Here is a 57,671-nt window from a genome sequence, read left to right as displayed (position 1 = left end):
GGCGACATGGTGCTGGCCGGCAAGAAGGTCTCGCTTGGTGACGTCAAAATCCCGATCTACAATCTCGCCACCAAGGAAGATCACATCGCTCCGGCAAAGTCTGTCTTCGTCGGCAGCCAGTTCTTCGGCGGCGATGTCACCTACGTCATGTCCGGTTCGGGCCATATCGCGGGCGTCGTCAATCCGCCGGACAAGAGCAAGTATCAGTTCTGGACCGGTGGCGCGGCCAAGGGCGACTTCGATGACTGGGTGATGTCAGCGAAGGAAACACCGGGCTCCTGGTGGCCGCACTGGCAAGCCTGGATTGAAACGCTTGATGGCGAGCGCGTTCCGGCGCGAAAGACGGGCGGAAACCTCAATTCTCTTGAAGAAGCGCCGGGCTCCTATGTCCGCGCCCGCGCCTGATCAGATAACGGACACTCCATGCTTTTCGACAGGCCGCTGGTGCCCGCCGTGCTCATTCAGCGCTACAAACGCTTTCTCTTCGATGCCGTTCTTGAGGACGGGCGCCAAATCACCGGCTCCTGCCCCAATACCGGATCAATGCGCGGGCTGACCACGCCGGGCTCGCGGATCTGGTTGTCCGAGCACGACAGTCCAACGCGCAAGTACCGGCACATGTTCGAAATGATCGAAGTCGGAGACACCGTCGTCGGCATCAATACCGGGCTACCGAACCGGCTGGCGGAAGAAGCGATCAGGGCCGGACAGGTCGGCGACCTTCACCTCTATGCGACCCTCCAGCGTGAACAGAAATATGGCCGCAATTCCCGCATAGACATGCTGCTGACCGATCCCGAGCGCGGACGCGCCTATGTCGAGGTCAAGAACGTGCATTTCAGCCGGACGGCGGGCCTTGGTGAATTTCCTGACAGCCCGACGGCACGGGGAGCAAAACATCTGGAAGAACTCGGCGATATGGTCGCTGAAGGCCATCGCGGCATCATGATCTACCTGATCCAGCGGGATGACTGCGCCACGTTCAGGATATGCGACGACCTCGACCCGGTTTATGCCGCGGCTTATCGCCGAGCCATACAGCGCGGGGTTGAGGCCTTTGCGATCAAGTGCCGGGTTTCGCCGCAGCAAATTGCGCCTGATGGGCTGATCCCGATAGACGAACCCGCCTGTGCTGATCTATGACACTTAAGAAAGACAACTGAAAGTATTGTAATGGTCACCTATATCGAGGCAGCGTCAGCGCCCTACAAGAATACCGGCGTCATCCGCCTCTATACGCCCCAGGATTTTGCCGGCATCAAGCGCGCCTGCCAGCTCACCGCGCGTTGTCTCGATGAGCTGGCGAGCCGCGTCAAGCCGGGTGTGACGACCGACGAGATCGACCGTTTCGTGTTCGATTTCGGCATGGACCACGGCGCCCTGCCCGCGACGCTCAACTATCGCGGCTACACAAAGTCGTCCTGCACCTCGATCAACCACGTCGTCTGTCATGGTATTCCCAATGAAAAGCCGCTGCGCGAAGGCGATGTCGTCAATATCGATGTCACCTATATCGTCGACGGCTGGCACGGTGATTCCAGCCGGATGTATCCGGTCGGCGAAATCAAGCGCGCCGCTCAGCGTCTTCTCGAAGTCACCCATGAATGCCTGATGCGCGGCATCGCCGCCGTCAAGCCCGGTGCGCGCACCGGCGCCATCGGTGAAGCCATCCAGACCTTTGCCGAAGCCGAGCGCTGTTCGGTGGTGCGCGATTTCTGCGGTCATGGTGTCGGGCGCCTGTTTCACGATGCGCCGAACATCCTGCATTACGGCCGCGCCAACGAAGGCCCGGAAATGCGCGAAGGCATGATCTTCACCATCGAGCCGATGATCAATCTCGGCCGGCCGCATGTGAAGGTTCTGGCCGATGGCTGGACTGCCGTTACCCGCGACCGCTCTCTTTCGGCGCAATACGAACATGCTGTCGGCGTCACCGCCACCGGCTGCGAGATTTTCACCCTGTCACCGGGCGGCCTCGACCGTCCGGGCCTGCCAACATAAGGTTTGCGATGACAAAGCCCCCATTTTCTTCCGAAGGCGATCATTCGCAACCGGCTGATGAAAGGGGCTTTTTCGCCGAACAGCAAGCAAAACGGCCGGCCTTGGCATTACCACCAGTGTCGCAAGACGATGCGCATTACCATGGCCATCGAGACCGGTTGCGGATACGCTATCGGGATCACGGTGATACGGCGCTGGCTGACTACGAAATCCTTGAGCTGCTACTCTTCCGGCTGATTCCGCGTCGCGATACCAAACCGATCGCCAAGGCGCTGCTTGAACGTTTCGGTACGCTGGCCGGCGTCTTTGGCGCCTCGCCTGCCTTGCTGCAGGAAGTGAAGGGGATTGGCGAGGCCGTTGCCCTCGATCTGAAGCTGATTTCGACTGTTGCCCATCGCACTCTCAAGAGCGAACTGAAGGGCAAGCAGGTGCTGGCCTCCTGGTCATCTGTAGTCGATTACTGCCATGCGGCGATTCCACACGAGACCCGGGAACAATTCCGCATCCTTTTCCTCGACAAGCGGAATGCGCTGATCGCCGACGAGGTGCAACAAACCGGCACCGTCGATCATACGCCGGTTTATCCGCGCGAAGTGGTCAAGCGCGCGCTCGAACTGTCCGCAACGGCGCTTATTCTCGCGCATAATCATCCCTCCGGTGATCCAACCCCTTCCCGGGCCGATATCGAGATGACCAAGATGATCGTCGATACAGCAAAGCCACTCGGGATCACCGTTCACGATCACATCATCATCGGCAAGGATGGCCATGCCAGCCTCAAGGGGCTGCGCCTGATCTAATCGTACCAGTTTTCAGAGCCACTTCGCTCGCCGGAACATGCGGTAGAGCATGCTGCATACGACAAAGATAAGCCCCAGGATAACAAAATAACCATACTTGAATTTCAGTTCGGGCATGTCGTCGAAATTCATCCCGTAAATTCCGGCAATCGCTGTTGGTACCGCCAGAATTGCCGCCCATGAGGCGAGCTTCCGCGAAATTTCGGTTTGTTCCGACTGGCCGATCATCAGGCTGGCTTCGAAGGTGAAGGCAAGCACCTCGCGCAACGTATCGATATCCTCCTGGACACGCCGCACATGATCGGTCACGTCGCGGAACAGCGCATGCAGCGTCGCGTCCATACCGGGTAAATCGAGATGCTCGTGGCGCCGGCAGACATCGACAAGCGGCACGACGGCGTTGCGCAGGCGAAGCAGGCTGCGGCGCAGGAAATAGAGCCGCTCGATATCCTTTTTGTCAAGGCGATCACGCAAGACCCGTTCTTCCAGTTCCTCCACTTCCGCATGAATGCCCTCAACGACCGGCATGTAGTTGTCGACGATAAAATCGAGGATGGAATAGAGAATGTAATTCTCGCCATGCGCCAATGCGGCTGGCGAAGCCTCGCAGCGTTGCCTGACCAAATTGTAGGATGTCGACGGCCCGTGACGCACCGAAACGACATAGCCGCGGCCGACGAACAGATGCGTTTCGCCGAAAACGATCTCATCGCCCGCCATATGGGCAGTGCGCGCGACGACGAAAATCGCATCGCCGTAGATTTCCAGCTTGGGGCGCTGGTGCGCGTGACCGGCGTCCTCGATCGCCAATGCATGCAAGCCGAACTCGACCTGCACCTCGCGGAGCAGCTCATCATCCGGCTCATGCAAGCCAATCCACACGACCGCCTTATCGCGGCCTTTCCACTTGTGCGCATCCTGGATTTCGATATCGCGGATGCGCTGGCCATCTTCGTAGACTGCGGCAGCAACCACTCCGGGACGGCTGCGCGGCTTGGCCGGTGGCATATCGGTGACGGTGGACGAAGCAGCCGTTTCGCTTTCTTGCCGGCTTCCAGCTTCCTGCAAAACCATGACACACCTCCCAGTGTTCAAGCGCCCAGTGACAGCGGATATAAACCTTCCCGCGGACCGCCGATTTCCCGACCAATATAATCGCTTTTGGTTAAATAAGCATCGGTAAGCCTGGGGCATGTTCCCAAGGCTTTATTAAACTGTAAGATTGACGATATAGACGCTTGCGGGCGACATTTATCGCAGCGCACAATGATTCTCCTCCATCACCGGAAACGCGTCATGAACCAGTACGATCTCGTGGTTGTCGGAAGCGGACCTGCAGGACGCAGAGCCGCCATCCAGGCTGCCAAACTGGGCAAGAAGGTTCTTGTCATCGAACAGGGAAAGCGCGTCGGTGGCGTCTCGGTCCATACCGGCACAATTCCTTCCAAAACGCTGCGTGAGACCGCACTCAACCTGACCGGCTGGCGCGAACGCGGCTTTTACGGCCGGGCCTACCGCGTCAAGGAAGAGATCAGCGCCGAGGATCTGCGCCGCCGTCTGCTAATTACGCTGGATCACGAGGTCGAGGTGCTGGAACACCAGTTTGCCCGAAACCGCGTGCAGCATATGCGCGGCAAGGCCAGCTTCGTCGATTCGCAGACGATGCAGATCGTGAAGGAAGACGGTGAGACCATCCAGGTTTCCGCCACCAGCATCCTGCTTGCGGTCGGCACGAAGCCGTTTCGCCCGGATTACATTCCCTTCGATGGAAAGACGGTGCTCGATAGCGACGAATTGCTTGAAATCGAAGATCTGCCGCGGTCCATGGCCGTCATCGGCGCGGGCGTCATCGGTATTGAGTATGCGACGATCTTCAGCGCGCTGGATACGCAGGTGACCCTGATCGATCCGAAGGCCACAATGCTCGATTTCATCGACAAGGAAATCGTCGAGGACTTCACCTATCAGTTGCGCGACCGCAACATGAAACTTCACCTCGGCCAGAAGGCCGAAAAGGTGGAGCGGCTGCCGGATGGAAAATGCTCGATCAAGCTCGACAGCGGCCGCATCATCATCTGCGAAATGGTGCTGTTTGCTGCTGGCCGCATGGGCGCCACAGATTCTCTTAACCTGGAAGCTGCTGGTCTTCAGGCTGACAGCCGTGGCCGCCTCAGCGTCAACCCCGAGACATTCCAGACGTCGGTTCCCAACATTTATGCCGCCGGCGACGTTGTCGGTTTCCCAAGCCTTGCTTCCACGTCGATGGAACAGGGCCGCATTGCGGCGCGCGTCGCCGTTGGGGCAATCGCCAAGGAACCGCCTAAATTCTTCCCCTACGGCATCTACGCCGTTCCGGAAATCTCGACCTGCGGCCTGACGGAGGAAGAGGTCAAGGAGCGCGGCATTCCCTATGAATGTGGCATTGCCCGGTTCCGCGAAACATCGCGCGGCCATATTATGGGGCTCGATTCCGGGCTTCTGAAGCTAATCTTCTCGCTCAAAACCCGCCGCCTGCTTGGCGTTCATATCGTCGGCGAAGGTGCCACCGAGTTGGTCCATATCGGCCAGGCGGTCTTGAACCTGAAGGGCACCGTCGAATATTTCGTCGAAAACACCTTCAATTACCCGACGCTGGCCGAAGCCTACAAGATCGCCGGTCTCGACGCCGGCAACCGGATGGGCGAGATCACGCCGAAGGTGTGAATGGGCGTCAGGACGGCGGCGCTTGGGCCATCAACCAACCTCCGCACATCGGAATCATAGATAGAGAAAAGCCGCCTCAACGGGCGGCTTTTCTTGTCAAAGGTTTCGCGGTTTATTCTGCCGGCTGACCTTCCGTTTTCCGGCCGATCGTCTTGGCCCTTTCGCGCAACCATTGGAAGTTCACGTAAAGCATCGGGATCAGGAAGATACCAATCAATGCCGCACCCAGCATGCCGCCGAAGACGGCTGTGCCAACACCACGGCGGCTCAGCATGCCAGCCCCTTCCGCAATGACCAGCGGCACCAGACCGGCAATGAAGGCGAAGCTGGTCATCATAACGGCACGGAACCGTTCGCGCGCGCCTTCGACAGCCGCGTCCGCAATACCCAATCCTTGCTTTCGCCGCTCCATGGCAAACTCGACGATCAGAATGCCATTCTTTGCCGCAAGCGCGATCAGCACCACAAGGCCGATCTGGGCATAAAGGTTGTTGTCGAGACCCGCCACCTTCAAGCCCAGCATCGAGCCGGCAATGCCGGCCGTCACCGATAGCAGCACCGCTATCGGGATCGTCCAGCTCTCATAAAGACCGACAAGGAACAGATAAGCAAAGAGCACGGCAAGCCCGAGGATCATCGTCGTCTTGCCACTGGCCTCGATTTCCTGCAGCGCCGTTCCGGTCCACTCATAGCTGTAGCCGGCAGGAAGCGTCTTGGCGGATACAGCCTCCATCGCCGCAATCGCTTCGCCGGAGCTGCGCCCCTCTGCTGGACCGCCGTTGATCGTCGCGCTGGCATAGTTGTTGTAACGGACGATCAGCTGTGGTCCGAGGATCAGGCGTGCCTGCGCAAACGCCCGGATCGGCACCATCTGGCCCTTGTTGTTGCGAACATTGATCCGGTAGATATCGTCAACCTTCGATCGCTCCGAAGCCTCGCCCTGCACCGTGACCTGCCATGTCCGGCCAAACAGGTTGAAGTCGTTGGCATAGGCGCTGCCGAGCACAGATTGCAGGACATTGAAGACATCCGAGACCTCAATGCCGAGCGTCTGGACTTTCTCGCGATCGATATCGAGATAAAGTTGCGGGGTATTGGCCGCATAGGTGGTGAACACCTTGCTCAGCGCCGGGTCCTGATTGGCGGCAAACACCAAGCCGCGTGCCGCCTGGGCAACATCGCTGGCGCTGCCGCCGGTCAGGCTGAGCAACTGGTACTCGAACCCGCTTCCCGTTCCCAATCCGATGATCGGCGGCAGGTTATAGACGATAACGTTGGCATCCTTGATCGCCTGCAGTTCAGCGCTCAACTTGCCAAGCAGTCCGTTGACGGACAATTCCACCGTCGTGCGGTCCGCAAAGGGCTTCAGCGTGACCACCAACAGACCTGAGTTCGACTTCACCTGGCCATCGAGCAGACTATAGCCGACAACCGACATCACACCATCGACGCCATCGGTCTTGCGGATCATATCCTCGACACGCTTGGCAACCTCGTTGGTGCGGTTGACCGAAGCGCCATCCGGCAGGACGATTTCACCGAAAATGGCCCCCTGATCCTCTGATGGCAAAAAGCCTGTTGGCGTCGATTTGACCAGCCAGCCGGTACCCGCCATGAGGCCGGCAAGAAGCACCAGCCCGAGAACAGCGAAACGGACGAACCGCCGCACCAGCGAGGCATAGCCATCGCGGGCATAATCGATTCCCTTCAACACATAGCGGATCGGCCCACGTTTCGGACCATGATGGGCTTTGAGGAGCACGGCGCAGAGTGCGGGCGACAGCGACAACGCGTTGATGGCCGAAATCACCATCGAGACCGAAACGGCAACCGCGAACTGGCGGAAAAGCTCACCGGAAATGCCCGGAATGAACGCCACCGGGATGAACACCGACAGCAGCACCAGCGTAATGGCGATAATCGGTGCCGTGATCTCGCCCATGGCAAGCCGCGCGGCCTGCGCCGGCGTGATGCTCGGGTCTTTCTCCAATTGGGCCTCGACCGCCTCGACCACGACGATCGCATCATCGACGACGATGCCGATAGCCAGCACGAGCGCCAGCAGCGAGACAGTGTTGGCTGAAAAGCCGAGCGCCATCATCACGGCAAATGTTCCGATCAACGAAACCGGTACCGCGATCAACGGAATGAGCGTTGCCCGGACACTTCCAAGAAACAGATAGACGACGATGACGACGAGAATGAAGGCCTCAACCAGGGTCTTGATGACCTCGTGAATGCTTTCCTCGACGAATTTCGTCGTATCGTAGGTGACTTTGTAATCGACGCCCTCCGGGAATGATGGCTTCAACTTTTCGAGCAGTTGGCCGATAGCCTCGGCCGTCGCAATCGCATTGCCGCCGGGGGACTGGTAGATGCCAAGCACGGCCGCCGGCGTGCCATCCTGCCGGCCGATCTGCTCCGCCGTCTTCGACGTCAATTCGACGCGCGCCACATCACGGATGCGGACAAAAGAGCCGTCCGGCTGGGCACGCAGAACGATGCTGCCGAATTCCTCGACCGTGCTGAGGCGCCCCTTTGTCTGGATGGTCAACTGGAACTGCTGGTCAGGCAGCGCCGGCTGAGCGCCGATACGGCCGATGGCCGCCTGGACGTTCTGCCGCTTCAGCGCGTCGACAATGTCATTCGGCGTCATGCCGAAACTGGTCAGCCGTTCCGGAGTCACCCAGATGCGCATGCTGTAGTCGGACGGCGTCAGCAGAGAGACGTCGCCCACGCCGCTGATCCGTTTCAAGCCATCAATGATATTGATTGTCGCGTAATTGGAGAGGAAAAGCTGGTCCTGCTTGCCGTCTTTTGACGTCAAGGCGATGATCTGCATCAGCGCGGAGGATTTCTTCTTGACGTTGATCCCCTGGGACCGTGCTTCCTGCGGTAGTTGCGCCTCGGCAAGGTTGACGCGGTTCTGAACGTTGACCGCGTTGATATCGGGGTCCGTTCCAACGGCGAAGCTGACGGTCAGTGTATAGCTGCCATCGTTGCCGCTGGTCGACTTCATGTAGATCATGTTGTCGACGCCAACGACCCGGGATTCGATCGGCTGGGCGACGGATTGCTGAACGATTTCAGCACTGGCGCCGGGATAGCTGACGGTTACGGACACCTGCGGCGGCACGATGTCCGGAAACTGGGCAATCGGTATGACGCTGAGCGCGACAAGACCTGCAATGGTGATGACGAGCGATATAACGACCGCAAGCCGTGGCCGATCGATGAAAATACCCGACAGCATGTTTTAGGATCCCGACTTGACTTCGAGCGGCTCGACAACCTGCCCAGGGCGAACCCGCTGTATGCCCTCGGTCACGATCCTGTCACCGACGGTAAGGCCCTTGAGAACGGACAAGTCGCTGCCTTCGGCCTGGCCCGGCTCGATACGGCGAACCTCGATCTTGTTTTCGCTGTTGACGACGAGAGCAAAAGGTCCTGATTGGTCGACCTGGATAGCCGCCTGTGGCACGACCAACGACTTTTCTGCAGCCCCTCCTTCAACAATCACAGTCACGAGCTGACCATCGACGAGGATGCGGTGCGGATTGGGAAATGTCGCGCGAACGGGCAACGTGTCGGTGCCCTGATCGGTGGTCACATCGACAAAACTGACCTTGCCGGGCTCGCCATAGCGCGTTCCATCGGCAAGATCGACATACACGACTGCCGCATCCACGGTGCTGCCCAGCGTTCCCTTGCTCGTCAATTTTTCGCGAATGGCCAAAATTTCACGCTGGGATACAGCGAAGCTTACATAGATCGGATCCTGGCTGACGACCGTCGCGAGGACATTGCTTGATGGACCGACGAAGTTTCCGATGGAATAGACTGAGCGGCCGATACGGCCGTCGATCGGAGAGCGAATCTCGGTGTAGCCGAGATCAAGCTTGGCTTTGTCCAGCGCAGCGTTCAATTGCGTGAGGCTACCCTTGGCCTCATTCTGCCTGGCAATTGCCAAATCAAGCTGATTTTGTGCTGCAGCATTTTTCGCGACAAGAGTTGTCTGCCGCTGAACTTCGATATCCGCCAATTCCAGTACGGCTTTAGCCGACTCGATCGCCCCCTCGGCCTGGACAACCGCTGCCTCGTATTGCCCCTTTTCCATGACAAAGAGCAGATCGCCCTGCTTGACATCCTGGCCTTCGGTGAAAAGCCGCTTTTCGAGGAATCCATCGACACGCGCCCGCAGATCGACCTTGTCTACCGCCTCCACGCGCCCGGTGAAGGATATGGCTGGCCTGATATCCTTTTCGACGACCCGGGTGACAGAAACCGAGGGCGCGGCAGCCGGTTTGGCAGCCTCCTGAGCCATGGCGCCGGTACCTATTGAAATCGCCGAGATGAATATCGCAGCAGTGACCAATGATCGATAGGCGCAACCTGCCATTGAATATCCCCTCAATCGCGTCCCATAACAACAACCTCACCTTCCTCTGTCCGATGGCAAGTGTCAATCTACGGACATCCTTGAAGTTTTCGCTTTTCGGATTGTTCCAATCGAGGACAAAACAACGAACTACAACGGCCAGCGGGGCCAAAACATCAAACCGATGTTGCGGCCCCGCGAAAGCAGAAAAGCCGCCCCTTGCGGGACGGCTTCTCCAAAAATCATGCGACGATGCGCGGGCTTATTCGGCGCTGTCGTCAGCTGCCTTCTTCTTGGCCGGAGCCTTCTTCTTCGGAGCGGCTTCTTCGCCTTCCGCAGCTTCAGCCTTGGCAGCCTTCTTCTTCGGGGCCTTCTTCGTTTCCGAAGCGCCTTCCTCGTCGTCGGCCAGCAGTTCTTCCTTGCTGACGGTCTTGTCGGTAACCTTCACTTCGGAGAGCAGGTGATCGACAACCTTTTCTTCGAAGATCGGCGCGCGCAGCGATGCGGCTGCACCCGGGGTCTTCTGGAAGTAGTCGATGATCTGCTTTTCCTGGCCCGGGAACTGGCGCAGCTGTTCGAACAGCGAACGCTGCATTTCTTCGTCGGTTACCGTCACACCGGCCTTTTCGCCGATTTCGGAGAGAACCAGGCCGAGACGGACGCGGCGTTCAGCCAGCTTGCGGTATTCGCCGCGAGCTTCTTCTTCCGTGGTGTCTTCGTCGGCGAAGGTCTTGCCGGCCTGTTCCAGATCGGTGTTGATCTGGCGCCAGATGTTGTCGAACTCGGCATCGACGAGGCGCTGCGGCGTGTCGAACTGATAGAGTTCGTCCAGCTGGTCGAGGATCTGACGCTTGACCTTCTGGCGGGTCATCGAGCCGTACTGGCTTTCGATCTGGCCGCGAACGACTTCCTTCAGCTTGTCAGCCGATTCGAGGCCGAGCTTGGTAGCGAGGTCGTCGTTGATTTCAACAGCGGCAGCAGCGGCAACGTCCTTGACGGTGATGTCGAAGGTGGCTTCCTTGCCGGCAAGGTTTGCAGCCGGGTATTCAGCCGGGAACGTCACGGTGATGACCTTCTCGTCGCCAGCCTTCAGGCCAACGAGCTGTTCTTCGAAGCCCGGGATGAAACGGTTGGAGCCGAGAACCAGCTCAGCGTCTTCGTCCTTGCCGCCGTCGAAGGCTTCGCCGTCGACCTTGCCGAGGTAATCGATGGTGACGCGGTCGCCGTTGGCGGCCTTGCCCTTCTTGGTTTCGTACGTGCGGGCATTTTCAGCGATCTTGAGGATCTGCTCGGTCACTTCGGCTTCGTCGATATCAACGACTTCGCGGGTCACCTTGATGCCGCTGACGTCCTTGAGTTCAATCGCCGGAATGATTTCGTAGGCCAGTGTGAATTCGAAATCGGCTTCAGCGCTGAGAATCTTGTCGGCTTCGGCTTCGTTCTCGGTCATCGCGATTTCCGGCTGCGTCGCAGACTTTTCGCCGCGCTCGGACAGGATTTCGGTTGGCTTTTCGCGAACGAGTTCGTTGACGAGCTCAGCCATGATCGACTTGCCATACATCTTCTTCAGATGTGCGAAAGGCACCTTGCCCGGACGGAAACCGTTGATACGGACCTTGTCCTTGGTTTCGGCGAGGCGCTCGTTCATACGAGCTTCCATGTCCTTGGCCGGGATAACGACCTTGAGTTCGCGCTTCAGCCCTTCAGCGAGCGTTTCGATAACCTGCATGTTCAAACCTTCATTTCACGTTGACAGGGCTCTGTCGGTGTTCTTGTACACGAGCACTTGAGCCGATCCATTTGCCGGGAGTGGCTTTACGCAAATCAGTCACCGTTTTGCAAGCAAAATGGCGCCGTCCTATCGATCGACGCCAAGGCAAGCCCTGGACGTCCCTTTATTCTGGTGCGGGTAGAGAGACTTGAACTCCCACGCCTTGCGGCACCAGAACCTAAATCTGGCGTGTCTACCAATTTCACCATACCCGCGTTCAGAAAAACCGCAGCGCCTGCTCGCATCGGCACAGAAAAGTCCTGGGCGGCTACGCCTGTGACCAACCTGCACCGGGTTCAGGGCGTTCCCGAGCGCGGCGTCTCTATATCACCCGTTTCCAAGGGATCAAAGGAAAAATGGGGATCAAAGGAAAAATGCGGTTTTTGTCGTATTCCCATCACTTGTGACGGCCTGTACCAGCTCTCTCAATCAGTAAAGAGGCTCCTCATAGAGCGGCTTGCCGTCGATCGCGATCAGACGGATCTGCATCCGGCCCTCATCATCCACCCGCGCGGTCACCGACAAGGCACTGGCATTGCGCGCCTCCTCGAGAACCTTGCCCTCGCCTTCCGGCACATAATAACGCTCGATGCCGTAATCGACATTCAACGAAGACTGCGCGCCATCCGGCGCCGGATAAAAATAGAATGGCGCGCTACGGGCGATAACACTGCCCGCCTTTGGTACAAGAGCACTGAACGAGGCTTCCACAACACCCCAGAATCCGTCCGGCTGTTTTTCAAGCCGCACGGAGAGCTGCGCATCAGTCGCCTCGGCGGGAAAACCGCCGGTGACCTTGTCGGCCGGAATGGTCGAGATATCATAGGATAAAATGACATAGTCACCGCGCAAGAGATCGCGCGGATCGACGGGAACGGTCTTCAGCACCACATCGACGCCGTTGCGCAAGATGGATGCGCGGCTCTCGATCATGTAGCCGAGGAAGGCGGTCTGCAGCACCGCCACCAGAATTGCCGCAAACAGCGGCCTCACCAACGGATTGCGGTTCATGCCACGCTCCCTTCGGCTGCGGTTTTAGATGACAATCGCTTTTCCAGCCGGATGACCAGCCAGGCGATCAAAGCGACGACGACACCGGAAATCAGGAAAAAGCCGGATGTGCCAAGGATGCTGCCCAGTGTCTCGGACGCCAGATAAAGGGTTTCGGCCGCGAAAACCGCGTAACCGAGAAAGCGGACCGCACCATTCAGCCGGCCGGCGATGGCAATACCACCGAGCGCCACCGCAAGCGTCGTTGCTCCGATTGCGATCTCCTGGCCAATGCCATCAACCTCGTCATGCAAGGCCGCCAGCCCCATCACGGCAAGCGCAAAGCTATAAAAGGCGGGAGCCGCTCCGGCCTCGCGGGCGAAACGATAGAGCGGCGACAGGGGAATGCTGGTCACCAGGAACGCTACGACACCTGCCCCGAACAGGAGGCTCGCGACCCAGACCTCCGGCAGCTCGACGTAAAACCAGCCGAGCCAGGCCAGGGCAAGAAGATACGCAAGGTGGCGGGCGATGCCCGCATTGGTGTATCGCACCAATGCAATCACGATGACGATCAGCAGCGGCACGAGGTAGATATAGCCGTTCCCCTCGAAACTGGCATCATTGTCGACCATCAGTTCGGCGAAAATGGCCCAGGCCAGGAAACCGCAAAACACTGCAAGCGCGGCTGAGCGAAAGGCCACCGCGGTGACGCAAGCCGCCGCAAACCAGACGAGCAGCGCATCGGTCGCATCGCCCGACAGGTGATACATCTGCCCGACCAGCGCGATTGCGCCGCCAAAGGTCATGGTCGCCAGCACCAGCAGCGCGGCACCCATTGCCTTGAACCCACGACCAAGGCAGGCGGCAGCGGCCAGATAAAAGGCCCAGATCAGCGCAACGATCCCGATGACGCGGAAAAGACGCGGGATAGCCTCCCAGTTGGCGGCAACGAGAAGGAGGATTGCAGCGGATACGAGGATCGCCGCCAGCACGAGAAGAACCCGGCCGGCGCTGAAGACGGTCTCGCGGCCATCATACTCCGCCAGCATGGCTTTTGCCGCCCCAGAATCAAGCATGCCCTTGGAAACCCAGATATTGAAGTCTTTTTCGATCCGTCCCCGGTACATCGGCCGATCCCCTTGCATGCGTGTGTTGGGCCACACATATCATAGGCGTTCCTGATTCCTAGATGACGATCAGGCCCGGCGCTCCCTCTTTGCGGCGTCAGCGGCGCGGTCATCGTTAACGAAGCATGAAGGGTTTCGTGCGAATCTGGAATCGGAAGAGAACTGCAGGGCGTATCGCCGGGCTTATGCGGAATTTGCATGTCATCCATGATGATATTGCACTGCACAAATCGCCATCGGTCACCTATCTTGTTCTCAAGAAGACGGAACGAGATCAGCGCAAGCGATCGGGACCGTCAGCGGCATGGCCAGCCGCTTTCGCTCAAGAAGCGGAAAAGGCCAGCGAATTTAAAAGGTTCGCTTCATAGAATTCGGAGTGGCGCACTCCTCCTCCCAGCGCCGCTCCGATCCGATGGGCAACACTCCTCCTCCCAGTTGCTCATCACCGTAAATGACGCCCGCTGGACCTCCTCCCCCAGCGGGCGTTATTCGTTTCAGCCCCCCCGACACATCATCGTATTTCTGCGGTCGCAACTGCGCGGATGATCAAAATTCAGGCATCCGTGTCGCAAACGACGAGTCTAGCCATGCAACAGTGGAATAGGTGCCATTCGCCATTGGCTCTACCCATTTGCGCTCGGCGGATTTATATTCAGGACAACTTCGGGGCAGCGCACTCCTCCTCCCAGCGCGCCCTGATGGGATCGGTAACACTCCTCCTCCCAGTTGTCGATCAGAACAAGCAACGCCCGCCGGACCTCCTCCCCCGACGGGCGTTGTTTTTTATTCGGCACCCTCTCCAAAAATCGGCACTTCAATTGCGGCGGTCACGCACTCGCATCGACTTTGGCCGAACCGTGACCAACGGGCGCACCGAGACTTGCAAGAAGCGCATGGGTGCGATGCAGCATTGTCTCTGTAATTTCAGGGCGGAACGGCCTATATTCCAACCATCAGATGAGGGCCAGCAAAGAGTGCTGGCAAACCTAGAAAGGACCAGCATCATGAATATCGCTCGCTCATTCAACAATTGGCGCAAGTACCGTCAGACCTGCAACGAACTCGGCCGCATGACCGACCGCGAACTGAACGACCTCGGCATCGGCCGTGGCGACATCCAGTACGTTGCCCGTCAGGCAGTCAAGTAAGCCTCGCGACCGGCTGGTTCTTCCAGCCCGATGCGCAGCCACCAAACGCCCTCCGGCTCAAACCGGCGGGCGTTTTTTTCGTTCAGGTGCCGCTTACAGGCTTTGAATGGACGGACCACTCCGATTACAAATCAACCATAGCTTTCGACGCAGTGCAGCATAACAGCTTCTGCCTATTTTCGTTGCAGCATCGTACTCAGCACGCCTTGGCAGGCAATCAGGGCAGAGACTCGCTCCGCAACACAATTTCGCCACACAAAACACATCCGAAAAACAAACGGTTAAACGGATTCCGGCTTGGCGAACCATGCCGTTAACCTATGGCTTGTTTTTCATCAGGCACCCAAAATGCTCAGCGAAACAGCATCGCATTGCACAAATGCATAGCAGATGCATTTTCTTTGCACTCCATCTTTTCCCGCGAAAGGCGTACAAGGATCTCAACGAAGCAGGCAATCACTGCACTGCTCATTTGTAAGTCTCAAGGAAAAGATCATGAACCCGATTCGTATCGCAAAAAGCTGGATCAACTACCGCCGTACCGTTGCTGAACTTGGCAACCTGTCCAACCACGCCCTGACGGACATCGGCATCACCCGCTTCGACATCCGCAACATCGCTTCGCGTTCCTTCCGTTAATCGGGCCAGTCCGTTGACCGGACCGGGAATGTCGAGGAACTAAAAACGGCACCACACGGTGCCGTTTTTGATTCCGGGCCTTGCATTGATATCAACCGCACGGAACCGGTTTCTTTCCTGGCCGCGTTGCTCTAGTAAATGGCCCATGACAGATACATCTTCGCACTCCCCCATTCACGTTATCGGCGGCGGCCTCGCCGGCTCCGAAGCCGCCTGGCAGATCGCCGCGGCAGGCATCCCGGTCATTCTTCACGAGATGCGCGGCGTCCGCGGCACGGATGCCCACAAGACCGACGGCCTTGCCGAGCTGGTCTGCTCCAACTCGTTCCGCTCCGATGACGCTACCAGCAATGCCGTTGGCGTCCTGCACGCCGAGATGCGGCTTGCCGGTTCGCTGATCATGGCTTGCGCCGACAAGAACCAGGTTCCGGCCGGTGGAGCGCTGGCGGTTGATCGCGATGGTTTCTCCGATGCAGTGACTGCGGCGATCGACGCCCACCCGCTGATCACCGTCGCGCGCGAAGAAATCAGTGGCCTGCCACCGAAGGATTGGGACCTCGCCATTATCGCCACCGGGCCGCTGACGGCACCTTCGCTTGCCAGCGCCATCCAGGCGGAAACCGGCGCCGATGCGCTGGCCTTTTTCGACGCTATCGCCCCCATCATCCATACCGAGAGTATCGACATGGATGTCTGCTGGTTCCAGTCGCGTTACGACAAGGTCGGTCCGGGCGGCACAGGCAAGGACTATATCAACTGCCCGATGGACGAGGCGCAGTACAATGGTTTCGTCGATGCGCTGATCGCCGGTGACAAGACCGGTTTCAAGGAATGGGAAGGCACGCCCTATTTCGACGGCTGCCTGCCGATCGAGGTCATGGCCGAACGCGGCCGCGAAACCCTGCGTCACGGCCCGATGAAGCCGATGGGCCTCACCAACGCCCATAACCCCACCGTCAAGGCCTATGCCGTCGTGCAATTGCGTCAGGACAATGCGCTTGGCACGCTCTACAACATGGTCGGGTTCCAGACCAAGCTGAAATACGGTGCGCAGGCGGAAGTGATCCGCATGATTCCCGGACTGGAAAATGCCGAATTTGCCCGCCTTGGCGGCCTGCACCGCAATACCTACATCAATTCGCCTGTCCTGCTGGATGGATCGTTGACGCTGAAGTCCCGGCCCGGACTGCGATTCGCAGGCCAGATCACCGGCTGCGAAGGCTATGTCGAAAGCGCCAGTATCGGCCTGCTCGCCGGCCGTTTCGCTGCTGCAGAGCGCAAAGGCCAGCCATTGCCGCTACCGCCCGAAACAACGGCCTTCGGTTCGTTGCTCAACCATATCACCGGCGGCCATATCGTTTCGGATGACGAGCCGGGAAAACGCTCGTTTCAGCCGATGAACATCAATTTCGGCCTGTTTCCGCTGCTGGAGCCCGGCGCTATCGTCAAGCCCGAGGGCGTCAAGCGCTTCCGCGGCAAGGACAAGACGGTAATGAAAAAGCAACTGGTGGCGCAGCGGGCGCTCGACGATTGCGCAGCCTGGCTGAAGTCGGTCTAATTCTCCGGAAGGGTAGCACGTTCCGACTGCGGCTTGAAACTGCCCAGCAGCCAGAGGGAAACCTCGGCTGCTATTTCCGGGCTTGCAAACTCATAGACGCCGTCGAGATATGAGAAATCGGTGAAGTGGACCCTCAGGCCACGTCCGCTGCCGGCGTTGCCGACATTCACCTTGCCGGCTTCGATCAGGTGGCAGACGAAATGCGTGCCATGGGCTGCCATAAAACCGGCCTTGCCATCGTGCAGGCGGACGAAATAGGCTTTTTCATCGGCGGTCGCATGAATGGCCCGGATGGCTTCATCGGGAAAAGCGCGGCCAAAATCGAGGATCGCCGTCCCGGTGTCCGGCTCGCGCCTGTCCTTGTCGGCACGAGCCTTCATTCGCATGTAGAAAAGACCTGCGATCAAGATGCAGATGATGACAATCGGCCAACCCATGGCGCCGACTCCCTTTTACACAGTTCCTGATAATAACACGGGAGCGACTCTAAAAGGCGAACCTTGCGCCAATGTGCCCGCACTCGCCAATATTGGCACAGACGAAGGCGCCGTCAGTGTTCTACCATCTGCCGCTGCGCGCGGCCCGCCACATCCACCACTGCCGACGCCACTGCGGCGGTACGATCGAATGCTCAAAGAGTTTCGCGCCTGCCCGCTCGGCGCGATCGAACACCGGTTCTGCCAGTGCCAAGGCGGTAAACGCATAGCGGTTGGCCGGGGAGATGCTCGCGGCAGCCGCACGGGCCTTGGCAAGGTGCTCGCGGCCAAGGCCAGCAAATGCACAGATTGCCAAGCTGACGGACTGTTCGTTCTCGCCCGAAAGGAAGCCATCACGGTCAAGCCCGGTCGCGGCCAAGAGCTCGGCCGGAAAATACACTTGCCCGCGCCGGCGATGCAGCGGCAGCAACAGCAGCAGCCCGGCGATCGCCTGGGCAACGCCGGCATGACCGGCAGCAGACGCCGAGTTCTGCGCCTCTGCGGGATCGAGAATCAGGCTTGCAAGCTGAATGAGTGCCGACGCGGTCTCACCCGCATATCCTTCAAGCGACGCGCGGCTTTCCATCGGATCGTCATAGAGATCGAAGATACGGGCATCGATCATGTTCTGCAGCACCGGCACGGGCAGCTTGTGGCTTTTCACGCAGGCCAGCAGCGCCTCGGCCAGCGGATTGCCCTCGCCGCTTACGCCCGTTGGGTCCTCGAGCACATCACGCCACCATTGCAGCCGGATTTCACCGGGCAAGGGTTCACGCACGAGATCGCGCACCCGGGCAATCTCGGCATGGAACGCATAGAGTGCTGAGAGCGGGCCGCGTTTATCCTGCGGTGACAACAGGCAGGCAAGATAGCGGTCACGGTCGCTGTCGCGCAGTGCAGCAAGGCTGAAATCGTAGGCAGGCTGAAGAGCCACGGCGGTATTTTCTGGCATGGTCATCGTTCAAACGACAATGAAGGCGGCGGCGACGGCGCGTTCTTCGGCAAGCATGATGTTGTAGGTTCGGATGGCAGCACCGGTGCTCATCGGATCGGATGAAATTCCGTGTTCCTTGAACACCGCCCTCAAGGCCGCAGGCAAAGGTCTGATATCCTTGCCGGTGCCGACAAGAAGAACCTCGATGTCAGCGGCCTCTTCCAGAACGCGCTGAAAATAGTCCACCGTCAGCGGATCGCCCTCCACCATGTCCCAGCCGTAGATGCCCGAGGGCAGCATCAGCAGTGAGCCACGATGCGACATTTCCGCGAACCGGAAGCCGCCATTGCCATAACTGTCGATCGGCGCCCGGCCCGGAAAATGAGCCTGACGGATTTCGATGGGTTTTCGCATGCTACTGCGCTCCCTTGACCGGCTGGGCACCAACGCCACCGGCTTTTTCCGCGTCGCCCGGTGTCCCATGCCGCAGCTTGAACAGGATGAGAACCGGACCCGCCACATAGATGGACGAGAACGTACCGACAGCCACGCCGAACAGCATCACGAACGCAAAGGATTGAATCGCCTCGCCACCGAAGACGCACAGCGCCGCCAGCGCAAGCATCGTCGTAGCGCCGGTGAGCACGGTGCGAGACAGGGTCTGATTGATCGATGTATCGATCAGGATCGGCAAGGGCATGCGCGGATATCGCCTGAGGTTTTCGCGGACACGGTCATAGACGACAACCGTATCGTTGAGCGAGTAACCGACGATTGTCAGCAGGGCCGCGATGCTCGTCAGATTGAACTCCATGCCGGTCACGACAAACAGTCCAATAGTCAAAAGCACGTCATGCAGCGTCGCGACGATGGCGCCTGCGGCAAACTGCCATTCAAACCGCACCCAGATGTAGATCAGGATCGCCAGAAGTGATGCCAGGACGCCAATGGTGGCAGCCGTGGTCAGGTCGCCCGAAACAGACGGCCCGACGACTTCGACGCGGCGGAATTCGTATTCCTCCTCAAGCTCGCCCCGGATCATGATCACCGATGTCTGCTCGGCATTTTCGCCGCCATCACGCGAATGGACCCGGACCACCACATCCTGCGCCGAACCGAACGGACTTACCGTGACGTCACCAATATTGAGCTCGTAGAGACGGCCACGAATGTCCTCGAGATCAGCATTACCCTCCCGGGCTTTCAGCTCGATCACCGAGCCACCGGAGAAATCGATGCCGAGATTGATGCCAAGCGTACCAAACAGAAGCATGCTGACGACGGACAGGAGAGCCGTCAGCGAGAAGACATAATTGCGGATCGCCATGAAACGCAAAGCGGCACCATCGAACATGCCGGTGCGGATACCATCCGGCAATGCCGTCGGATTACGCCGGTCGACCCAGATTTCCAGCATGACCCGTGTCAGGGTAAAGGCGGTGAAAAGCGTGGTGACGATACCGATGGCAAGCGTCACGGCAAATCCGCGGACGGAACCCGTCCCCAGGAACAATAGAATGATCGCGGCGATCAATGTCGTGATGTTGGCATCGACAATGGCAGCAAACGCCCGCGAGAAACCATATTGCAGGGCGTCCCGCACCGAGCGGCCCTGCCGCACTTCTTCGCGGATACGCTCGTAGATCAGCACGTTCGAATCGACCGCCATGCCGATCGTCAACACGATCCCGGCAATGCCCGGCAGTGTCAAAGGCAGCCCGGTGGCAGTCAGGACAGCAATGATCATCACGACGTTGAGTGCGACGGCAAGGCTCGCAACCGCGCCGAACAACCCGTAAAAACCGATCATGAAGGCGATCACCAGGACGGCGCCGATTGCACCGGCGGTCATGATAGAATGGATAGAATCGGCGCCGCGTCCCGCCCCGATCGACCGTTCCTCAACGACTGTAAGAGGTGTCGGCAAGGCTCCGGCGCGCAACAGCAGCGCCAGATCGCCGGCTCCTTCCGGGCTCATGTCCGCGGCAAGCTGCACGGTCCCATCCGTAATCGCCTTGCGCACCAGAGGCGTCGCAATCACCGCCCCGTCCAGAACGATGGCAACGGTCGTTCCGGAATTGTCCGTCGTTGCCTGGGCAAACCGAGCGGTTCCTTCCGGTCCCAGCCGAAGGTTGACCACGGGATTACCGGATTGGGCATTGACCGCCGATTGAGCATCGATGATGTCACTGTTGTCGATAATGGGCTGGCGGCGCAGCAGATAACCGATCGGTGGATCGTCTGCCGAATAGAGAATTTCCGAATTGACCGGCGGCTGGCCGTTGACCGCGTCTTCAACCGGCATCGACATATCGATGCTGCGAAATGACAACATTCCGGCCTGACCAAGGATGTATTTAATCTGTTCGGGATCATAGCGCCCGGGTATCTGGACGATGATCCTGTCCGCACCCTGTTTGCGGATCTTCGGCTGCAGAGAACCGAGTTCTGTCAGGCGCCGGTGTAAAACAGTGATCGCGCTGTCGAGTGTGGCGGAAATCCTGTGGTTGATGCCGTCATCGGTGACAGCGACAGACAAGGCGCCATCGGGGGAATTGCCGACGGTGACTTCGCTGAAATCTTTCTTCGTCAGGCCAGTGGCTTTGACCAGATCGGTCAGGGGCTTCAATGCCGCCCGTGCAACATCGGCCTGAGCGGCATCGCGAAGACGAAGCTGGATCGCCTGCCCGGTTCCAGACAGTCCGGAATAACCGATGCCGGCAGCGCGAAGGCGCGTGCCGACATCGTTGATAACAGTTTCAAGCCGCGCCTTGACGACATCTTCCCGCTCGATCTTCAGAGTGATCTGCGATCCACCCTGGAGATCGAGGCCCAGCATCATCTGCTTCTTGGGAAGCCAGTCCGGTAGTGTGGCCAAGGTCGCGGTCGGAACCGCGTTCGGCACGGCGACCAGGATGCTGAACAGCACGACGAGCCAGACGATGATGGTTTTCCAGCGGGAAAAATACGGCATGAAGCTCTCAAAGACACGTCGTTACAAGGTGGCCAGTGTGCCCCGGCCTCCCTGCAAGCTTATTCCTTGACAGGTTCGCCCTTCACACGGACTTCGGATACACCACTGCGTACCACACGAATCTTCACACCGTCAGCAATTTCGACTTCGAGTTCGTTGTCATCAACGACCTTCGTCACCTTGCCGACAATTCCGCCACCGGTAACAATCTGATCGCCGCGGCGGATGTTCTTCAGCAGTTCCTCGCGGCGCTTCATGTTGGCGCGCTGCGGACGGATGATCAGGAAGTACATCACGACGAAGATCAGCAGGAACGGCAGGATCGACATGAGAATATCAGCGCCGCCGGCGCTTGCGCCGGGTGCCGTCTGGGCGAATGCCTCGGTAATGAACATCAATCACTCCTTGAATGCGGTTTGGCGGACAGATGCCCGCGTTTCGGATCGCCGGACTATAGGAAAGGTTGATTTCAATGCAACATCAGACCAACCGGCTTCTGCCTTCAGCCTCATACATGAAATCGGCCCAAGGAGAAGCTCTTTCTACTGGATTTCACGCCTTTTACCGTTAGATCAGCCATGCTACCGGACAGCTTGGCCCCACAGCCAAAACCACAGCCATCATCGGGGAAACTCTCATGCAGGACACAAAAATCGACCTTCTGATCGCCGAAATGCGCAAGCTATCGGAGGCAATCGAGCGGATCGCCGGTCCAGCCCCTGCCGTGAACGACTGGGATTCTGCGGAATGCTTCGTCTGGGCGCCTCAACGGCTGCACCTTCAGCCGGTGACCAAGCCAAACCGGGTGGAACTCAAGCTGATCCAGAGCGTCGATCATGTCCGCGATATTCTGTTCGATAACACGCTGAGATTTGCGCAAGGCTTTCCGGCCAACAACGTATTGCTCTGGGGCGCACGCGGCATGGGCAAATCCTCATTGGTCAAGGCGGTGCATGCCAGCGTCGCTGCCGATGCAGGTATCCGCCTGAAGCTGGTCGAGGTGCATCGCGAAGATATCGCCACGTTGCCAACCCTGATGGAAATCCTCAAGACCGCCCCTGTCCCGGTCATCGTCTTTTGCGACGACCTGTCCTTCGATCATGACGACACATCCTACAAGTCGCTGAAAGCGGTCCTTGACGGCGGCATCGAAGGCCGGCCTGCAAACGTGCTGCTGTATGCGACATCCAACCGCCGGCACCTGTTGCCGCGCCATATGATGGAAAATGAGCAATCGACGGCGATCAACCCATCCGAGGCAGTCGAAGAAAAGGTCTCGCTGTCTGATCGCTTCGGGCTCTGGCTCGGGTTCTACAAGTGTAGCCAGGACGACTATCTGGCGATGATCGATGGCTATGCCGCGCATTTCGGGTTGGAGACCGACCCGGCAAAACTTCACGCCGATGCACTGGAATGGAGCACGACGCGCGGCGCCCGCTCCGGCCGCGTCGCCTGGCAGTTCATTCAGGATCTGGCCGGCCGCTCGCAGAAAAAGATCGATCTGGTCTAAACGCAGAAAAGCCCCGGAAGGGGCTTTTCTTTTGATGATTGGCGGCAGCTTCAGACTATTCCAGGAAAGTGGCCGGATTGACCGCGCTGGCGTTCTTGCGAACCTCGAAGTGCACCTGCGGCTGCGTTGCCGTGCCGCTCATGCCGGACGCTGCAAGCGTCTGGCCGCGCTGGATCTTCTGGCCGCGCTGAACCTTCAGTTCCGACGCATTGCCGTAGACCGTGACAGTGCCATCGTCATGGCGAACCAGGACCGCATTGCCAAGCTCCTTCAGGCTGCTGCCGGAATAGATGACCACGCCATTTTCTGCGGCCTTGATCGGCGTACCCTCGGGAACCGAGATGTTGATGCCGTCGTTGCGGTTGCCTTCGACGTTGGCGCCATATCCGGCAATGACTGCGCCACGAACCGGCCAGCGGTACTTGGCGATCCCTGTTGCCTTCGGCGAGGCCTCGGTCGTGTCCTCTTTCGAAGCGACTTCCGTTACCGACTGCTTGGCCACCGGCGCCGTATATTCGGCCGGCTTCGTGCTGTCGGCCTTGGCAACCTTGGTGTCGGCCTTCTTCGGAACCGAGGCGGTGACGACTTGATCTGCAGCCGAGGCATTGCCGCCCGGGATCTTCAGCGTCTGACCGATGCGGATTGCAGCACTGGTCAGGCCGTTTTCCTTGCGCAGCGCATCGACCGATACGCCGTTTGCCTTGGCGATCCGGTTGATGGAATCACCCGCCTTGACAGTGTACGTGCCGCCCTGACCGTTGCCGTCGCCGGAAACCGGCTGCTTGCCGGCGGCCATATCGGTGCGATTGACACCCTTTTCGCGGGACTGCGATTGACCGGGCAGGATTGCCACATCGCGGCTGTCCGGCTGGATCGGGATATTCTTCTGCTTATCGACATCAAGGCTCGCCGCGGCGTCCGATGCCGATGCCTTGGCAGCGCTGCTGGCTACACCGAAGGTCGGGATCAGAATGCGCTGACCCGGCTCCGCCTGCGATGAAGACGTCAGACCGTTCGCCTTGAGAATTTCCTTTTCCGGCACGCCGAACCGCTTCGAGAGCGTTGCGACGGTATCGCCCTGACGAAGCAGAACGGCAGGAGCGTTCGCCGTTGACCAGCCGCCCTTGGATGTCGTCGCCGTCGAGATCGGATCGGCATTAAGCTTCTGCTCGGCCTTCGCCAGGTTGCGAGCCGCTGGCATGGGCTGTGCCAGCGATGTATCACGCACCTTCGTAGTCGAGTCCGCCAGCGCGACACGCTGAACATTGATCGGCGTCGAAGCTTCCCGGGCGCGCGAAATCGGCGTCGATGCGGTATTAACCGGATCAGGGAAAGGCTGACTGACCGCTTCCTGGCGATTGACCTGCCCTACCGGGGCAGCCGCTAGGCTACCACTCTGCACATCGCTGCGCGGAATGGGAACATTGCTGCTGGAGATTGAGTTGGTCGTTAGATTGTCGGACTTCGAAAAAAGCCCGCCAAAGCGGCTTGCATCGGAGCTACATCCTGTCGCTACGCTTGCCAGCAATATTGCTGCAAGCAGGCGGACAGCGGACTTTCCCACACTCGACGAAACTCTAATACGCATGACACTTTACCCACTTGGAACACAACTCGGTGTAAAATGATTAAAACGCATTAGAGTTACCGCACGGTTAAAACCGATATTAGCTTCCACTTTTTTTGATGAATTGATAACCATGATCGCAGACCGCCGTCCCGCGTGCCCGCGATTGACCTAGCGTATCCCGGCAAACGGCACCCGCCGGGACGGCGCGAAGCGCTTCAAATACGGGCACGCCTGCAGGCCGCCTCGGCGATCATCAGAGCAGCGGTTTGTGGCTTTTACCCGGCAGCTTCAATTGACTACGGCCGAAAGCTCAAAAACTTTCCCTGTAGAATTTTTCGATCTCGGAGAGGCCGCTGCGTGTCTGTGACACGTCCTCATAGCTGATCGTACCGGTATCCCAGCCGAACATATCACCGGTGATCATACCGCCGGTATCCTGCGCAGCGGTCAATTCCGACTGCACCTTGTCAGCATCGAGCAGAACACTGACAAGCGTCTGAAACCCCGATCCACCGTCCATACCGCTCTCGTCGCTATAGGCGACAGAACGCGCACCGGCGATGGCCGCATCGCGCGTGCCGAAATAGCGCAAGCTGTTCTGGTCTTCCGGGCGGAGGTTGTCGTAATACTCGATGAAGGCGCGATAGTAGGCCTTGTGGTCGCCAGTCTCGCTATATTTGCCAAATGCCTGGTATTCGCGGGCAGCCAGCTGCGGCGAAAGCTTGTTGCTCCATTCATCTCTGGTCAGCGCCGGGTATTTTTCCTGAACGCGCTTTGTACGGCCCAGAAACAGCAGCGCCTCCGCAGACAGCGAAACACGCGAGGAAGGGTCGTAGCCTCCGGTCAGCGACACGGATGTGCCGGAATCCTCCCGATTGCCGGAGGCACCCTGCGCTGCCGCACGGCCGGCAAGATTGTTCATCCCATCTCCGGCTGTCGCCGAGGCCAATCTGTTCGCGATCTGCATCTGCCGCTCCTTGCGTTTCTACGCCTGGAATAGAACTGACAAACACGCATCACTTCAGGGGTCAGCTCAGGTCTATGACTTTTGTGCGCAGAATTCGGTTAGGCCCCGAAACTTGCGCGAAACTGACCGCCGTTAACGAGAGGTTAACGCCCTGTTTTTCCATGGAATATACGAATAGAGAAAGCAGGCTGAAAACGATGCGCCGAACTGCAGCAACAGTCGAGGGAATCAATTCACGGAAGGGGTGCTTTTAGTCTTTGGGACAAACACGCGGCTGAAGGTCTGCCTGGACAATCAGAGAAATGAAGCGACTTGCGGGACGAACGGCAGATAGGGCGCCTCGAACAGATCCTCCCGGTCAAAGCGGCTACCGGTGCGCGTCAGCCGGACGATGCGGCATTCGGTTTCGCTCATCATGATCGGCACGATGAGGACGCCGCCCGACACGAGGTGATCGGAAAAGACCCGCGGCAGGCTGGAGAATGCGGTCGTCACCAGGATTCGGTCAAAGGTCCCCTCACCCGTCGGTCCGATGCTGCCATCCGCGTGGCGGACGATCACATTGCGGATACCGGCCTTTTCAAGATTTCGCTGGGCGCTGGTCGCAAGCGTCTTGTAACGCTCGATCGTCAGCACCCGCTCGGCCATCCGCCCCATCACGCCAGCCGTAAACCCGCTGCCGGTACCGACCTCAAGCACGCGTTGGCCCGCCTTGACATTCAGGCAGTGCAAAAGCCGCACGGCGAAATCGAAGCCTTCCATGAAGGCGCCGCAATCCAGCGGAACGAGCCGCGAGGAATAGGCATTCTCCTGATACTGCGGTGGGGTAAAGATCGACCGTGGCGTCTGCTCGACGGCGTTGAGCAGCTCCTTGTTGGAGATGCCTTCGGCCCGTAAACGCAGCACCAATGCGGCAAACCCTTCCTGCTCGATAACGCGCGGGCTCAATCGGCCTCTCCATCAAGAAGCGCGCGGGCGACCCGGTCCTGTACCGCGTAGTCGGTCAGATCGAGCTTCAATGGCGTCACGGAAATCTTGTGCTCGCGGATCGCATGGATATCGGTACCTGCCCTGAAGTCGCCGAAGCGCTCGCCGAAACGAAGCCAATAGTAAGGATGACCGCGTCCATCGGAGCGCTCATCGATCGACAGGCCGAAATCAAGCTTGCCCTGACAGGTCACTTCGGTGCCGGTCACCGCATCGGCCGAACAGTTCGGGAAATTCAGGTTGAGAAACGTCCCGTCCGGCAGATCAAGATTCATCAGCTTCCTCAGAAGCTTGGGCGCGTGGGTTTCCACAACATCCCAGGGAACGATACCGCCATCTGCGTGGCGAAAGGCCTGGCTGAGGGCAAATGAACGGATGCCCTGCAGCGTTCCTTCGATGGCTCCGGCAATCGTGCCGGAATAGGTGACGTCGTCGGCCATGTTGGCGCCGACATTGACACCCGACAGGATGAGATCCGGCTTGACGTCCAGAACCTTGCGCACGCCCATGATGACGCAATCGGTCGGCGTCCCGCGCAGCGCGAAATGCTTTTCCGAAATCTGCCGCAGACGCAGGGGCTCTGACAAGGTCAGAGAATGCGCAAGGCCGCTCTGGTCCGTTTCCGGCGCCACCACCCAGACATCGTCGGAAAGCGTCCGGGCGATCCGTTCGAGCACGGCAAGGCCTTCGGCATGGATGCCATCGTCATTTGTCAGCAGAATTCGCATCTTAACCCCTGCCGCCAGACGCGGCTCAACCGGCCTTTTCGATCTTCGTGAGGCCGCCCATGTAGGGCAACAATACGTCCGGGATGGTTACCGATCCGTCTTCATTCAGATAGTTTTCGATGACGGCGATCAAAGCGCGGCCGACAGCGGTACCGGAACCGTTCAGGGTGTGAACGAACCTCAGGGCCTTGTCGTCCTTCGTCCGGTAGCGGGTGTTCATCCGCCGGGCCTGAAAATCGCCGCAGACCGAGCAGGACGAGATTTCGCGATAGGCGTCCTGCCCCGGCAGCCACACTTCCAGATCGTAAGTCTTGCGGGCACCAAAGCCCATGTCGCCGGTGCACAGCGTCATGACCCGATAGTGCAGGCCGAGGCGCTTCAGCACTTCCTCGGCGCAGCCCGTCATGCGCTCATGTTCATTAATCGAATTGTCGGCATCGGTAATCGACACGAGTTCGACCTTGTTGAACTGATGCTGGCGCAGCATGCCGCGGGTATCGCGGCCAGCGGAACCTGCCTCGGAACGGAAGCACGGCGTCAGCGCCGTAAAGCGCAGCGGCAGGGCATCGGCCTCAAGGATCTGTTCGCGCACCATATTGGTCAACGGCACTTCTGCCGTCGGGATCAGCCAGCGGCCATCCGTGGTCTTGAAAAGATCCTCGGAAAACTTCGGCAGCTGCCCCGTTCCATACATGGCCTCGTCGCGGGTCATCAGCGGCGGCTGGACCTCAAGATAGCCGTGTTCGCCGGTATGCAGGTCGAGCATGAACTGGCCAAGCGCCCGCTCAAGGCGCGCCAGCTGGCCCTTGACGATGGTGAAGCGCGAACCGGCGATCCTGGCAGCGCCTTCGAAATCGAGCCAACCGAGTTCTTCACCGATTTCGAAATGTTCTTTCGGCTGGTGATTCCAGCCGGGCTTCTGGCCATGGCTGTGCTTGACCACATTGCCGTGCTCATCGCTCCCGACCGGAACATCGTCGAGCGGAATATTCGGAATGCTGGACAAGGCCTCGATGAGGGCGGCGTCCGTCAGCCGGTTTTCCTCTTCCAACGCCGGCATCGTGGTCTTCAACTCGGCCACTTCCGCCTTCAGCTTATCGGCAAGCTCGCTGTTCTTCTGCGCCATCGCGGCGCCGATTTCCTTGGATGCGGCATTGCGGCGCGACTGCATGTCCTGCAGCGACTGAACGAGAGAGCGGCGCTTTTCATCGAGCGAAATCAGTGCAGCCGACAGGGGCTCGGCGCCGCGCTTTGCAAGGGCGGCGTCCAGGGCTTCGGCATTATCCCTAATCCATTTGATATCAAGCATGGTCGTTCAGGTCCTGATCGGTCTTGGTAAAAACTGAGACCCGAACGCATTGGCTGATACACAAGCGTATCAGCCGGCGTTTTCCTCCGCCTCGGCAACCTCGCGCGCAGCTGCGTCGCGCGCCCGTTGCCGTTCGATGAGTCGGGCCGTGTAGATGGAAATCTCGTAGAGAAGGATGGCGGGCAGAGCAAGGCCGATCTGGGACACCGGATCCGGCGGCGTCAGGATGGCGGCGGCGATGAACGCAATGACGATCGCATATTTCCGCTTTTCCTTCAGGCCATCCGCCGTGACAAAACCCACGCGCGCAAGCAGCGTGGTGATGACTGGCAACTGGAACACCAAGCCGAACGCGAAGATCAGCGACATGATCAGGCTCAGATATTCAGACACCTTTGGCAGAAGCTGGATCGACACCTGTCCGTTGCTGCCATCCTGCTGCATAGCCAGGAAGAACCACATGACCATCGGCGTGAAGAAGAAATAAACGAGGCAACCACCGAGAATGAAGAGAATGGGCGATGCAATCAAAAACGGCAGGAAAGCCGCGCGCTCGTTCTTGTAAAGCCCGGGCGCGACGAATTTGTAGACCTGCGAGGCAATCACCGGAAACGCGATCACCAGCGCGCTGAACATCGCCACCTTGATCTGGGTGAAGAAAAATTCCTGCGGCGCGGTGTAGATCAGCTCAACCGAACCATGATTGAGACCAGCCCAATCCACCGCCCACTTGAAGGGCTGGACAAGAATGTTGAAGATACCCTTGGCAAAATAGAAGCAGACGAGGAAGGCCACGAAGAACGCACCGACGGCCCACATCAGGCGGGCGCGCAGTTCGATCAGGTGCGCCATCAGCGGCTGGGGCTTGTCTTCGATATCGCCGCTCATGCGTCACCTTTTTTCTTCGTCGTCTTGGCTGCTGACTTGCTGGCGGCCGGCTTGACATCGGCCGAAACAGCAACCTTCGCCTTTTTCGCCGGTGTCTTTACAGCGGACACAACAGCGGGCTCAGGGGCTACCGTCTTCGGCTTGGCAACACGTTTCGGCTTGGGCTTTTCAGCCTCGGCGGCACGATCCATCTGCTTGGCAGCCGATGCGATTGCAGCAGCGGCAACAGGATCAGCCTTTGGCTGCTCCTGCGGAACTGCGGCCTCGGCTGAAACGGAAGCGGGTGGCGGGATATCCGCCTTTGGCGCGGGGTCAACCGCCGTCGCCTTCTGCAGATCGGCCTTGATATCATTGCCCATCTGCCTGAGCGGGTTCATCGCCTCGCGGATGGTGTTGGCCGGGTTGAGTTTTTGAGCGTCGCTCAGCGTCTTTCGCACGTCGTCGAGGTCGGCTTCCTTCAGCGCTTCGTCGAATTGTTGGCGGAAATCGTTCGCCATGCCGCGCATCTTCGTCATCATCTTGCCGAAGGTTCGCAGCATCGGCGGCAGATCCTTCGGACCAACCACAATGATCAGAACGATGGCAATAACGACAAGCTCGGTCCAGCCGACATCAAGCATTCTCAGGAACTCCACAAAACCGAAGGCGGCAGGGCCTGCCCGGACGGGTCAGGCCCTGAACAATATGCATGATTAGCGGACTTCGTCGGATTTGTGTTCGACCGTCTTGCCATCGACGGTCTTGTCGGCCGATGCCGTCTCGTCGTCGGTCATGCCCTTCTTGAAGCTCTTGATGCCCTTGGCAACGTCGCCCATCAGTTCCGGGATCTTGCCACGGCCGAACAGCAGCAGAACGACGACCAGAACGATCAGCCAATGCCAGATACTAAAGGAACCCATATTCTTACTCCCTTGAAGCCTGTAACCCCGATTTAAGATGCTCAACCATCTTTTTCAAACAGCAATCCATTTCGCTGGTTAGCGGAAAGGCGTCCGTCGCGCAATCCTTACACCGAGACTGCGGCGGAGATACAGCCAACTGTATGAATCGCCGAACTTTCCAGCGTATTCTGGCCACGAAGTCACGAGGACGTGACCAGAAAAGCAGTAAGGGGCGAGACGAAAGCGCCGCTCTACTCGCCATCCCCGCCGGATGGCGGCAGAAGGCCGAGTTCTTCGAGATCGAGTTGCGTGATCGGATCCTCGTCCTCGCCAAACCCATCGTCACCGAGCGGCACAGGGATCTGGAAATTTGCCGGGATGCGTCCGGACAGCAACCCTGCCCCCTTCAACTCCTCAAGGCCTGGGAGATCGCGCAGTTCCTCCAGCCCGAAGTGATCGAGAAAGTCCCGCGTACTGCCGAATGTCACCGGCCTGCCCGGCGTGCGGCGGCGGCCGCGAAAGCGGATCCAGCCCGCTTCCATCAGCACATCCAGCGTCCCCTTGGACGTCTGCACGCCGCGAATATCCTCGATCTCGGCTCGCGTCACTGGCTGATGATAGGCAATGATCGCCAGAACTTCGAGGGCAGCGCGCGACAGCTTGCGCACCTCGTTTTCATCGGTCTGCACGACGAACGAAAGGTCGGCGGCCGTGCGGAACGCCCAGTGATCGGCGACCTGCAACAGGTTGACGCCACGGCCGGCATAAATGGATTTCAGCCGCATCATGATGCGCCGAACGTCCGCTCCCTGCGGCAGGCGTGCGGCGATATAGCCCTCCGAGACCGGTTGGGCAGAGGCAAACACCAGCGCTTCAGCGATGCGCTCGACTTCCAGCTCAGTGCGCGGATCAATCAAGGGAATGGTTGTCTCTGCGCCGTCCTCTTCCTCGATCATCCCCGGCAGACGCTCTTGCGGCTCAATCACGCCCCGCCTCCATGGCCGCTAGCCCTTCGGGCGTGAGCGGATTTGGTCCCTGGCGGAGATAGATCGGCGCAAAGGCACCATCCTGGCGGATTTCGAGGCGCCCTTCACGCACCATTTCCAACGAGGCGGCAAAAGAACTGGCAATTGCCGTGGCGCGTTCCTTCGGGCTCGTCATGTAGCGCAGCAGAAAATGATCCAACGCTGTCCAGTCGACCATATCGCCAATCAGCCGCGCCAGCACGAGCCGCGCATCGGCAAGCGACCAGACCTGCCGCTTCTCGATCGTCACCTGCATCACCGCCTCACGCTGGCGCAGCGACGCATAGGCATGGAGCAGATCGTAAAGCGAAGCCTCGAACGCCGATTTCTTTTCGACCGGAATATGTTCCGGCGCACCACGGGCAAACACGTCGCGGCCGAGCCGGTTGCGGTTGATCAGGCGGGTGGCTGCCTCGCGCATGGCTTCAAGCCGCTTGAGGCGGAACGCCAGCGCCGACGCCATCTCCTCGCCTGATGGGCCTTCGTCCTTGGCCTGCTGGGGAATCAACAGACGAGACTTGAGGAACGCCAGCCAGGCGGCCATCACCAGGTAATCAGCCGCCAGTTCAAGCCGGATGCTGCGGGCACGCTCGATGAAGGCGATATATTGCTCGGCAAGCGCCAACACGGAAATACGCGAGAGATCAACGCGCTGATTGCGGGCAAGATGCAGCAAAAGATCGAGCGGACCTTCAAACCCGGCGATATCGACGACCAGCTCTTCCTCGTGCAGGCCGCGATCGGAGGGGTCATCCTGCCACAGAGAATCCATCGGCGCCCGTGTCGCCGGTTTCTTCTGCGTGTCGCCGGCGTTACTCACGATTGCCCTGCCCCTGAAATCAGCTCATGCCTCCTACGCTATAGCCAGCATGCCGTTAAATTCTTCCCGCAGCGCTGCTTCGTCCGAGGCGTCGGGCTTAGCAAAGCCAGCCTCGACAGCCTGCACACGGCGCAGCCTGTCTCCGGAAATGACCGGCACGACCCGCGCGACCTGATGCATTTCATCCATGATGCCATGGCAATGCAACACCAGATCGAGCCCGGCAGCAATAATCCCGCGCGCCCGCGCCTCGATATCGCCGGCCAACGCATTCATCGAGACATCGTCCGACATCAACAGACCATCAAAACCGATATGGCCGCGGATGACATCCCGCACCACCTTCGCCGAGGTCGTTGCCGGATTATCCGGATCGATGGCAGTGAAGACGATATGGGCCGACATGCCCATCAGTTCGTCCTTCATGGCAACGAACGGCAGAAAGTCGCTGTTGGCCAGTTCATCGAAGGAAACGTCGACCACGGGCAGCTTATGATGCGAATCGACAAAGGCCCGGCCATGGCCCGGCATATGCTTCATCACAGGCAGCATGCCGCCGGCCTTGAGGCCAGCCGACGCAGCGGCGCCGATTTCGGCAACGGCGCGCGGATCGTAGCCGTAAGCGCGATTGCCAATGACGTCACTGCTGCCTTCGATAGGCACATCCAGTACCGGCAGGCAATCAATGGTGATACCGAACCGCATCAGGTCAAATGCATGCAGCCGCGACATCAGCCATGCGGCGCGCAGACCCTGTTCACGATCACGACGATAGATTTCGCCGATGGCCGCACCATTCGGATACTGCGCCACGATCGGCGGGCGAATGCGCTGGACGCGGCCACCCTCCTGGTCGATCAGCACCGGCGCATCGGGATTGCCGATGCTGTCGCGCAAGGACGCCGTCAGATCAGCAATCTGGTTGGCTTCGCCAATATTGCGTCCAAACAAAATGAAGCCCCACGGACGCTCGTCCGCGAAAAAGGCTTTTTCGTCCGGGGTGATGGTCAGGCCTTTGCAGCCCGAAATGAATGCTTTTGATTCGGTCATGCCGTATGATAGCCGCAGCCCTTGGCAAGACGAAAGCCGGTTTCTCGTCTTGTCTCAGCATTCGCAACGCTTGCGGCCAGCCTCGGACATGAAAAAGGCGCGACCAGTGGCCGCGCCTTTTGTGGGCTGGTCATTCGACCAGATTATCGTGTCACGAGGCAGCTGCCGCCAGCGCTCTTGTACTGTGCGCACATCGCGTTGGCGGCGTCGCGGGAGCCTGCCGGAATACGAACCCGGTAATAGGTGCCCTTGCCTGCGATTTCGGCCTTCTTGATATCGACACCCTTGCCGCCAATCACGCTGCCGAACTTGCCGGAGAGCGTCTTGTAGGACGTCTGGGCTTCGGCTTCGGACGGCAGCGAGGCGATCTGGATCACATAGGTACCAGGCGCAATCGAGGCTGTTTCGACCGGCTTTCCTTCGGCAGCAGGCTGCGTTGCAGCGATATCGTTCTTGAAGGTATCGACAACCTTCTGCTCTGCGGCCGGACGCGTCTGCGGTAGCGGGTTCGCATCGGCTACATCCGTCGTCTTGACGGGGCGGACCGGCGCGGTTTCATTAACCGTTACGTCTGCGGCCTCAGCAAGTGCGCTCTTCTGTCCCTGCTCGGCAAGCTGTTCGACAACAGGCTGCGACTTCGGCGTCGAAGCGGTCTCGATCGGCTTGGTCAAGGTTGTCGTCTTGACGACATTGACCTGCGGTTCGCCATTGTTGGCAGCAACATTTGTCTGCGGCTCGGCCACCGGCTCCTCGCGGGCTACCAACGTCCCGTCAGGCTTGACGATCATCGTGCGAACCTTGCGCGGCGATACAGCAGGCGACTGTTCTGCGTCAGCTGTGGCATTGTCCGCCGTCTGTCCATCCGGCAGAAGCCGGGCGCTGCCATCGTCGTCCACCGGCATCACGCCGGGAAGGTCATCATCAGTGCCTTCATTTGGCAGATTTTCCGGTGTCAACGTCCGCTGAACCACATCAATCGGTTCTTCGGTGGAGGAAACCAGGGTCCCCTGCTGAGGCGTCGTGTCCTGCGCACCGGCAACACGGTCATAAACGGCCTTGTCCTGGTTCGGAACGGTCTTGCCGCCCTTCTCCACCGGCACCATCTTCACCGGCGACTTGTCCGCCAGAATGATTTTCGGCTCGCCGCCGGACAGCGAGGAACCCGTACCGCCCATGAAGGCATAGACGCCAACGCCGCCAAAGATCGCCAGACCGGCAACGGTTGCGGCCAGCAGCGCCAGACGGCGGCGGCCCGAACCGCGGCGCTCGTCGTCATAATCGTTGTTGGCGGCATAACCGGAACCAACGGCCAAACGGTCGGAGGACGGATCATTGTCCTGCGGCTGGCTCAGCGACCGGCGGAAGTCCTCTTCCATCGCCTTCTCGAACTCGTCGAAATCCTCTTCGACGCGAACATTCGACGATTGAACAGGTGCTGCAGCTTGCGTCGCATTGGCACTGCGGTCGACACTCTGTGCGGTGCGGCCCGGAGCGGCAAAAAGCTGAGCCATTTCAGCATCGATATCAAGATCGTAATCCGGGTGATGAACAGCCGGGCGCTCCTGCTCGACAACAGGCAATTGGGGAACGTTAAGGTCGGCAATCGCCGTCAGGCTCTCTTCCGTTTCCGAAATCATCGCCGGATCAAAAGCCAAAGCGCTTTCCGGCTCCTCGCGAACTTCTTCCACAGCCTCCGGAATGTAGGCCGCAGGCGCTACCGGGGTGAAAGCGGCGACGACTGGTGCGGCTGCAACAGGTTCGGCGGCGGTAAAGGGGATCTCCTGTGCCGCCGGCTCAAAAGCCGGAGCATCGGCATCCAAATTGATATCGATATCGGAAAGATCCAGCTCGAACGTATCGAGATCGAAATCAGGCTCGGCGTTGACGGCCGGCTTCAGGGCTGCAGCGGCCTCGATCACCACCGGTTCGGCGGCGGCTTCTGCCGGTTGATAGGCAGCCTCAGCGACAGCGACGGCCACTGGTGCGGCCACCACGGCTGCCGCCAGCGGCGTTGCATAGGCTTTCTGGGACGACACGCCGCCGTTCGTGGCGACGGGCGTCGCACGGCTGAACGTCGGTGTAAACGGGTAGTTGACTTTGCGCGCAACCTCCACCGGAGACGCAACCTCCGCCTTGGGCGGCACGGGAAAACGCTCGATGTCGGCCAGAAGGGCATCAATGCCGTGGGTATCCGCAGGCGAAATAACGATATTGCCGGATGTCGGCGCCGGTGTATCCCGCCATTCCGGCAGCTCGGCCTGCATCAAAGCTTCAGGATCGGCAACAGGCTGCGCGGCTTCGGGTGGGGAATAGTCCACAGCTTCGAACGCAACCGGGCTCTCGAACACAGGCGCAGCAACAATTGGCTCGGCAACACTTGCGAAACCCGCTGCGGAAAAGTCCTGTTCCGGCTCGAAGTGAGGCGCCTGACGGATATCTGCCTGCTGCGCTTCGTCGTAGCTGATCGACAGCTCCAGCTCACGCTCCAGGTCCGCACCGTCAAAAGCCGGCTCGCTCCATTGCTCGACGGCCCAACCATTATCGATTTCGGGGGCAATGTCGGCTTCCGGGGCGACCGCCTCCGGTTCCTGTGACCAGGATTGCGCCACGGAATGCTCAGGCACCATCGCCTCGAAGGCAATGTCCTGCTCGAAAACCGGCTGCTCGACAGCAATCGGCTCGATGCTTTCGGCCGGCGCGACCACATCGACAACGGGCGCAGCGACCTCTACGGCCTGATATTCGACGGCAGGCTGCTCAACGGGCTGCGAAAGAGCAGCATGATACTCTTCATCGAAAGGCGCGAAGGAAACAGGCTCTTCGATATTAACCGGCTCGGCAACATGAACAACTGGAGCAGCCTGTGGCGCATCATAGACATCGAACTCGCGCAGGAGTTCGTCTTCGAGATCGAGAACCGGCTCAGGAAGCACAGATTCCCTATTTACCATCTCACGATGCCGCTCGAGTTCCTGCAGCTGTTGAACTGCAGGCCGATTGTCATAGCCGACGATGCGGGCGAGTTCTGCCAATGGATCATCGTCCGCCAAAACGTTGAAATCCGCAGCCCCGCTTCGTGCCAATTGTTTCTCTGCCATCCGCTCCACTCACAACTACTAGCCAGTCATTGCCAGTGCATTGTGGGTAAATGGTGACAATACTATCGCATCTCGTTTGGTGCAGCGGTACCTGTAATAGACAGGCCCGACTTCAACACCGAGGCGACAGCACGCACCAGCCCAAGTCTGGCAATGGTCAATTCTCCATTTTTATCGTTAACAAAACGTAATTCTGGAGACTCTTTACCTTTATTCCAGTGCGCGTGGAAGGCGCTGGCAAGATCATAGAGGTAAAATGCGATCCGATGAGGCTCCTGGGACAGTGCGGCGGCCTCGATAATACGCGGATATTCTGCCAGCTTGGCAACCAGTTGCAGCTCGTTCGAATCAGAGATGTTGCCTTTGATAGCGCCGGCGAGATCGGCGGCCGCGAAATCAACGTCCGGAAACGCCTCTGCCGCCTGACGGAAAACCGACATGCAACGCGCGTGAGCATATTGCACGTAGAAGACCGGGTTATCCTTCGACTGTTCTGTGACCTTGGCAAAGTCGAAATCGAGCGGCTCTGAACTCTTGCGATAGATCATCATGAACCGCACCGAATCGCGGCCGACCTCTTCGACGACATCCCGCAGCGTGACGAAATCGCCCGACCGCTTCGACATTTTCACCGGCTCACCGTCGCGATAGAGCTTGACCAGTTGGCAAAGCAACACGGTCAGCTTCGACGCGCCGCCGGACACCGCCCGCGCCACGGCTTCCAACCGCTTGACGTAGCCGCCGTGATCGGCACCGAGAACATAGATCATCTCGTTAAAGCCGCGATCGAACTTGTCCTTGAAATAGGCAACGTCGGCGGCGAAGTAAGTATAGGTCCCATCCGACTTGATCAGTGGCCGGTCGATATCGTCGCCAACCTCGGTCGAGCGGAACAGCGTCTGCTCGCGATCTTCCCAGTCTTCCGGCAACTGCCCCTTCGGCGGCGGCAACGTGCCCTTGTAGACATGGCCCTTGAAGGTCAGATCGTTGATGGCGTTGCGAATGCGTGTTGCGCCGTCCGCATGCAGCGTGCGCTCGGAGAAGAACACGTCATGATGAACGTTGAGTGCTGCCAAATCCTGGCGGATCATCACCATCATTGCGGCAATGGTGCGCTCCTTGACGAGCGGCATCCATTTGTCTTCCGGCATGATCCGTAGGCTCGATCCGAACTCGGCAACCAGTGCCTCGCCGACCGGCACAAGATAATCGCCGGGATAGAGCCCTGCCGGGATTTCACCGATCTTTTCGCCCAGAGCTTCGCGGTAGCGCAGGAAAGCCGAGCGCGCGAGCGTGTCGATCTGCGAGCCCGCGTCGTTGATGTAATATTCCTTGGTCACCTCATAGCCGGCGAACTCAAGCAGGTTGGCAAGCGTGTCGCCAACGACGGCGCCACGGCAATGGCCGACATGCATCGGGCCGGTGGGGTTGGCCGAGACATATTCGACATTGACCTTGCGGCCGGCCCCGACGGCACTCCTGCCATAATCGATGCCTTCGCCGATCATTGCGGTCAGCAGCTTCTGCCAGTACGCGATCGAAAGCTTGACGTTGATGAAGCCCGGGCCTGCGACGGAAACGTCAGCAACTTCCGGGTCTTCCTTGAGCTTGGCGACAATCTGGTCTGCCAATGCACGCGGATTGGTACCGAGCGGCTTGGCCAGCACCATCGCGGCATTGGTCGCGACATCGCCATGGCTCGCATCACGCGGCGATTCCACGCTGATTCGGCTGAAATCAAGCTCTGATCGGTTTTCACGCACGATATCAAGCGCTTCCAGCACGTTTTTAATTCTTGATCCGAAGTCAGTGAAAAGATTCATGGCACCCATCCGCTCAGCTGCGCCCAAAGGCGCGAGGCCGCGTTCCTATCGTTCACATCAACGGCAACCCGATATGCTCGATGCTGCCGCCAACCGGCGCGGTGACTACCGCAAATCAGGGGTATGGTCAAACAAACGCCTGTGCACGGAGATTGCATAGGTATCCGTCATCCCGGCCAGATAGTCGCCGACATGGCGCGCCTTGGCCGGTTCTGCCATGCCGGGGATCTGGTCAATCCAGTAGTGTTTCAGCATCTCGCGCGGATCGGCCATGAAGGCCTTGTAAAGATCGGTGACGATCAGGGCAGCATCCTTGCGCACCCGCATCACGTCCGGATGCCGGTAGATCCGCGTCATCAGCATCTTCTTGATCTGCTTGTCCGTCTCGGCCATGGCCTTTGAGAAGGTCGCAATCACCCTACCCGCGTTGCGCACATCAGGAGCACTCTGCGGCCGGATGTCTTTCAGATTATCCTGCGCAACGGTGATCACGTCCTCAACCATGGCGGTGATTTGCCGGCGCATGATTTCATGGGTGAAGCGGCTGGCTTCCAGCCCCGGGTAGCGATCGCCGACCTCACGCATCAACCCGGCGAGGAACGGTATTTCCTCCAGCATCTCGAACTTGAGATAGCCGGAGCGCAACCCGTCATCAATATCATGCGTGTTATAGGCGATATCGTCGGCAATCGCCGCCACCTGCGCTTCGAGGCTTGCAAAACTTGCCAGTTCCAGATCGTGCAGCGCGCAATAGTCGCGAATGGGCTGAGGCACCGGACCGCGCGTGCCCTCGCCGTTGGCAGCCACAAGTGGCCCATTGTGCTTGACCAGCCCTTCGAGGCTCTCCCATGTCAGATTGAGACCATCGAACTCGGCATAGCGGCGCTCGAGTTTGGTGACGATCCGCAGCGACTGGGCATTGTGATCGAAACCACCATAGGGCGCGAGCATCTCGTGCAACGCGTCTTCGCCGGTATGACCGAACGGCGTGTGTCCAAAATCGTGGACGAGCGCCACGCCCTCGGCCAGATCCTCGTCCAGTTTCAACGCCCGCGCCAGCGCCCGGGCGATCTGGGCAACTTCGATCGTGTGGGTCAGCCGGGTGCGATAATGATCGCCATCGGCGGCAATGAAGACCTGGGTCTTGTGCTTCAGACGGCGGAAGGCCGTGGTGTGAACGATGCGGTCGCGGTCGCGCTGGAAATCGGAACGCGTCGGGCTGCCTGTTTCGGGATAAAGCCTCCCGCGGCTGGCCCACGGATCCGAGGCGAAAATCGCGCGTTCACCGGCACCAAAACCAAGCGCATGTCTGTCCAATGTCATTTCCCGTTCAGCATCCCATTGACGCGGTATTAAAGCCTTCATACCTATAGTGGGCGCTGCAGGAAAGCACCGAGTGGACATCGCTTTTGGCGATGAACGAAATCAAGGGCTTGCCGCGCGAATTGATCCTTCCCGTCCGTCGGCACGACTTGGGCAACGGGTGACGTAAACAGCGAATCTCTCCGGTTCTTGACCCCGGCAGGAGGTAGATATGACAATAGAAACCGTAACTCTCTCGGACTCGGCGGCAAAACGCATTGCCGTGATCCTGAAATCGGATGCCGAGAAAAAGGCCATGCGCGTTTCCGTCGAAGGCGGCGGATGTTCGGGCTTTTCCTATAAGTTCGATCTGGTCGGCGATGCCGATGACGACGATCTCGTTCTGGAAAAAGGCGAGGCCAAAGTTCTGATCGACAGCCTGTCACTGGTTTATATGAGCGGGTCCGAAATCGATTTCGTCGATAATCTGCTCGGCCAGTCGTTTCAGATCAAGAATCCGAATGCCGTCGCAAGCTGCGGATGTGGCACAAGTTTCTCGGTCTGACAGCGGCCCTAAAGATAGGGCGATCCCAACCAGAATATCTTGTTGAGCAAGCGCGTCGTAAACGGCGTGGCGCGCAGATCAGCCAGTGTCACGGGCTGGGCGGTGCTCAACACGCCCTGTAGTCTGTGGCCTACGGCGCTGGCAAAGCCGGCGTCCAGCACCTCCAGATCGATCTCGAAATTGAGCCGCAGAGAGCGCGGATCGAGATTGGAAGAGCCGGCATAGGCCCAGCGATCGTCGACCGTCATCAGCTTGGAGTGATTGAACGCACCTGTGGCGCGCCAGATGCGGCACCCGCCCTTCAGTGTCTGGTCGAACTGCGCCGTCATCGCCCGATCCACCAGCACCAGGTTGTTGACGGCAGGCACGATGATATCGACCTCAACCCCACGCATCGCTGCCGTCACCAATGCGCTGATCAGCTCCCGGTCAGGCAGAAAATAGGGTGACATGATGCGGATGTTGCGTCTGGCGACGGAAAAGGCCCCCATCATCATCTTGTGGTTGGATTCGTTGGCGCGGTCCGGCCCGGAGGGCACGGCCCGCATCAGCATGGTGGGCTTCTGCTGAGAGGGCGCAACAGAGATTTTCCATGCCGGCCCATCCAGCGCCTCGCGGCTCGAGAACCGCCAGTCTTCGGATGCTACCTGAAAAAGATCGGCAACGACGGGACCAGTGACGCGAAAATGCGTGTCACGTGCCTGTCCTTCGCCGGCAAACTCGCCCGTAAAACCAGAGCGGATGTTCATGCCGCCGGTGAAGGCGACGGAGCCATCAACAATGAGAATCTTCCGGTGAGTGCGCAGGTTGGCATAGGGCAGCCGCAGCCCCATGATGATGTTGCCATTGAAAACCTTGGCGGTAACGCCGCCTTGCTGCAGGTAACCAACGATGCTTGGCACCGAATAGCGCGCTCCAACGGCATCGATGAGCACCCGTACAGCAACGCCGCGCCTGGCAGCGGCGATCAAGGCGTCGGCGAACCGCAACCCGATTGGATCGCGATCGAAAATATAGGTTTCGAGAAGCACAGAGCGCGTTGCACCGCCGATCTGCTCCAGCATCATCGCATAGGCAGCATCGCCGCCCTCCAGCATCGTGATGCCGTTTCCGCCACACATGCGATGCCGGCTGACACGATCCCCCAGCAACTTCATTGCACCGAATCGCTGCCCGAACCGCTCTGCGATGACCGTGCTGGAAACATCGAACTTGCCCATGGCATCCGGTCCGCGCTCGCGGAACAGTGATCGCTGCTGCCCGATCGACGAGCGGCGGATGCGATTGATGCCGGCAATCCCGTAGATCAGCGCTCCGACGATGGGCGACAACAGGATCACGCCAACCCAACCAAGGGCCGAGCGAACCTCGTCCTTGGTCATCGTCGCGTGAATGGCGGCAGGAACGCCAAGGATGATGGAAAGCGTCGCCAGAATATGCGGCCAGTAGGTTATCAGCAGATCGATCATGCGCAGAACTATAACGGGCCGGAACCAGGAAGCAATTCGGCCGCCATCCACACGTCTTTTACCCTCACCGGGTTTGTGAAAAACACGCGCAGCGGCTAAAAGCAGAACAGGCCTCTGCGCCGCCAGCCAAAAGGACGTCCATCGCATGAAAATCGTTACCTGGAACATCAATGGCGTTCGGGCCCGCATCGACGTTCTCGTGGCCTGGCTGAAAGAATCGCAGCCCGACATCGTCTGCCTTCAGGAAATCAAGACAATGGATGAGGGCTTTCCCCGCGCCGAGATCGAAGCGCTGGGCTACCATGTCGAGACGCATGGCCAAAAAGGCTTCAACGGCGTCGCCATCCTGTCGAAGCTGAAGCCGGACGAAATCAATCGCGGCCTGCCTGGCGATGCGGCCGATGAGCAGTCACGGTTCATCGAGGGTGTGTTTTCGGTCAAGGACGGGGCAATCCGTGTCTGCTCGCTCTATCTGCCCAACGGCAATCCGGTCGAAACAGAGAAATATCCTTACAAGCTATCCTGGATGGAGCGCCTGGCTGCCTTTGCGCAGAGCCGCCTTGCTCTGGAGGAGCCTTTGATTCTTGCCGGCGATTATAATGTCATTGCCGAGCCGCATGATTGCTGGGACGTTAAAGTCTGGCAGAACGACGCGCTATATCAGCCGCGCACCCGTCAGGCCTTCCGCCGGCTCGAAAACCTGGGCTTTGCCGACGCCGTCCGTTCAACGACGGATGCGGCGCCACTCTACACATTCTGGGATTATCAGGCCGGTTGCTGGCCGAAGAACTTTGGCATCCGCATTGATCACCTGATGCTGTCGCCGGAGGCGGCCGACCGGCTGATCTCGACGGATATCGAGAAGCACGTGCGCGCCTGGGAGAAGCCGTCCGATCACGTGCCGGTGGCAGCGCAGTTCAATTTTGCTGCTTGAATGAAGGAGCCCTACGGCTCAATCGCTATCGCTGTCGAGATGAATGCTATGCGCCATCGCGACGGCCTTGCGGCGGTCATCTTCTCCGGCGATCGAGAAGGCCTGCTCCTGCAGGGATTGCAGCCAGGGTCTTTCCTTCGGAGTACACTGGTCAAGCGCTGCGGTCATATAGGCCAGCCCACGCGCCGTTTGGCCTTCCTGGAAGATCACATTGCCAAATACGCCCATGGCACCGGCGTGACCGTTCTTGCGGGCACGGTTGAGCCATTTCTTCGCCTGCTGGACATTAACGCTGCCGCCGTCACCGGAAAGAAGCATTTTGGCAAGCTGAAACTGCGCCTCGGGAACACCGAAGGTGGAGGCGGCTTGAAAATAAAGTTGGCGAGCTTGACCGAGGTCGCTTTTGACAGGGCTGTCGGGAATGCCGCGGCGGTAGTACCCAGCCAATGAAATCAGTGCATTGACGAAATATCCAGTATCCTCGGAGCCGGGCTCAACCCCCTTCTCGGCGATCTCGTTATAGATCTTGAAGGCTTCCAGATCGTTTTCAGCAACGCCATCGCCATAGGCATACATGTTGGCGAGCGCCCAGCGCGAGCCCGTATGGCCCTTTTCGGCGGCGTATCGGTAGGCTTCAACCGCCTCGTCCTTGCGGCCATTCTTATAGGCGGAAAATCCAAACTTGAAGAGGGCGAAAGGGCCCGATTCCTTGGTGATGCCGGCATTCGGATCGAACGCATAAGCCATGCGATTCTCAGCGGTCAGCGTGAGCGCTACACTCAAAACAAGAAACGTCAACGACCGGTAACCGCGTATCAGCATGATAGTCTATTTCTTCCGTTCAAACCCAAGAGCCGGTTCACAAAAGGTCCCGATAAGCCTCTGTCGAAAGCGCCGCTCAAACCGGCATTTTTCAAACAGTAATCAGCGTTTCCGGCAAGAGTGCGGCCTGCCCCGGCCGCCTCATCCACCACACGCCCCTGCGACCATTCAAGCAGCTTGCGAAAGCTGCAGCAAAGCCACGTAACATCAGGGGAGGCATGGATTTTTTCGAAAATGCTATGACTCATCTTACCTCAAACGCCGCATGCTCAAAACTTACCGGCACGTTTGTCAAGTCCATCGGTGCTCCCAGTTTGTGGCGGGAAATAGACACAATCGGCAGCCAGCAGGCCGTTGCAGACTATAGAAAGAATGTGTTGCTGAATCGTCACAAAGTGTGATGCCGGAAACATAGAAATTTCAACGAGCGCCATTGAATTTTTTGATCACGAAACTACGGCAAGCGGCCTGAGCCCGCCATTGGTCGCGTAGCAATACTCAACGCCTGCTGCAGGAGCCGCAAAATCAGAGCCACCCTTCCCTGACGGCCACAAACGCATGCAAAAAAAGCCCGATGCGAGCACCGGGCTTTTTTCTTGCACTGTCCTGGATGATCAGAACTTGACCTTCAGCGACGTGGAAATGGCGGTGACGATGTCGTTGCCGAAATCGTACGTCACTTCCTCACCAACCGAACTGCCACTTGTCAGAACGCCGACGGCGCCAGCGAGCCGCAGTTCAACATTTTCGGTCGGCGCATACGACACACCTGTTCCGAGCGTCCAGGTGTCGGTCTGGTTGCCGTAACCATGGCTCGTGCCGCGATCCCAGGTCAGGCTGGCCGCGCCGCTCCATTGATCGTTGAATTTATGGCCGACGCCACCCGTCACGGTCCAGCCGTCGCGGTAGAGAAGGGTGAGGCTCGACGGTAGATTGCGTGGATCGAGCGTGCTGTTCGGCGTGATTTGAATGACCTGCAGTTGACTCCAGTCTGTCCACTTGACCGATCCAAAGACAAGCCAGCCGGGCGCGATACCGGATTGAACCTTCAGCTCAAGGGAATCAGGCATGGACGCAAAGCTGGAGACATCGTACCGGGTGCCCGGAACAAAACCACCAGCGCCGTTGGGGAGGAGAACCTTGGTCAGGTCGATCGTTCCCCCTAGATTGTCGAGATCCACGGCACTGTTGTAGACGAGACTCGCACGAAACGCATATTCCGGAATTTCGTATGCAGCGCCAGCGCGCCACCCCCAACCGCTGCCATCCAGATCGAGACGGCCAACGCCGTCAAAACCCCCACCGAAGACTGGGGTCACAAGACGTTCCTTGAAGCCGCCGACTTCCTGGTAGAAGCCGCCACCGATGATCCGGAACTGACCTTTCCCCATATCCCACTTGTAGGAGCAGGTGGCAGCGTAGTTGTCGCTTTCAATCTTCGTTTCGATATTGTCATTGGCACCCATCCAGCTCGCGCCCGGCTTGGTATGCGCACCCCATGGCTGCGAATAATCGGCCATGCAATCGACGCTATCGCCAAAGCCGGCTTTGACGCCGATACGCGGCACCCAATAACCTTCAGTTTCGCCGATTCCATTGGTTTGGCCGGCTCCGCGGCCGTTCGAACCGATACCGTTTGCCGGATTAACATCTACCACATTGTCGAGTTCGCGCTGCGGATTGACGTAAGTTGCTGCAGCTTCTGCCGCATAGGTCGATGGATCAAACAGCAGATCGATGTTGTAGCCGCCCCGCTCCAGACCGCCGGCGCTAGCGGCCGTGCTGGTCAACAACACAGCAAGCGCCGCGGTGATCGTCGCCTTGATTTTGGTGTGAACCATCCGTTTTCTCCCCCTGAATACAGATCATTGGCCGACGTAACCGCCAACCTGTTGGAAAGAACTATCGACCGGGAACGGCGGATGGCAAATACCTAGATTTAGCAACGGGTCACGTCAGCGCACCAAAAATTTACGTAAGAAAACCGAATTTCGTATTAGAACGAGAAAAATGGGTAAATAATTTCACCAAAAAATCCAATTTCTGTAAAAATAGGAATAATATTCCATAAATATTGATAGCTGTAACCTCGACACAACAATGCCATTTTTTGGAAGATGTGCCGCGATGACAGTGAAATAAGTTGGCGTCAAAAGGTAGAGCTGCCGCATTTTTCCGTGTGAACGGCCATCGCGCCCAAAAAGAGAATCAAACAATATAAAAAAGGCGGCCAGAACCGCCTTTTTTTGTCATTTTTATACAAATTATGGCTGCAGAGGCATCCCGAATGGCATGCCTCTCGCAGTTGTATCGACATCAACCGGCGTCGGCGACCCTGGCCAATGCGACCGCGAGAGATGCCTTCTGGCCATCCAGTTCGGCCAGGCGTTCACGCTCCGCATCGACCACATCGGGACGGGCATTGGCAACGAACTTCTCGTTCGACAGTTTGCCGAGGATACGCTCGCGCTCCTGCTCGACCTTGCCGATCGCCTTTTCCAGCCGCAGCTTTTCAGCCGAAAGATCGATCAGGCTGCCAAGCGGCAGGCAGACCGTTGCCTCGCCAACCACGATCTGCGCGCTCCCCTTCGGCGCAGCCGCAGCCAAGTCGATCGCATCGACACGCGCCAGCCGGCGGATAGCGGCGGCATGACGCTCCAGACGTTCCTTAGTCAGCATGCTGGCTTCAACGACGACCAGAGGCGCGATTGCAGCTGGCGGGACGTTCATTTCCGAACGGACCGAACGGATGCCCGATACCAGATCGATCAGCCAGTTGATCTCACCGGCGGCGGCATCATCCGCGTAGGAGGCGGCCGGCCACTCGGCGTGGCAGAGCAGGCTGTCGCGTGTGGTACCCTCGCCCGCTGTCTGCGCCCAGAGCTCTTCCGTCATAAACGGCATGAAGGGATGCAGGAGCTTATAGGTCTCGTCGAGAATGTAGGCAACGCAAGCCCGCGATTCAGCTTTTGCAGCCTCGTCCTCGCCACCGAAGACAGGCTTCAGCAGTTCCAGATACCAGTCGCAGACCTGATTCCAGACAAACCGGTACAGGCTGCCGGCGGCCTCGTTGAAACGGTAGTTCTCGATCGCCTCGGTAACGTCGCGAATCGTGCGCGACAGTTCGGTAAGGATCCAGCGGTTGATCGTCAGCGAAGAGGTTTCAGGCACGAACTTCGGATCGTTGGCAACGCCGTTCATCCCGGCAAAGCGCGTCGCGTTCCAAAGCTTGGTACCGAAATTGCGATAGCCTGCGATGCGGGCCGGATCGAGCTTCACGTCACGTCCCTGCGCCGCCATGATCGCCAGCGTGAACCGCAACGAATCGGCGCCGTATTCGTCGATCAGGTCGAGCGGATCGATGACGTTGCCTTTGGACTTCGACATCTTGGCGCCGTTCTTGTCGCGCACCAGGGCGTGAACATAGACCGTATGGAACGGCTCGACAGGCGTACCGTCGCTATCCTTCATGAAGTGCAGGCCCATCATCATCATCCGGGCAACCCAGAAGAAGATGATGTCAAAGCCAGTCACCAGGACATCTGTCTGATAGTACTTGTCCAATTCCGGCGTCTTGTCTGGCCAGCCAAGCGTCGAAAACGGCCAGAGAGCCGACGAAAACCACGTGTCGAGCACGTCTTCGTCACGAACGAGAATTTCACCTGGCCGGAAATTCTCCAGCAGATCCTCGACATAGGCCTTCATCGGGCCTTCATGCGACAGATAGTGCTGGATCGCGGCGTGCAGCGCCTCCTCTTCCGTCTTCTCAACAAAGACCTGGCCATCCGGTCCATACCAAGCCGGAATCTGGTGACCCCACCACAATTGCCGGGAAACGCACCAGGGCTGGATGTTTTCCATCCATTCGAAATAGGTCTTTTCCCAGTTCTTCGGAACGAAGTTGGTCCGGCCCTCGCGAACGGACGCCATCGCCGGCTTGGCGAGCGTCTTGGCGTCGACATACCACTGTTCCGTCAATCGCGGTTCGATCGGAACACCGCCGCGGTCACCATGCGGAACGGTGTGCTTGTGGGGTTCGATCTTGTCGAGCAGACCACGCTCCTCGAACATCGTCACGATCGCCTTGCGCGCAGCAAACCGCTCGACGCCATCAAGCGCCGAGACCAGGGCTTCCAGTTCATCGGACGCCGGCAGGCCTTCCAGGAATTCCTCGTTTCCAGCAAGCGTGATGTGGCCATCAATCGTCAGGATGTTGACCTGACGCAGATGGCGGCGCTTGCCGACCTCAAAGTCGTTGAAGTCATGGGCAGGCGTCATCTTGACGGCGCCGGTACCAGCCGTCGGGTCTGGATACTCGTCGGCGACGATCGGGATGAGGCGGCCAACCAGCGGCAACACGACATGCTTGCCGACGATGGCCTTGTAGCGTTCGTCATCCGGATGAACAGCAATGCCGGTGTCGCCCAGCATGGTTTCCGGCCGCGTGGTGGCGACGACCAGATAGTCGCGCGTCTCCCATTCCGTCGCATTGCCGTCAGCGTCAAAAGCGATCGGATGCTGGTAGGTAACCCCCTCTTCCAGCGGATAGCGCAAATGCCAGAGGCTGCCTGTCATCTCAATCTGCTCGACCTCCAGATCAGAGATCGCAGTCAGGAGCTTCGGGTCCCAGTTGACCAGACGCTTGTCCTTGTAGATCAGGCCCTCTTTGTAGAGCGAAACGAAGACTTCGAGTACAGCCTTCGACAGGCCCTCATCCATGGTGAAGCGCTCACGGGACCAGTCGCAGGAGGCGCCGAGACGTTTCAGCTGATTGAAGATCAGCCCGCCGGATTCAGCTTTCCATTCCCAGACCTTGTCGATGAAGGCGTCGCGGCCCATTTCGCGGCGATGCTGCTGGCGCTCCATCAACTTGCGCTCGACAACCATCTGCGTGGCGATGCCGGCATGGTCCATGCCCGGCTGCCAGAGCACATCCTTGCCGCGCATGCGCTCGAAGCGGATCATGATGTCCTGCAACGTATTGTTCAGTGCATGGCCCATATGGAGCGAACCCGTCACGTTCGGTGGCGGGATGACCACGCAGAAGCTGTCGGCGCCCGATTTTGCCCCTGCACCTGCACGGAAGGCGTCCTCGTCATCCCAAATCTTGGCGATACGCGGTTCGACAGCGGCGGAATCATAGGTTTTTTCAAGCATTTTGGAGCCAAACTTGCTGATTGATATCGATGGTTTGTAAATCGGAACGGGGCATTGCTGTCAACAATAACAGCAAAAAAGCCGCCAGTGTGATTGCTGGCGGCTTTGAAAGAAAGAAATGCGTGGTCTAGCGCCTCGGGCCCCGCGCAACACGCTCGATTTCCTCCCGCACCAGCCGCTCGACCAGCGTTGGCAGATTGTCATCCAGCCATTCCTGCAGCATCGGACGCAGCATATCTTCGGCAATCTCGTCAAAGGAACGCCGCGCGCCACTATCAACGGCCAGCGCCAGATCGCCAAAAGAACGCGCGACCTGTTCGCCGACGGCAGGCGAAACAATCGCGGCCACGTCTTTTTCCGTCACGATGGACAATGGCTGGCGCTGTTCAGGCGCCAGTTCGAGAGGAGCAGCGGCAGGCTCGACCACTTGAGGAGCAACAACCGGCGGAACAAGGGAAATCGCTGCAGCCATTGCTGCGTCCTGCTTGATCTCTGTATTCAAAGGTAAGGGCGATGGCGCCATACGCGATGTGACTGTCGGGTTATCGGATTTGGTGCGGGTGGCGGCAGGCTGATTTTCCGGATCGCGCAACGGCGCCGAATGCCGTTCGGACGCAGCACGAACACGCGCAGCAACATCGGCAAGAGACATCGGCGGCGGCGATACGGCAGGTTTTACGCTGACACTCTCCGTATCTCGCAACTGCGGTTCCCGCACCGGCGGCTCCACAGCTATGAAATTCTTCTGTTCTTCGGCTTCGAATTCCTTTGCAAGAACCTCATCGTCGATCGTCAGGTGAATGTCTTCACCAGCATCGTCCTCGTCATAGCCGCGAAACGCATTGTCAGAAGCAGGACCGAGATCATTGGCGGGAAAGCCGGGAATGCCGGGCTCGTTGCTTTCGATGATCTTTCGAATGGAAGCCAGAATTTCGTCCATCGAAGGTTCACGCGCTACATTGGGCTGTGCCATTATTATCCCCGTTTCTGCGGTCGCGCTCGATCGGAACATTACCGCCAGTCATTGGCGCGGACTGTATGCGAGTTCGGCGCCGAACAAAACGTTGCGAATCATCTACTGGGAATCTTGCACAGATTTGTTGGCGGCGTCACCTACCCCCAATCCCACGGCAGAAGCGCTCGCGGGGGGTACCAGGCAACACGCGATAAAATAGGGATGAGCGCTGGCGGTCAGCGGCCGTCGACGGTCCGCAATCCGAACCATTTGTCCTTGACGGCCTCATAGTGTTCCTCGGCACGGTATTCGACCACCTGCAGGCCCTGGCTCTGGATTGTCAGCCGCCCCATAGCCGCGAGCAACGAGTAGCTGGCAACGACGGCGTTGCGTTGCGATGCCACGAGGCTTTCTTCAGCGACCAATACGCTCTGCTGGGCATCAAGTACGTCGAGCGTCGTGCGCTGACCAACCTTGCGCTCCTCGATGACGCCCGCCAATGCCTGGTTTGCGGCGCTCACCTGGGATTTGTTGGCCACTGTTGTCGCAAGCGCCGCTTCAAACTGGGCATGCGCCGTGATGATGGTCTGCTGAACTTCGGCACGAGCGGTATCGACCATGATGCGTTGCTGCCCAAGACGTTCCTTGGCCTGGCGAATCTGGCCATATTCGGCGCCACCCTGATAAAGTGGAACTTCAAGCCGGGCGGTAATGGAGGCGTTCGCAGTGTCGCTGTTGCGGTCGCGGTCGGTGGTGTTGCGCGACGCTGAGCCTTGGATCACGACGCCCGGTAGCATCGTTCCCTCTGCTGATTTGACCCTGAAGCCGGCAGAATCGACATTGTACTGCGCAGCGGCGATCGTCGGATGATCGCGCAAACCGGCCGCAACAGCCTGATCCAGGCTTTTCGGCAGTGCTTTGGATGCAGGCGCTGGCTGCTTGATGCCCTTTGGGGCATCGCCGACGATCTGGACATAGACGGCCTCGCTCTGCTTCAGTTGCGAAACGGCATTGACGAGAATTGCCTGGGCTCCCGCCAGTTCCGCCTCGGCCTGACTGACGTCGGTACGCGTCCCCTCGCCGACATCCAGACGCGACTTCGCGGCGCTCAACTGTTCCTTGAGAAAGGCAAGGTTCCGCTTGCGGATCGATACGACGCGCTGATCACGGGCGATATTGGCATAGGATTGCGCTGCCGCCAGAAGGATGGAGATTTCATTCGCCTTCAGCGTCTCACGGCTTGAAAATACGTTCGCCTCGGCAGCCCTGACATTATTCAGGGTCTGAAAGCCGTCGAAAATTTGTTGAGTGATGGTGATACCGGCAGATCCGGTGGTGTAATCTTCGGCGAGCATCGGCGTACCTCGCCGAAACAGGCTCTCCGTGCCCAACCGTGTCGCTGAACCGGTAACGGTAGCCGAAATCTGCGGCCGGTAGCCGGACTTGGCGATCGGCACACCTTCGTCGGTAGCACGAAGCCCGGCGCGCGCCGCATTCAGTTCCGGATTATTCTGGTAAGCCTTTGCCATCGCATCGGAAATAGTTTCAGCGAAGACAGCATGCGGCATAAGCCACAAGGCGGATGAAAGGGCGGCCGCCGCAGCTGTTTTACGAAGAAACGACACTAAACTCACTCCAAAACAAAGGCCGGTAGGGCGCGCAAATTGCGAAAACGTGGCGCTCCGGCGCCGCCGGATGTGATTGTCACGTCTTGTCCCGTTCCGATATCGAGGAAAAATGGTCAAAATGTCGCCGCGTGCGAATACCTACATATTATTTTAAGCTAATATTCAATCGCGTGAATACCGCTCTGCCAGATTACAGTTCGGCCATTCACGCGCCAACAAGCGGGCGCCTAATCGTCGAATGAGACGTATTAAAATACAAATTCGCGCGCCAGGCGGAAGCCCGGTAGCGGCTTGACGGCGGTATTGAACGCCAGGCGCTCCGATGTCCTGCCGTTTTCACGTAGGAAAAGCTGGGCTCTCGATGCATTGCCAAGTCCAACCACGGCAACAAGGCGGCCACCGTCGTTCAACTGGGACAACAGCGAATCCGGCACCGTCTCGACAGCGCCGTGAACAAAGATCACGTCATACGGTGCGCCTGCGGCATGGCCCTTTTCAAGATCCCCAGTAATGACCGAGACATTCGCGTGCCCAAGGCGGCCCAATGTTGCGGTTGCCTCCGCCGCAAGAGCGGCATCGCTTTCAAGTGCTACGACCGAGGCCGCAAGCTCCGACAGAATTGCCGAGGCGTAGCCGGTGCCGCAGCCAATCTCCAGAACCTTGTCATCCTTGGAAATTGCCGCCAGCTGAAGAAGCTTTGCCAGAGGCGACGGTTCCATCAGGTAACGCCGCTCGCCTTCAGCACTTGCAGCCAGTTCAATATCGCTGTCGATATAGGCAAGAGGCTTCAGTGCGGCAGGCACGAATTCTTCCCTCGGGACCGATAGGAATGCCGCGAGAACGGCGTGCGACGTCACATCCGTCGTGCGGATCTGGTTGTCGACCATCTTGATGCGTGCTGCTTCGAAATTCATCTTGCCTGCCTTCGTAAATCCGGATCGTCTTCCGGCGTGTGCGCGCTTTTGGCTTGCGCAGATAAAACAAACCGGTGGCGCTTCAGCCGGCCGGGCATGGCCAAGCTCATAAATCCGCGCATCTGCCGTTTCAAGCTATGGAATGCAGTTCTTGCAAAAAAGCAAGCTTCACAAAAGCCGGTCAACATATTCTACCCTTTCCGGAAGCAGGAAATCCGGGCAAATTTGCATTACCGCATATACAGCGAATCACCGGGACTGGAGATTTTGAAAGTGGCAGTACGTCTCAAACAGCCAAACAGCTCAACTTTCCGGCTCCTCCTTCTATCGTCGGGTTTGCTTCTTTCCCTCTCAAGCTTGAACAACGCGATTGCAGCCGAACAGATTTTCGACGAACTGCGGTTCGGCACCAGCGCATCCATCAGCGGCAGCAATTCACACGAGTCGGGCATCGTTCCATCGGCCACCCTCTTCTTCGATCCCCTGTCGAGCGGCACGGCGGCAACGTGGCAGCAAACCATTCTGGAACCACGGATTTATCTGGGTGCTTCGGTGGGCACGGGTGACGGGGTGGATCAGATTTTCGGCGGCTTCAGCTGGACCGCCGATATCACAAGCCGCCTCTTCGTTGAACTTGGGCTTGGCGGAACCGTTCACAACGGTAAACTGGATGGCGGCGGCGGCAAGGGACCGGACCTCGGTTGCCGCCTGCTGTTTCGCGAACAGATCGCACTCGGTTATCGCGTAACGGACAATTGGCAGATGCTTGCGACAGCCGACCATTCGTCGCACGCCAATCTCTGCGATGGGCCGAACGACGGTCTCAGCCACGCCGGCCTTGCCATCGGCTACAAGTTCTAAGCGGACTGCCAGCGTCAGCCGGCAGGCGCTGCTTCCAGACCGACCAATCCGATTTTGGTATAACCGGCCCGTTGAATGAGGTTCATGACTGTCATCAGCTCGCCGTAGTCGACGGCCTTATCGGCACGCAGAAGAATGCGTGTCTCCATGTTGCCCTCGGTCATGCCGTTGAGTTCGGCAACAAAACCGTCACGACCGACCTCATTGTTCCCAAGGGCCAGCGAGAGGTCCGCCTTGAGGGTCACGAAGACCGGCTTGTCTTCACGCTTTACCGGCGCTGCCGCCGATTGCGGCAGATCGACCTTCATGTCGACAGTGGCAAGCGGTGCCGCCACCATGAAGATGATCAGGAGAACGAGCATGACGTCGATGAAGGGCGTGACGTTGATTTCGCTGTTTTCTTCGAGGTCACCGCCACCTTCGCTGATTTTGCTGGCCATGATCTTATCCGATCCGCGCTATGGCGGCCTCCGAATGCACATGGCTTTCGGGCTTGCGCGGCGCCAAGCGGCGTGCCTGCCGGAAATCGAGATCGCGGCTGACGAGGCGTTCAACCGCAGCCGAAGCATCGGCCAGGATCAGGCGGTAGCCGCCGATCGAGCGGGCGAAATAATTGTAGATCATGACGGCGGGAATAGCTGCAACCAGACCGATAGCCGTTGCCAGCAGCGCTTCAGCGATGCCCGGCGCGACGATCGCAAGGTTTGTCGTCTGCGCCTTGCTGATGCCGATGAACGAATTCATGATGCCCCAGACAGTCCCGAAAAGACCGACGAACGGCGAGATCGAGCCGATCGTCGCGAGAATACCGGTACCGCTGGCAATCCGCTTGCCGGCACCCGCCTCGATACGGGAGAGCTGCGATGCCACGCGCTCCTTGACCCCTTGCGTCGAGACAATGTCGAGTACCGCCTCTGATTTCGACAGTTCGTCATTGGCGGCCGAGATCATCTCCGCAGCCGGCCCTTTTTTCACCGTCAGCGCCTCACGCATGTCCCGCAGCACAACGGCATCGGACAAGGCCCTTACTGCGCGCCGTGCATTCCGCTTGGCGGCAGCAAGTTCGAAGGACTTGACGAGCAGAATGGCCCAGGTTGCGACCGATGCCAGAGCCAATGCCGTCATGACAGCTTTGACGACCATGTCGGCGGCCATAAACATGCCGAACGGCGACAGATCGTGCGGCAACACCGGGTTTGGCAACGTTGCCTGCGCGTCAACGGCTGCGGCGTCATTGGCTGGAGCCGACTGCTCGTTCACCGGCGCTGCGGGGGTTCCTTCATTCGTGGGCGTAACCGGCGCTGCGTCAGCTTGCGGCGTCACCTGAGCCGGCTGCTGTGTTTCATTGACGGCCGCAGCCGGGGTTTCCTGCGCGCGAAGCGCTCCGGCATTCGAGAACGCCAGCAGCACGGCCGCCAGCATCATCCATTTCGGCATTGCACGGTTCGGCATGACCTATCCTACCTCGTCATCGCCCGCCAATCCTTGGGAGGATAAGACGGCGGGAACACGTAAACACATCATTTGACGCCCGGCGCCGAACGCGCCTGCATCAATCGCGGCTTCATATGACATACTATGGCGGAAAGACAAGTATTTGTGGAGTGCTTTGATCAAGAATAAATGATCATTCGAGAATTCCACTTTTCTCGCGCATGCCGGACGGATTTGAACAGGTCAGTCATTCATCCCCCGCGCATCGAACAGGCCGGTGCGCCAATCATAGGTCCGGTGTTGCGCCCAGGGACGTTGCAATTGTTCCTGCGCAAAAACGACCCGCATCCCGGCATGGCCGGCCACGCCGTCCACTGTGCGGTTCTCGACGCCATAAATCTCGACTGCGCCGGTGCGGCGCAAACTCTGGCCGCTGAGCAACACCGCACCCGACCGGCAGTTACGAAAACGCAGCATGACCGGCGTCACAATGATATCGGCCTCTTCGCAGGCGACACCGATGAAACGCGCATCATCGACAGTGACGATGCGCCAACCGTGCTGCGCCGTTGCCGCGCACCATTGCGTTGGGGCGCAAGCGAAACGGTCAGGCGCTGCCTCAGCCAAAAGCCTGCGGATGACAATACGCGCCGCGTCCTTATCGATGGGCGGCTTTGATTTTCGTGCCTCCGGGGCTTCTTCGACGTCTGATCCTGCTTCAACGGCATCCCTGATCACCAGTTCAGGCCGTTGCTGTGGCTTTTGATGCTCCTGCAGGCGTAAAGCGCGCTGCCACTGGGAAAACACGAAATCGGGCGGCTTTGCCCTGTTGCTCGCAGCCTCCGCCTCCTTGATCATGGCAACCAGACGGCCATCCTCGGCGACCACCATATCCGGTCGCGCAACAGCGCTCATCGATGCCGCCATGAGGCCGGCTGCGATGACAACGAGACCAGAAGCCGCCAGCCATGTCCGGAACAGGCAGGCCAGGACACCACCGGCGGCGATCAGCGTGAAGGCGTGATCAGGAATGCGGCCCGTTGTCACTTCCCCGTCCCATGAGGAGACCATGCGCGCGATGGAGATCATCCAGTCGAGCCCCTGCCCCATGACCAGCAACGGGTAACGGTCGAGACCAAGGGGCATCAACAGCATGGCCAACAGACCGAAGGGCATGACGAAAATACTGATGATCGGCATGGCCAGAATGTTGCCGATCAAACCATAGGTGGCCAGCCGGTGGAAATGGCCGGCGGAGTAAATCATCGTCGACAGGCCGCCGATCAGCGAACTGAGCAGCAGACCGGCAAAGAAACCGCCAGCGGCCTTCAAAGGACCAATCGCGCGGCTTGTTGGAAGAATATCGCGGCTAGGCCGGTCCCGCCAATGCGCATAGCCCGCGACCAGAGCCAGCGTTGCAGCAAAGGACATCTGAAAACCCGGCCCCGTCACGGCAGACGGTGTGACGATCAGGATAATCAAAGCCGACAAAGCCACATTGCGCAGGCTGATCGACGGCCGGTCGAAGAAAACGGCAATAAGCATGATGGAGATCATGATCCAGGACCGGACCGCCGAAACGGCGCCTCCCGAGATCAGGATGTATGCGAATACCATAATGAGTGCGCCGGCAGCGGCGAATTTCTTGATCGGAAAACGGTGTGCCAGCCCAGGAACAAGGCTGAGCAGCGTGCGTGCACCGACCAGGAAGGTTCCGGCGGCCAGAACCATGTTCAGGCCGGAGATCGCCAGCACATGCGCAAGCCCTGCCTCGCGCAGCGCCTCGATCGTCGGCCGGCCGATAGCGCGTTCTTCGGCGGTAACCAACGCGGCCGCTATGGCCCCGGCGTCGCCTCCGATGGTGCCGCGAATACGCGCGCCAATCGCCTCGCGCCAGCGGGCGATTGTTTCCCCCATTTCAGCACGCCAAGCGGCAACCCTGCTTCTGGCTACGTCTTCCACGGCTGATACCGCCTGCGGTTTTCCGTAGAAATAGCCGACAGCACCGATACCCCTGAAATAGCTGTCGAAGGCAAAATCATTGAGACCGGGAAGCGCGGCCCCTGATGGCGGCGATAACCGCGCCCTGCCCTCGATACCCTCACCAATCCCCACAGGCGTTTCGCGGCTGCGGGATAACAGCGTGACCTTGGCTGGCGGGCGCTTCAATTCCGGCTCCGAGGTCCGGCTGACTGCGACAGTATATCGCCAGTAGCCCCGATCCGTGGTTTCCCGCGCTGTGACGGTGCCAATAACCCGTGTGGTGACTGGTGTGTCAAGCACCACCGTATCAAGGCGCGCCGTCTCCAACGCAGCAAGCCCCATGCCTGCAGTCGATAAAGCGACAATCAGCATGCCCGTGGGCAATAGGCCTGAACGGTACCGAAGTGCGAAAGCCGCCATGCCGAAAACGCAGATCAGCAGTGCAAGTTTGAGATGGCCCGGCGTATAAGGGAGCCAAAACCAGACAAGCGCGCCTAGCCCCAGAAAGACCGGAACAAACAAAAAGGAATGCCCGAAGGCCTGTTCCTCTGCCACAGCCTTTTGGAAAGCGGCATACCAGCGGATGGTTCGTAGCCGCTTGAATGCCGCTGAGCGGCCCGTAAGGTAACCTGACCAAGCCCGGTTTTCCAGTTCTTTCCCCACAGCGACGGGGATATGCGGAGCACTCGCAAGGACGCGGTTAAACGCATCGTCAGACCGCGCGCGTGACGCCACTCCTGGCTGCTGCCCCTCTTTCATGGATGTTGTTCCAACCGTCCACGCCCGGCTGCATTCTGCAACCTGAAAGAACGGAATGCAACCGACGAGATTGATGCACAAAAAAGATGCAAAACCATTCTGCACCTGGAAGCTTGGTCAGTTTGCGGACAATTATGTCATTGGACATATGGCTCGAACGTGTAATTATTGCGTCGCCATATGCCTATTTTTGCATCGCACAATTTGCCTTTCGTTCAACTTGGCAGCCGTGATTAAATCGGATAGCACATGGTCGGCGTTAATATCTGCGGCATAATTGTGTGCCAATTTGCTGCAAACGGAGGATCCCCCATGACAGGAAAAAGCGCAGTCGTAACCGTGGACAACAAAACGGTGGAATTGCCGGTACGATCAGGGTCGATCGGTCCGGATGTGGTCGATATCGGTACGCTCTACAAGCAGACCGGCCAGTTCACCTACGATCCCGGCTTCACATCGACCGCATCATGCGAATCCAAGATCACCTATATCGATGGCGATCAGGGTATCCTCTTGCATCGCGGTTATCCGATTGAACAGCTCGCAGAGCACGGCGACTTTCTTGAAGTCTGCTACCTGCTGCTCTACGGCGAACTGCCGACGGCAGCGCAGAAAAAGGACTTCGACTATCGCGTCACGCACCACACGATGGTGCACGAGCAGATGTCGCGCTTCTTCACCGGTTTCCGCCGTGATGCCCACCCGATGGCTGTTATGTGCGGCTGTGTCG

At 58.8% G+C, this 57,671-nt stretch carries 48 protein-coding genes and 1 tRNA gene (2 of these 49 only partly in view); 13 read left to right on the top strand and 36 right to left on the bottom strand.

Annotated features, from left to right (window positions below):
* The 4 genes in view from phaC to radC are tightly spaced (at most 30 nt apart) and all read left to right on the top strand, a layout consistent with a single transcriptional unit that may run on beyond the window.
* A protein-coding gene (gene phaC / locus ACSQ3J_RS20195) for a poly(3-hydroxyalkanoate) polymerase subunit PhaC (protein WP_060505265.1) crosses the window boundary here: on the top strand, positions 1 to 405 show its 3' portion. The gene continues 1,449 nt to the left of window position 1, outside the view; only the last 405 of its 1,854 coding nucleotides appear in the window; its start codon lies off the left edge, out of view; the stop codon is at positions 403 to 405.
* A gap of 18 nt (positions 406 to 423) precedes the next feature.
* Positions 424 to 1,143, top strand: a complete 720-nt coding sequence (sfsA, locus tag ACSQ3J_RS20190) for a DNA/RNA nuclease SfsA (protein WP_060505264.1) — start codon at positions 424 to 426, stop codon at positions 1,141 to 1,143.
* A gap of 30 nt (positions 1,144 to 1,173) precedes the next feature.
* Positions 1,174 to 2,001, top strand: coding sequence for a type I methionyl aminopeptidase (gene map, locus ACSQ3J_RS20185; protein ID WP_060505263.1), 828 nt, complete (start codon positions 1,174 to 1,176; stop codon positions 1,999 to 2,001).
* Between the two features lie 8 nt (positions 2,002 to 2,009).
* Entirely contained in the window at positions 2,010 to 2,801 is a 792-nt protein-coding gene (gene radC, locus ACSQ3J_RS20180) for a RadC family protein (protein WP_436039986.1), read from the top strand.
* 12 nt (positions 2,802 to 2,813) lie between these two features.
* Here the strand turns inward: radC and ACSQ3J_RS20175 are convergent, their stop codons facing one another.
* Positions 2,814 to 3,809, bottom strand: a complete 996-nt coding sequence (locus ACSQ3J_RS20175; protein WP_060505627.1) for a magnesium and cobalt transport protein CorA — start codon at positions 3,807 to 3,809, stop codon at positions 2,814 to 2,816.
* Positions 3,810 to 4,097: 288 nt separating this feature from the next.
* On the opposite strand from ACSQ3J_RS20175, the gene sthA reads away from it, so the two are divergent.
* Entirely contained in the window at positions 4,098 to 5,504 is a 1,407-nt protein-coding gene (gene sthA, locus ACSQ3J_RS20170) for a Si-specific NAD(P)(+) transhydrogenase (protein WP_060505261.1), read from the top strand.
* Between the two features lie 112 nt (positions 5,505 to 5,616).
* Here sthA and ACSQ3J_RS20165 read toward each other — a convergent pair whose 3' ends face one another.
* The 6 genes from ACSQ3J_RS20165 to ACSQ3J_RS20140 form a co-directional block, all read right to left on the bottom strand.
* Positions 5,617 to 8,757: an efflux RND transporter permease subunit gene (locus ACSQ3J_RS20165; protein ID WP_436039984.1), complete on the bottom strand. Its 3,141-nt coding sequence runs from the start codon at positions 8,755 to 8,757 to the stop codon at positions 5,617 to 5,619.
* 3 nt (positions 8,758 to 8,760) lie between these two features.
* A complete protein-coding gene (locus ACSQ3J_RS20160) occupies positions 8,761 to 9,903 on the bottom strand; it encodes an efflux RND transporter periplasmic adaptor subunit (RefSeq protein ID WP_436039983.1) in 1,143 nt (380 codons plus the stop codon).
* Positions 9,904 to 10,144: 241 nt separating this feature from the next.
* Positions 10,145 to 11,611: a trigger factor gene (gene tig / locus ACSQ3J_RS20155; RefSeq protein WP_436039981.1), complete on the bottom strand. Its 1,467-nt coding sequence runs from the start codon at positions 11,609 to 11,611 to the stop codon at positions 10,145 to 10,147.
* Between the two features lie 172 nt (positions 11,612 to 11,783).
* A tRNA-Leu gene (locus ACSQ3J_RS20150) sits at positions 11,784 to 11,868 on the bottom strand.
* A 214-nt stretch (positions 11,869 to 12,082) separates the two neighbouring features.
* Positions 12,083 to 12,664, bottom strand: a complete 582-nt coding sequence (locus ACSQ3J_RS20145; RefSeq protein WP_436039979.1) for a GDYXXLXY domain-containing protein — start codon at positions 12,662 to 12,664, stop codon at positions 12,083 to 12,085.
* Positions 12,661 to 13,773, bottom strand: a complete 1,113-nt coding sequence (locus tag ACSQ3J_RS20140) for a DUF2157 domain-containing protein (RefSeq protein ID WP_436039978.1) — start codon at positions 13,771 to 13,773, stop codon at positions 12,661 to 12,663. Before ACSQ3J_RS20140 ends, ACSQ3J_RS20145 begins: the two co-directional genes overlap by 4 nt.
* Before the next feature lie 1,004 nt (positions 13,774 to 14,777).
* On the opposite strand from ACSQ3J_RS20140, the gene ACSQ3J_RS20135 reads away from it, so the two are divergent.
* The 3 genes from ACSQ3J_RS20135 (at position 14,778) to trmFO (ending at position 17,118) form a co-directional block, all read left to right on the top strand.
* Entirely contained in the window at positions 14,778 to 14,921 is a 144-nt protein-coding gene (locus tag ACSQ3J_RS20135) for a DUF1127 domain-containing protein (protein ID WP_018325257.1), read from the top strand.
* A gap of 495 nt (positions 14,922 to 15,416) precedes the next feature.
* Positions 15,417 to 15,560 carry a DUF1127 domain-containing protein gene (locus tag ACSQ3J_RS20130; protein WP_081927849.1) on the top strand — a complete coding sequence of 48 codons (144 nt, stop codon included), beginning with the start codon at positions 15,417 to 15,419 and terminating at the stop codon, positions 15,558 to 15,560.
* Positions 15,561 to 15,705: 145 nt separating this feature from the next.
* Positions 15,706 to 17,118: a methylenetetrahydrofolate--tRNA-(uracil(54)-C(5))-methyltransferase (FADH(2)-oxidizing) TrmFO gene (trmFO, locus tag ACSQ3J_RS20125; protein WP_060505254.1), complete on the top strand. Its 1,413-nt coding sequence runs from the start codon at positions 15,706 to 15,708 to the stop codon at positions 17,116 to 17,118.
* Here the strand turns inward: trmFO and ACSQ3J_RS20120 are convergent.
* From ACSQ3J_RS20120 to yajC, 5 genes are all read right to left on the bottom strand, one after another.
* Positions 17,115 to 17,555, bottom strand: coding sequence for a hypothetical protein (locus tag ACSQ3J_RS20120; protein ID WP_060505253.1), 441 nt, complete (start codon positions 17,553 to 17,555; stop codon positions 17,115 to 17,117). The genes trmFO and ACSQ3J_RS20120 overlap by 4 nt on opposite strands.
* A gap of 121 nt (positions 17,556 to 17,676) precedes the next feature.
* Positions 17,677 to 18,546 carry a phytoene/squalene synthase family protein gene (locus tag ACSQ3J_RS20115; protein WP_060505252.1) on the bottom strand — a complete coding sequence of 290 codons (870 nt, stop codon included), beginning with the start codon at positions 18,544 to 18,546 and terminating at the stop codon, positions 17,677 to 17,679.
* A 9-nt stretch (positions 18,547 to 18,555) separates the two neighbouring features.
* Complete coding sequence (locus ACSQ3J_RS20110) at positions 18,556 to 18,942, bottom strand: Mth938-like domain-containing protein (RefSeq protein ID WP_060505251.1); 387 nt, start codon at positions 18,940 to 18,942, stop codon at positions 18,556 to 18,558.
* Position 18,943: 1 nt separating this feature from the next.
* Positions 18,944 to 21,502, bottom strand: coding sequence for a protein translocase subunit SecDF (gene secDF / locus ACSQ3J_RS20105; protein ID WP_060505250.1), 2,559 nt, complete (start codon positions 21,500 to 21,502; stop codon positions 18,944 to 18,946).
* Positions 21,503 to 21,561: 59 nt separating this feature from the next.
* On the bottom strand, positions 21,562 to 21,897 hold the full coding sequence (yajC, locus tag ACSQ3J_RS20100) for a preprotein translocase subunit YajC (protein WP_060505249.1): 336 nt from the start codon (positions 21,895 to 21,897) through the stop codon (positions 21,562 to 21,564).
* 242 nt (positions 21,898 to 22,139) lie between these two features.
* Between yajC and ACSQ3J_RS20095 the strand changes: the two genes are divergently transcribed.
* Entirely contained in the window at positions 22,140 to 23,012 is an 873-nt protein-coding gene (locus ACSQ3J_RS20095) for an ATP-binding protein (RefSeq protein WP_060505248.1), read from the top strand.
* Between the two features lie 55 nt (positions 23,013 to 23,067).
* Here ACSQ3J_RS20095 and ACSQ3J_RS20090 read toward each other — a convergent pair whose 3' ends face one another.
* From ACSQ3J_RS20090 to ACSQ3J_RS20025, 14 genes are all read right to left on the bottom strand, one after another.
* The gene (locus ACSQ3J_RS20090) at positions 23,068 to 24,600 is read right to left on the bottom strand and encodes a LysM peptidoglycan-binding domain-containing M23 family metallopeptidase (RefSeq protein WP_060505247.1); all 1,533 of its coding nucleotides are present in this window, start codon (positions 24,598 to 24,600) and stop codon (positions 23,068 to 23,070) included.
* A 292-nt stretch (positions 24,601 to 24,892) separates the two neighbouring features.
* Positions 24,893 to 25,549: a hypothetical protein gene (locus ACSQ3J_RS20085; RefSeq protein ID WP_060505246.1), complete on the bottom strand. Its 657-nt coding sequence runs from the start codon at positions 25,547 to 25,549 to the stop codon at positions 24,893 to 24,895.
* 294 nt (positions 25,550 to 25,843) lie between these two features.
* Positions 25,844 to 26,497, bottom strand: coding sequence for a protein-L-isoaspartate(D-aspartate) O-methyltransferase (locus ACSQ3J_RS20080; protein ID WP_060505245.1), 654 nt, complete (start codon positions 26,495 to 26,497; stop codon positions 25,844 to 25,846).
* A complete protein-coding gene (gene surE, locus ACSQ3J_RS20075) occupies positions 26,494 to 27,264 on the bottom strand; it encodes a 5'/3'-nucleotidase SurE (RefSeq protein WP_060511073.1) in 771 nt (256 codons plus the stop codon). The genes ACSQ3J_RS20080 and surE overlap by 4 nt, the downstream gene beginning before the upstream one ends.
* A 25-nt stretch (positions 27,265 to 27,289) precedes the next feature.
* The gene (gene serS / locus ACSQ3J_RS20070; protein ID WP_060505243.1) at positions 27,290 to 28,573 is read right to left on the bottom strand and encodes a serine--tRNA ligase; all 1,284 of its coding nucleotides are present in this window, start codon (positions 28,571 to 28,573) and stop codon (positions 27,290 to 27,292) included.
* A gap of 69 nt (positions 28,574 to 28,642) precedes the next feature.
* Positions 28,643 to 29,461 carry a twin-arginine translocase subunit TatC gene (gene tatC / locus ACSQ3J_RS20065; protein WP_037101031.1) on the bottom strand — a complete coding sequence of 273 codons (819 nt, stop codon included), beginning with the start codon at positions 29,459 to 29,461 and terminating at the stop codon, positions 28,643 to 28,645.
* Positions 29,458 to 30,081 carry a Sec-independent protein translocase protein TatB gene (gene tatB / locus ACSQ3J_RS20060; protein ID WP_060505242.1) on the bottom strand — a complete coding sequence of 208 codons (624 nt, stop codon included), beginning with the start codon at positions 30,079 to 30,081 and terminating at the stop codon, positions 29,458 to 29,460. The genes tatC and tatB overlap by 4 nt, the downstream gene beginning before the upstream one ends.
* A 72-nt stretch (positions 30,082 to 30,153) precedes the next feature.
* Entirely contained in the window at positions 30,154 to 30,360 is a 207-nt protein-coding gene (locus ACSQ3J_RS20055; RefSeq protein ID WP_060505241.1) for a twin-arginine translocase TatA/TatE family subunit, read from the bottom strand.
* Positions 30,361 to 30,593: 233 nt separating this feature from the next.
* Entirely contained in the window at positions 30,594 to 31,328 is a 735-nt protein-coding gene (gene scpB, locus ACSQ3J_RS20050) for an SMC-Scp complex subunit ScpB (RefSeq protein WP_112834674.1), read from the bottom strand.
* Positions 31,321 to 32,139: a segregation and condensation protein A gene (locus ACSQ3J_RS20045; protein WP_060505239.1), complete on the bottom strand. Its 819-nt coding sequence runs from the start codon at positions 32,137 to 32,139 to the stop codon at positions 31,321 to 31,323. Before ACSQ3J_RS20045 ends, scpB begins: the two co-directional genes overlap by 8 nt.
* 81 nt (positions 32,140 to 32,220) lie before the next feature.
* Entirely contained in the window at positions 32,221 to 33,237 is a 1,017-nt protein-coding gene (gene nagZ, locus ACSQ3J_RS20040; RefSeq protein ID WP_060505238.1) for a beta-N-acetylhexosaminidase, read from the bottom strand.
* 143 nt (positions 33,238 to 33,380) lie between these two features.
* On the bottom strand, positions 33,381 to 36,335 hold the full coding sequence (locus tag ACSQ3J_RS20035) for an SPOR domain-containing protein (protein WP_436039972.1): 2,955 nt from the start codon (positions 36,333 to 36,335) through the stop codon (positions 33,381 to 33,383).
* Positions 36,336 to 36,397: 62 nt separating this feature from the next.
* Positions 36,398 to 38,158 carry an arginine--tRNA ligase gene (gene argS / locus ACSQ3J_RS20030; RefSeq protein ID WP_436039971.1) on the bottom strand — a complete coding sequence of 587 codons (1,761 nt, stop codon included), beginning with the start codon at positions 38,156 to 38,158 and terminating at the stop codon, positions 36,398 to 36,400.
* Between the two features lie 105 nt (positions 38,159 to 38,263).
* Positions 38,264 to 39,481 carry a deoxyguanosinetriphosphate triphosphohydrolase gene (locus ACSQ3J_RS20025; protein ID WP_060505236.1) on the bottom strand — a complete coding sequence of 406 codons (1,218 nt, stop codon included), beginning with the start codon at positions 39,479 to 39,481 and terminating at the stop codon, positions 38,264 to 38,266.
* 211 nt (positions 39,482 to 39,692) lie between these two features.
* Here ACSQ3J_RS20025 and erpA point away from each other — a divergent pair, with 211 nt between their 5' ends.
* A complete protein-coding gene (gene erpA, locus ACSQ3J_RS20020) occupies positions 39,693 to 40,025 on the top strand; it encodes an iron-sulfur cluster insertion protein ErpA (protein WP_060505235.1) in 333 nt (110 codons plus the stop codon).
* 8 nt (positions 40,026 to 40,033) lie between these two features.
* Here erpA and ACSQ3J_RS20015 read toward each other — a convergent pair whose 3' ends face one another.
* The gene (locus ACSQ3J_RS20015; RefSeq protein ID WP_060505625.1) at positions 40,034 to 41,494 is read right to left on the bottom strand and encodes a phospholipase D-like domain-containing protein; all 1,461 of its coding nucleotides are present in this window, start codon (positions 41,492 to 41,494) and stop codon (positions 40,034 to 40,036) included.
* Positions 41,495 to 41,639: 145 nt separating this feature from the next.
* Here ACSQ3J_RS20015 and xth point away from each other — a divergent pair, with 145 nt between their 5' ends.
* Positions 41,640 to 42,428: an exodeoxyribonuclease III gene (gene xth, locus ACSQ3J_RS20010; RefSeq protein ID WP_060505234.1), complete on the top strand. Its 789-nt coding sequence runs from the start codon at positions 41,640 to 41,642 to the stop codon at positions 42,426 to 42,428.
* Between the two features lie 18 nt (positions 42,429 to 42,446).
* Here xth and exoR read toward each other — a convergent pair whose 3' ends face one another.
* The 6 genes from exoR to ACSQ3J_RS19980 all read right to left on the bottom strand — a co-directional run bounded on the left by exoR (position 42,447) and on the right by ACSQ3J_RS19980 (position 51,904).
* Positions 42,447 to 43,250, bottom strand: a complete 804-nt coding sequence (exoR, locus tag ACSQ3J_RS20005; protein WP_060505233.1) for an exopolysaccharide production regulator ExoR — start codon at positions 43,248 to 43,250, stop codon at positions 42,447 to 42,449.
* A 614-nt stretch (positions 43,251 to 43,864) separates the two neighbouring features.
* Positions 43,865 to 45,091, bottom strand: a complete 1,227-nt coding sequence (locus tag ACSQ3J_RS20000) for an OmpP1/FadL family transporter (RefSeq protein ID WP_060505232.1) — start codon at positions 45,089 to 45,091, stop codon at positions 43,865 to 43,867.
* A gap of 475 nt (positions 45,092 to 45,566) precedes the next feature.
* Entirely contained in the window at positions 45,567 to 48,407 is a 2,841-nt protein-coding gene (locus ACSQ3J_RS19995; protein ID WP_060511076.1) for a valine--tRNA ligase, read from the bottom strand.
* Positions 48,408 to 48,534: 127 nt separating this feature from the next.
* Positions 48,535 to 49,380 carry a PopZ family protein gene (locus ACSQ3J_RS19990; protein ID WP_060505624.1) on the bottom strand — a complete coding sequence of 282 codons (846 nt, stop codon included), beginning with the start codon at positions 49,378 to 49,380 and terminating at the stop codon, positions 48,535 to 48,537.
* Positions 49,381 to 49,598: 218 nt separating this feature from the next.
* The gene (locus ACSQ3J_RS19985; protein ID WP_060505230.1) at positions 49,599 to 50,930 is read right to left on the bottom strand and encodes a TolC family outer membrane protein; all 1,332 of its coding nucleotides are present in this window, start codon (positions 50,928 to 50,930) and stop codon (positions 49,599 to 49,601) included.
* A 308-nt stretch (positions 50,931 to 51,238) separates the two neighbouring features.
* Positions 51,239 to 51,904, bottom strand: a complete 666-nt coding sequence (locus tag ACSQ3J_RS19980; RefSeq protein WP_060505229.1) for a protein-L-isoaspartate O-methyltransferase family protein — start codon at positions 51,902 to 51,904, stop codon at positions 51,239 to 51,241.
* Positions 51,905 to 51,940: 36 nt separating this feature from the next.
* On the opposite strand from ACSQ3J_RS19980, the gene ACSQ3J_RS19975 reads away from it, so the two are divergent.
* Positions 51,941 to 52,765, top strand: a complete 825-nt coding sequence (locus tag ACSQ3J_RS19975) for an acyloxyacyl hydrolase (protein WP_244482255.1) — start codon at positions 51,941 to 51,943, stop codon at positions 52,763 to 52,765.
* Between the two features lie 14 nt (positions 52,766 to 52,779).
* Here the strand turns inward: ACSQ3J_RS19975 and exbD are convergent, their stop codons facing one another.
* From exbD to ACSQ3J_RS19960, 3 genes are all read right to left on the bottom strand, one after another.
* Positions 52,780 to 53,205: a TonB system transport protein ExbD gene (gene exbD, locus ACSQ3J_RS19970; protein WP_060505228.1), complete on the bottom strand. Its 426-nt coding sequence runs from the start codon at positions 53,203 to 53,205 to the stop codon at positions 52,780 to 52,782.
* Between the two features lie 4 nt (positions 53,206 to 53,209).
* The gene (exbB, locus tag ACSQ3J_RS19965) at positions 53,210 to 54,217 is read right to left on the bottom strand and encodes a tonB-system energizer ExbB (RefSeq protein WP_060505227.1); all 1,008 of its coding nucleotides are present in this window, start codon (positions 54,215 to 54,217) and stop codon (positions 53,210 to 53,212) included.
* Positions 54,218 to 54,442: 225 nt separating this feature from the next.
* Positions 54,443 to 56,941: a ComEC/Rec2 family competence protein gene (locus tag ACSQ3J_RS19960; protein ID WP_244482253.1), complete on the bottom strand. Its 2,499-nt coding sequence runs from the start codon at positions 56,939 to 56,941 to the stop codon at positions 54,443 to 54,445.
* 312 nt (positions 56,942 to 57,253) lie between these two features.
* Between ACSQ3J_RS19960 and gltA the strand changes: the two genes are divergently transcribed.
* Positions 57,254 to 57,671, top strand: the 5' end (the start) of a protein-coding gene (gene gltA, locus ACSQ3J_RS19955; protein WP_060505225.1) for a citrate synthase. The gene runs 872 nt beyond the window's last position; 418 of the gene's 1,290 nt are visible here — the first part of the coding sequence; the start codon lies at positions 57,254 to 57,256; its stop codon lies beyond the right edge, outside the window.

Origin of the sequence: Rhizobium sp. LjRoot98 (assembly GCF_964252935.1) — a bacterium.
Taxonomy (GTDB): Bacteria; Pseudomonadota; Alphaproteobacteria; order Rhizobiales; family Rhizobiaceae; genus Pararhizobium.
The sequence above is the reverse complement of the archived record's forward strand: the minus strand, read 5'-3'. Positions and strand labels throughout refer to the sequence as shown.

Bases quoted from the DNA above. Each gene is read 5' to 3' on its own strand.
- sfsA (WP_060505264.1), top strand. From the start codon at position 424: ATGCTTTTCGACAGGCCGCTGGTGCCCGCCGTGCTCATTCAGCGCTAC.
- map (WP_060505263.1), top strand. From the start codon at position 1,174: ATGGTCACCTATATCGAGGCAGCGTCAGCGCCCTACAAGAATACCGGC.
- radC (WP_436039986.1), top strand. From the start codon at position 2,010: ATGACAAAGCCCCCATTTTCTTCCGAAGGCGATCATTCGCAACCGGCT.
- ACSQ3J_RS20175 (WP_060505627.1), bottom strand. From the start codon at position 3,809: ATGCCACCGGCCAAGCCGCGCAGCCGTCCCGGAGTGGTTGCTGCCGCA.
- sthA (WP_060505261.1), top strand. From the start codon at position 4,098: ATGAACCAGTACGATCTCGTGGTTGTCGGAAGCGGACCTGCAGGACGC.
- ACSQ3J_RS20165 (WP_436039984.1), bottom strand. From the start codon at position 8,757: ATGCTGTCGGGTATTTTCATCGATCGGCCACGGCTTGCGGTCGTTATA.
- ACSQ3J_RS20160 (WP_436039983.1), bottom strand. From the start codon at position 9,903: ATGGCAGGTTGCGCCTATCGATCATTGGTCACTGCTGCGATATTCATC.
- tig (WP_436039981.1), bottom strand. From the start codon at position 11,611: ATGCAGGTTATCGAAACGCTCGCTGAAGGGCTGAAGCGCGAACTCAAG.
- ACSQ3J_RS20145 (WP_436039979.1), bottom strand. From the start codon at position 12,664: ATGAACCGCAATCCGTTGGTGAGGCCGCTGTTTGCGGCAATTCTGGTG.
- ACSQ3J_RS20140 (WP_436039978.1), bottom strand. From the start codon at position 13,773: ATGTACCGGGGACGGATCGAAAAAGACTTCAATATCTGGGTTTCCAAG.
- ACSQ3J_RS20135 (WP_018325257.1), top strand. From the start codon at position 14,778: ATGAATATCGCTCGCTCATTCAACAATTGGCGCAAGTACCGTCAGACC.
- ACSQ3J_RS20130 (WP_081927849.1), top strand. From the start codon at position 15,417: ATGAACCCGATTCGTATCGCAAAAAGCTGGATCAACTACCGCCGTACC.
- trmFO (WP_060505254.1), top strand. From the start codon at position 15,706: ATGACAGATACATCTTCGCACTCCCCCATTCACGTTATCGGCGGCGGC.
- ACSQ3J_RS20120 (WP_060505253.1), bottom strand. From the start codon at position 17,555: ATGGGTTGGCCGATTGTCATCATCTGCATCTTGATCGCAGGTCTTTTC.
- ACSQ3J_RS20115 (WP_060505252.1), bottom strand. From the start codon at position 18,546: ATGCCAGAAAATACCGCCGTGGCTCTTCAGCCTGCCTACGATTTCAGC.
- ACSQ3J_RS20110 (WP_060505251.1), bottom strand. From the start codon at position 18,942: ATGCGAAAACCCATCGAAATCCGTCAGGCTCATTTTCCGGGCCGGGCG.
- secDF (WP_060505250.1), bottom strand. From the start codon at position 21,502: ATGCCGTATTTTTCCCGCTGGAAAACCATCATCGTCTGGCTCGTCGTG.
- yajC (WP_060505249.1), bottom strand. From the start codon at position 21,897: ATGTTCATTACCGAGGCATTCGCCCAGACGGCACCCGGCGCAAGCGCC.
- ACSQ3J_RS20095 (WP_060505248.1), top strand. From the start codon at position 22,140: ATGCAGGACACAAAAATCGACCTTCTGATCGCCGAAATGCGCAAGCTA.
- ACSQ3J_RS20090 (WP_060505247.1), bottom strand. From the start codon at position 24,600: ATGCGTATTAGAGTTTCGTCGAGTGTGGGAAAGTCCGCTGTCCGCCTG.
- ACSQ3J_RS20085 (WP_060505246.1), bottom strand. From the start codon at position 25,549: ATGCAGATCGCGAACAGATTGGCCTCGGCGACAGCCGGAGATGGGATG.
- surE (WP_060511073.1), bottom strand. From the start codon at position 27,264: ATGCGAATTCTGCTGACAAATGACGATGGCATCCATGCCGAAGGCCTT.
- serS (WP_060505243.1), bottom strand. From the start codon at position 28,573: ATGCTTGATATCAAATGGATTAGGGATAATGCCGAAGCCCTGGACGCC.
- tatC (WP_037101031.1), bottom strand. From the start codon at position 29,461: ATGAGCGGCGATATCGAAGACAAGCCCCAGCCGCTGATGGCGCACCTG.
- tatB (WP_060505242.1), bottom strand. From the start codon at position 30,081: ATGCTTGATGTCGGCTGGACCGAGCTTGTCGTTATTGCCATCGTTCTG.
- ACSQ3J_RS20055 (WP_060505241.1), bottom strand. From the start codon at position 30,360: ATGGGTTCCTTTAGTATCTGGCATTGGCTGATCGTTCTGGTCGTCGTT.
- ACSQ3J_RS20045 (WP_060505239.1), bottom strand. From the start codon at position 32,139: ATGGATTCTCTGTGGCAGGATGACCCCTCCGATCGCGGCCTGCACGAG.
- nagZ (WP_060505238.1), bottom strand. From the start codon at position 33,237: ATGACCGAATCAAAAGCATTCATTTCGGGCTGCAAAGGCCTGACCATC.
- ACSQ3J_RS20035 (WP_436039972.1), bottom strand. From the start codon at position 36,335: ATGGCAGAGAAACAATTGGCACGAAGCGGGGCTGCGGATTTCAACGTT.
- argS (WP_436039971.1), bottom strand. From the start codon at position 38,158: ATGAATCTTTTCACTGACTTCGGATCAAGAATTAAAAACGTGCTGGAA.
- ACSQ3J_RS20025 (WP_060505236.1), bottom strand. From the start codon at position 39,481: ATGACATTGGACAGACATGCGCTTGGTTTTGGTGCCGGTGAACGCGCG.
- erpA (WP_060505235.1), top strand. From the start codon at position 39,693: ATGACAATAGAAACCGTAACTCTCTCGGACTCGGCGGCAAAACGCATT.
- ACSQ3J_RS20015 (WP_060505625.1), bottom strand. From the start codon at position 41,494: ATGATCGATCTGCTGATAACCTACTGGCCGCATATTCTGGCGACGCTT.
- xth (WP_060505234.1), top strand. From the start codon at position 41,640: ATGAAAATCGTTACCTGGAACATCAATGGCGTTCGGGCCCGCATCGAC.
- exoR (WP_060505233.1), bottom strand. From the start codon at position 43,250: ATGCTGATACGCGGTTACCGGTCGTTGACGTTTCTTGTTTTGAGTGTA.
- ACSQ3J_RS20000 (WP_060505232.1), bottom strand. From the start codon at position 45,091: ATGGTTCACACCAAAATCAAGGCGACGATCACCGCGGCGCTTGCTGTG.
- ACSQ3J_RS19995 (WP_060511076.1), bottom strand. From the start codon at position 48,407: ATGCTTGAAAAAACCTATGATTCCGCCGCTGTCGAACCGCGTATCGCC.
- ACSQ3J_RS19990 (WP_060505624.1), bottom strand. From the start codon at position 49,380: ATGGCACAGCCCAATGTAGCGCGTGAACCTTCGATGGACGAAATTCTG.
- ACSQ3J_RS19985 (WP_060505230.1), bottom strand. From the start codon at position 50,930: ATGCCGCATGCTGTCTTCGCTGAAACTATTTCCGATGCGATGGCAAAG.
- ACSQ3J_RS19980 (WP_060505229.1), bottom strand. From the start codon at position 51,904: ATGAATTTCGAAGCAGCACGCATCAAGATGGTCGACAACCAGATCCGC.
- exbD (WP_060505228.1), bottom strand. From the start codon at position 53,205: ATGGCCAGCAAAATCAGCGAAGGTGGCGGTGACCTCGAAGAAAACAGC.
- exbB (WP_060505227.1), bottom strand. From the start codon at position 54,217: ATGCCGAACCGTGCAATGCCGAAATGGATGATGCTGGCGGCCGTGCTG.
- ACSQ3J_RS19960 (WP_244482253.1), bottom strand. From the start codon at position 56,941: ATGAAAGAGGGGCAGCAGCCAGGAGTGGCGTCACGCGCGCGGTCTGAC.